Here is a 57,671-nt window from a genome sequence, read left to right on the forward strand (position 1 = left end):
AGCGGTGCACAGAACATAAAGGCGAATTCCAGCGGTTCGGTAATGCCGGTTACGAATGCGGTCAGCGCGGCGGAAAGCAACAGTCCGGCGACTTTGCCTCGGTTCTCCGGCTTGGCGCAGTGGTAGATCGCCAGTGCGGCACCGGGTAAACCAAACATAAAGTCAGCAAAGCGGCCTGCCATGAAACGGGAAACGCCGATGTAATATTGCGTCACGCTGGGATCGGCCAGTTGCGCAAAGAAGATTTTTTGTGTTCCCTGCACCAGCGTACCGTTCACCATTTGTTCTCCACCGATACTGGTCATCCAGAACGGTAAATAGAAAATATGGTGCAGGCCGAATGGGATAAGGCATTTAAGAATCATGCCGTAGAACATCGTGCCGATATACCCGGTCTTTTCTACCAGCCCACCCAGGTGGGAAATACCGCTCTGGATCGGCGGCCAAACGTAAAAGAGCAACACGCCAAGAAACAGTGCAGCAAATGACGCCACGATCGGAACAAAGCGAGAACCGCTGAAGAATGCCAGCAGTTCGGGTAGCGCGATCTTGTTATAGCGCCCGTGTAACCATGCGGTGAGCAGGCCGCTAAGAATACCGCCAAGGACGCCAGTCTGAAGCGTCGTAATACCAAGAATAACGGCTTGTCCATGCACGGCCAGATTATCTGTCGCCAGCGTGTTTGTGATCACCAACATGGCATTAATGGCCTTGTTCATGACCAGAAAAGACAACACAGAAGCGAGCCCTGCGGTTCCTCTATCGGTGTTGGTCATACCCACTGCAATCCCGACGGCAAACAGCAGTGGCAGGTTATCAAACACGGCGCTGCCACACAGTTTCATCAATGTGAAAATGGCCTGCAAGACAGCATTATCAAGGAACGCGTAAGTTCCGATAGTGATTGGGTTGGAAAACACACCGCCTATACCCAACAGCAAACCTGCAGCAGGTAAGACGGCGATAGGTAACATAAACGATTTACCCAACTTTTGTGCGCCGGAGAAGAAACTGTTCATGAGAGAACCCCTGGTGTTGTGCATTATTTTAAGAAATAATAATTTCATTGATTTATTGTGTTTCTGAAATTATTATTTCCATTGTTTTCTCACACTGTCAATATCAAATATCCAGAGAGTGATCATGGTCACTTTTCAAGTGCGTGGATAACCGACGATCGTTAACATCCGGCAAATCCCGGCGGGAGGTAAGATGAAACGACCTTTTCACCTGATGGCAAAACCCACCAGCTATCAGTGTAATCTTGCCTGCGACTATTGCTTCTATCTTGAGAAAGAGCAGGGAACGCTTAAAACGGCGAAATCGAAGCGGCATATGGATGACGACATCCTGCGTCAGTACGTGCGGCAGTACATTGAGGCAAACCCCGCAGGCGAAATTGAATTTACCTGGCAGGGCGGCGAGCCCACGATGGCGGGCATCGATTTCTACCGCCGCGCGTTGGCCTACCAGCGACAATATGCTCAGGGAAAGGTCATTCGCAACAGCATGCAAACCAACGGTGTATTGCTTGATGAGGAGTGGGCGGCGTTTCTGGCGGAGAATCAGTTTTTGATTGGTTTGTCGATAGACGGGCCAAAATGGTTGCACGACCGCTACCGCGTTACCCACAGCGGGAAATCGGTTTTTGATCGGGTAATCAATGCGGTGGCGGTGCTAAAACAGCACAAGGTTGATTTCAATCTGTTAACCGTCGTGAATAATGAAACGGCGCAGGCTCCGTTGGAGATCTATCGATTCCTGACTCAGGAACTGGGAGCACAGCATGTCCAATTCATCCCTGCCGTTGAACAGCGTCCGGTTGATAGCTGCTATGGTGAATTAATTCATCCACAGACGTTAGGGAACACGCAGGTGACGCCGTGGTCGGTCAGCGGCGAGGCGTATGGCCATTTTATGAACACCATTTTTGATTACTGGGTGCGCCACGACGTTGGACGGGTATTTGTGCAACTGTTCGATAATGCACTGGCCGCATGGGCGGGAGACAAGCCCAGCCTCTGCGTCATGCAGGCGACCTGCGGCACGGGGCTGGTGGTTGAGATGAATGGTGATATTTACAGCTGCGATCATTTTGTTTATCCAGCACATCGGCTGGGTAACCTGACCACCGATCGTTTGGATAAGTTGGTCAATAGCAAACAGCAACGCCAGTTTGGTATGCAGAAAGCTAATCTATCGCCAGAATGCGTGCGCTGTGAATACCGTTTCGCCTGCCACGGCGGGTGCCCGAAACATCGTATTCACCGTGTTGATAAGCATTGGCATAACCATCTTTGCGCGGGCTATAAGGCCATTTTTTCCCATATCGATCCCTATATGCGTTATATGACGCAGCAGTTGCAGCGACACCAGCCGCCAGCCAATGTGATGAACGTGGCAGCATTTATTGCGGCGGAGCAGGTGTAGCCTGGGAGTGAGCGATGACAGGCCATGTCCGTCACGGGATCAATGGCCTGCCAAAAACGAAGGTTTATCAGCACGATGTGTTGTTAAAACGAAAGCTACGAAGCGTCTTTGCCCGCTTCATGGTTCTCTACTGCCAGCGCGGTGACCAGCGCGAACGCGCAGGCCAGCAACGTGCCGAGTATCCAGGCGAAATACCACATCTTCTTTCTCCTTAAGTTGTTAGTAAACGGAATGTTTATTGGCTTCGATGTAGCGGGCATCGATCCGGCCAAACATTTTGTAATAACACCAGCTGGTATAAAGCAGGATGGTGGGAACAAAAATACAGGCCAGAATGGTCATCACCTGAAGCGTAAGCTGGCTGGACGTGGCATCCCAGATGGTCAGGCTGACGTTGGGATCGAAGCTGGAAGGCATCACGAACGGGAACAGCGTAATTCCTGCCGTCAGAATCACGCAGACAATCGTCAGTGATGAAGTCAGGAAACCCCAGCCGCAGCGGTCTATGCGAGAGAAGAGGCAGGTGAACCACGGCAGAGCCACACCTAATGCGGGGATCGCCCACAGCGCAGGGTGCGTCGTAAAGTTGGTTAACCACGCCCCAGCCTGCTGGACCACCTCTTTATTCAGCGGGTTAGACGGGGCCGCTTTATCTATTGCGGAGGTAATCAGGTAGCCGTCGATGCCGAACAGTACCCAAAAACCAGCCAGTAAGAAGGTGAGGCTCATCAGCGCGCTGGCGATCTGGACGGTTTTTTGCGCGCGACGCTGAAGCGCCTCTGTGGTGCGCATTTGCAGGTAAATGGCACCGTGTGCGACGATCATAGCGACACTCACGACGCCTGCCAGCAGCCCAAACGGATTCAACAGGCCAAAGAACCCGCCGTGGTAGGTGAGGCGCAAATACATATCTACACTCAGCGGCACACCCTGCAACAGATTCCCGAAAGCGATGCCGAATACCAGCGTGGGGACGAAGCTGCCGATGAAAATGCCCCAGTCCCACATATTGCGCCAGCGGCGGTTTTCCAGCTTGGAGCGATAATCAAAGCCAACCGGGCGGAAGAACAGGGCGGCGAGTACCAGGATCATGGCGAAATAGAAACCGGAAAAGGCGGCGGCATAGACCATCGGCCAGGCGGCGAACAGCGCGCCCGCGCCGGTGATCAGCCAGACCTGATTGCCGTCCCAGTGTGGAGCGATCACGTTGATCATCACCCGTCGCTCGGTATCGTTCTTGCCCAGCAGGCGCAGCAGAATGCCTACGCCCATATCAAAGCCGTCGGTGATGGCGAAGCCGATGAACAACAGGCCAATCAATCCCCACCAAATCAGGCGTAATGTTTCATAATCCAGCATTATTATGGCTCCCGTTACGGTTTTGCAGGTGTTGCGAGGGACGATGCGGTCGGTTGTTCAAAGTGGTAGCGGCCGGTTTTCAGGCTGCTTGGCCCCAGTCGGGCGAATTTGAACATCAGATACATTTCCGCAATCAGAAACAGCGTATACAGTCCGCAAATCAGCCCCATCGACAGCAGAATGTCGTGTGCCTCCAATGAAGAATTGGCAACGGCGGTAGGCAGAACCTCGCCGACTGCCCACGGCTGACGGCCGTACTCGGCGACGAACCAGCCGGATTCAATCGCGATCCAGGGCAGGGGAATCCCGTACAGCGCGGCGCGGTGTAGCCATTTACGCTGTCCCATGCGGCCGCGTATCACGCTCCAGAACGACAGCGCAAAAATGCCAAGCATCAGCACGCCGCAGCCCACCATCAGGCGAAACGCGACATACAGCGGTGCGACGCGCGGGATTGAGTCTTTGGTTGCCTGCTGAATCTGGTTTTCACTGGCGTTGGCGACGTCATCGGTATAGCGCTTAAGCAGCAGGCCGTAGCCAAGATCGCGCTTGGCAGCCTCAAATTGTGCGCGAACGGCGGGATCGGTGTTGCCCGAACGCAGTTCCTCCAGCAGACCATAGGCCGTCATGCCGTTACGAATGCGAATCTCATGTTGCGCCATCAGGTCTTTAATACCGACGACGGGTTTGTCGAGCGAACGCGTGGCGATGAGCCCCAGCAGGTAGGGAACGTGGATCGCATAATCGTTCTGCATCGTTTCTTGATTGGGGATAGCGAACAGCGTGAAAGAGGCCGGTGCAGGCTGTGTTTCCCATTCGGCTTCGATCGCTGCCAGCTTGGTTTTCTGTACGTCGCCCATCACATAGCCGGATTCATCACCCAGTACGATGACGGACAGCACCGAAGCCAGGCCGAAACTCGCTGCAATGGCGAACGAGCGCTTGGCAAAGGCAATATCGCGGCCTCTCAGCAGGTAGTAAGAGCTGATCCCGAGGACGAACATCGCACCAGCGGTGTAGCCCGCTGCCACGGTGTGGACGAACTTCACCTGCGCGACCGGGTTCAGCACCAGTTCGGCGAAGCTCAGCATTTCCATGCGCATGGTTTCATAATTGAACTCAGCGGCAATCGGGTTTTGCATCCAGCCGTTGGCGACCAGAATCCACAGGGCGGAGAAGTTGGAGCCCAGCGCAACGAACCAGGTCACCAGCATATGCTGGACTTTAGTCAGACGATCCCAACCGAAAAAGAACAGGCCGATCAACGTGGATTCGAGGAAGAACGCCATCAGCCCTTCCATCGCCAGCGGCGCGCCAAAAATGTCGCCCACGTAGTGAGAATAGTAAGACCAGTTGGTACCGAACTGAAATTCCAGCGTCAGACCGGTTGCCACGCCCAGCGCAAAGTTGATGGCGAACAGCTTGCCCCAGAATTTGGTCATATCCTTGTAGATTTGCTTGCCGGTTAACACATACGTGGTGTTCATAATGGCCAGCAGGAAAGACAACCCCAGCGTTAGCGGGACAAAAAGAAAGTGATACATGGCGGTCAGGGCAAATTGCAGCCGCGACAGCTCAACGACATCAAACATGTTACGCTCCTAACTTCAGGCAGGAAAATGCAGTTATTCCGATACTTGCCGGAATAAATAGTGATGAATAAATGCGAATAAATTACCGTCGACGGAATTTTTATCCGTCGTAAATTAACGATCACTGATCGGCGTGAGATAAGAATAAATAGTGAGTGAAACGTGTGGAGATTATACCGTGCAAAAACTTAAGGATAAATAGTACAGTTTTTCGATTTGACGTCTTTATCGTTAATGTTGATTTTTTGGTTTTATATGTTTAGTTTTAACTTATTCTTGGTTTTTAATTTTATTGAAATTAAATTTATTATCATTTTGTGCTTGGTTTTTTCATGTGTTAGTGACTTATTTTAATTTAAATAGTACAGATTTGAAATATATAAATATAACAGTTTCATTTTTTATTTTATTTTACATTTGGCGATAAAAATAATTAGAAATTATCAGAATGTCCTGCTCAAAGAGAGGGCGATAAGGCGTGTGTGCCGTATGCTAAATACGGCACACCATTATTGATGTAATGGATGCGGGTTACACCGATTACACGGAGGGCGCTACTGGCCACACGACGGATGCAGCAGTGAGATCAATACGGTTCAATGTAACCAGATAAATTTTCCATTGGGTTAGCCGTTCTTGCTCTTCATCCGTGGCAATAGCCAAGTCCACTGCATAGTTCAGCTCGGCAATTCGGGTCGTTGCTGTCGCGCGCCGTGCCGCCAGTTCCTGCTGTAGGCTTTTAGTGACGGCAAGTTGTTGCGCCTCCTGATTTGTCACCCATGCCGCACCATCCCATTGATCAAACTCGGTTGCTGGAGCCAGAAAGGTCATATTTTCAGGCAGATCGCCGAATTGCATTACCGTCTGCGCCTGACGGGTTTCTGTGTTGTAAACCATCTGGCCGCGATAGTCTGGCACCTGTTCCCAGGCCTTACCATCTGCGCTACGGCGCAAGGCTTGGCCGACAGGCGGCAATTGCGGTTCGTCGGCATAGCTGTCGGCGGGCAGGCCAACACCTTGCATCACATATTCATAGCTGGCGCTCTGATATTCCCGCGTAGCCGGGTTCACGTGATAAACCGTAATCCACCCGGTGTTGATGGCTAATCCACGTTCGTTCAGTTCTGCGTTTTTAATTTGTGTTGAATAGTTGCTCATTATGCTGCTCTCACGATGTAGTTAAAGGCGATATTGCGTGGACGGTTTTCAGCACCGCCGGATGGGGATGTCTTGCTGTCGTAATAGAGCCACGTCCCATTGTCTGAATCGGTGGAATGGGACCCGATGTTATTGTTGTAACCGTTTGGGACAATCTCGGTATATGTAGATGTAATACCAGCCTCAATGTAATAACGGTCTCTGTACTCATGCGTGTGGCTCTGCATTGTGTCACCTTGCGCTGACATCAACGCACGCCCCGCATCAGCCCCACGCCCGTCATCCCAACCGCGTACGAATTCACCGCGCAAATCGGGCAGGAAACCGGACGGGTAGCGGGACGCTAAAACAGGGAATTGTGCGGTATCGAACTGCTGGCCATTGCATTTTAGCCACCCTGCTGGCGCAACAGCGCCGGGGAATAGCTGCGGCATGCCTGCTAGTTCAGATACGGGCATCGCGCCAATAGCGGCGGGTGTTAGGTTTCCTGAATGATAAAGGTGAACGGGCGGTAACCAACCCGTGGAATGGCGTTTACGTAGTGTGAAATAGTTATAGTCCAGTGAGGTCATGTTCTCATCTGCGAGAACCCATCCCCATTCAGTGCCGTCGGCGTCCCCAGCCCGATGGCGTGCGGACAAAAAGCATGCCCACCCGTTATTTTCAAACTCAACAGAGCCGATTAGATTGTTTCTTGAGCGGTCACAGACATACAGCCAATCAGCAATAGTGGCGAATTTTGTCGTTATTGCATTTCCGACCGCCCCCGTTGTCATACCGCTGCCGCCGTGCTCTTTGCGTAGTGGTAACGTAAAGTCGCCCTCAGTCCAGACCCTTGCAGAATTCACCAGAAGTTTGCTAGCTGTGATATTAATCAGTGACAATGCTTCGCCTGGTGCTGGCGGCGGTGTGGCAATCCGTACGTTATAGTCAGTGCTGGATTTACCATCTGTGTGAAAATCAACATAGCAATAGGATGGCGTGCCGTTTGTCCCACCGTACTCAATAACATAATCGCCATCGACATTCGGTTCATTGATTTCAATAATACGAGTCGGGATGCGAGTCGTGCTAGCATAAGACACCACTGGAGTGACCCATCCCTGCCAGTAACCATTACCCAATATCACCCATGCAGTGCGTGACGGATTGGTAACATCTACGACGCTCAGTACACCAAACCCATCCGTCGACGATTTCCACTCCATAATGGAAGGGCCAAACCCAGTGGGTAACCCCGTAACATTAGCGGAATCGCATTGATACAAATCTGACGGCCGATTCGCCTTAAAATAATCCAGAATATTGACGTGGCTTATTTGCACGGCTTTGCCGCCCCATGCCGACTCGATTATTCCCACATTCTGACGAAACTCAGCTTTATTCGGGATATCCGCGCCGTTCTGATCTTTTGCCAGCTTCCCGGCTAGTGCATTCAGTACGGTTGTACTGAAATTTGGATCATTGCCCAACGCATTAGCCAGTTCTTGCAGCGTATCGAGCGCCGCAGGAGAACCATTAACCAATGCGGCTACGGCGGCTTTCACAAAGGCCGTTGTCGCCAATTGCGTGTCATTAGAACCGGAGGCAGCCGTCGGCGCGGTTGGGATTCCTGTGAATACCGGACTCGCTTTTGGGGCATATTGAGGGTGCGCATCGAGGATGGAAGCATGAGCATTCAGCTTACTGGCCGCGTCAGTTTTCACTTCAGCAATCGCATTCAATATGGTTGTTCTGAAGTGCGGATCGTTACCTAACGCATTTGCCAACTCTTGCAGCGTATCCAGTGCTGCTGGAGAACCGTTGATCAGCGCGGCGATAGCCGATTTCACAAATGCTGTAGTGGCAATTTGCGTGTTGTTTACCGTTTGCGCGGCGGTGGGCGCGGTGGGCGTTCCCGTCAGTGCCGGGCTATTTTTGGGGGCATATTGCGAATGCGGATCGCTGGCCGCCAGATGTAATTGCAAACTCTCACCAGTGGTTTCCTGCATTTTCTTCAGGTAAGCCGTGCGGCTGGCTAACTGCTCTGCCTGACGGTTGGAGATCCCCCCTGGGCCTGCGACAACGGGATCCGATGTCTCAAGCTGATAAATTCCATCAATCCAGCTTTCTTGTTCAGATAAATTTGCCATGTTCATGCCTTCCTATGGTTGTGTCGTCGCTACGATGCGGCTTTTACAGCGATTTTTTCTGTTTCCACGCCGATGTCAGCATCGTGCCGATGGCTATAAAACCGTTTTAGTAACGATGAAGAGAGTACCTTTTGCGATGAGGCTGGTTTAGCAACGGAGTTTAAAAATTGAGGTGAAACGTGTGCGGAAGCGGCAGTCACCGTGCGGATGCTATGTCCTTGCTTCCTGATAACTGTGAGCTGATGCAAATGGCGCGCTAATTGCATAGTCCTGATTGTGGTTTTTTCAGGAGAGAGTGCAATGGTGGCGGAGCCTTCAACGACAATTCGATTTTTACTTGCCTCGCGCCAGTGTGAGCTGAACAGCCTGCGCTACCTGCTGCAAAGCGGTGAGCTGGTGGGCAAAATTAGCCAGCTCGTCCATCTATTGCAGCGTGAACGGGGAACAGCCAACCTGTTTCTTTGCTCCGACGGCCGATTGTTCGCCGACGAGCTGGCGCTACGTGAGAAAGATGTGCAGGTGGCGCAGACGCATTTGATGACGCATCTGGCCGGGTTGGAAAAAATGACGGCGGAGTTGCCGCAGGCGAGCCGTTTATTCAGCCGCGTTGCCAGCGTGGTTTATGCGCTAAGTCTATTGCCCGCGCTGCGCCAGCAGATTCGCCAGCGCTTGCTGCCTCAGCCGCAGGCGATGACATTTTTCAACGATATTGTCCGTAATCTGCTGGCGTTGGTTTTTGAAGTCTCGGACACGGCGGCCGATCCGGGGATTTCCCGCGCGCTGATTGCCATGTTCAGTTTTATGCAGGGAAAAGAGCTGGCAGGGCAGGAGCGGGCTATGGGTGCTGCGGCCTATGCGGCGGGCAGTGTTGATGAGGAAACCCGGCAAAAGCTGCTGGATTTGATTGAGCGGCAGGAACGCTGCTTCGATACCTTTCTGAATTTTAGCGATGAGGAAAACCAACAGCGCTGGCGTGCTATTGCACTAGACAGTGAGTTTGAGCGCCTGCGCCGCATTGTGTGCACCCGCAGCCCGATAGAAAAGCTGTCGGAAGCGGATAGCCTGCACTGGTTTTCGATTGCCACGCGGCGCATCGACGAAATGAAGCGGATGGAAGATGAGCTGGAGCAGACGCTGATGCAGCGCTGCCGTACCCGTATTGCGGCAGCGGAGAAGGCGTGCAGCGATCAGCGCGCGGATCTCGACGCGCTGATGGTGCAGCAGGAGCGTGACGATCCCGGTTATTCGATATTTATCGCTGGTCATGATGTGGAAGGGCAGAACGTCCCTCCCGGCTGGCTGAATAGCGATGGTGTCAGTCCACAGTTGGGACGATCGCTGTTATCGCTGGTGCAGCAACAATCGCGGCGCTTACAGGCGCAGGATCATGAACTGGCTGCGCTGCGAGCCACGTTGAATGAAAGAAAGCAGATCGATCGTGCGAAAGGTTTGCTGATGCAGCACCGTGGATTAAGCGAAGAAGAGGCCTACAAAACCCTGCGCCGCATGGCGATGAGTCAGAATAAAAAGCTGATTGACATCGCAACGGCGATGCTCGCGGTGGCAGATGTATTCGGAGATACCCCTTAAGAGGTATATGCACATGAACTGTGCGTGTTCTGCTTGCTCGCGGTGCAAGACGCCGTCTTGTGAAGAGGAAATCGTGGAATAAATAGCGGAGTAACTGAGGGGGTGAAGTGGTTTCGTGCGTAGCGGGTTCTCGCTGTCGTTGTGTTGTGATGAGCGTAAATAACGCTGAAGGAAAAACAGGCTTAGGATGAGCGGCAGGGAAGCCGCGAAAGTCGTTGCCGCGCCGGGAGCGCGTCAACGACGGTCCGCTAAGAGACTGTTTTTTCTGAAGGTATCGCGTAGCGACGTTATTTCTCGCGAAAAAGCCACGGGCCACGGGGCGGCGGCGACTGAGCGCCCCGTGTCGGGCGCGTGCTACGGCGTAGCATAGAAATGGCAATATTCTCGCGCACGAAATAATAATCATAATTTACATGTGGTTACAGAAATTTCAATTCACCTCTCGGTTAAACCATCCCCCTCGGCAATACGCAAAACTGTGACATCTGGCACAAACCTTGCTTTAACTCATTAGCAACAACCAAACATTCATAATGCGTTTCGGGCCAACGGCGGTGCGGAAGGTGTTAATCGGACAACGGCGTCCATAAGCGTGCAGATTCTGCATGGGCTTGTGGACGCCGTTTTTGTTTTTACCGCCTGAAAAGGTGTTTTGCGCAAGGGTGTCGTTGATGAGTGATTCCAAAACCAAAAGCATGACCGTCTCTCGCCGCCAGTTTCTGCTGGGGAGTGCTGCACTGGGCGGCAGCCTGATGCTGCCGGGGTTGATGAATAGCGCCTGGGCCGCGGGTTCCGACGCGCCGGAGAAAAAGGAAATTCGGGTCGGGTTTATTCCGTTGACGGACTGCGCCTCGGTCGTGATGGCGGCAGTGAAAGGTTTCGATAAGAAATATGGCATCACAATCGTTCCCAGCAAAGAAGCCAGTTGGGCTGCGGTACGCGACAAGCTGGTGTCAGGCGAGCTGGATGCGGCCCACATTCTGTACGGCCAACTGTACGGTCTGCAAATGGGGCTGTCCGGGGCGCAGAGCAACATGGCAGCGCTGATGACGCTCAACCAGAACGGACAAGGGATCACGCTGGCAAACCAACTGCGTGAAGCCAACGTCACGGATCTCGCCGCGCTGCAAAAATATATCGCCGCCAGTCCGGCTGGCACTTATACCTTCGCACAAACCTTCCCAACCGGTACGCACGCCATGTGGCTCTATTACTGGCTGGCTTCCGCCGGAATTCATCCGTTGAACGACGTGCGCACCGTCGTGGTGCCGCCGCCGCAGATGGTGATGAACATGAAGATTGGCAATATGGTCGGCTACTGCGTCGGCGAGCCGTGGAACCAGCGTGCCATCAGCGAAAAAATCGGTTTTACCGCCGCCACCTCGCAAGACATTTGGCCGGATCACCCGGAAAAAGTGCTGGGTACCCGCGCTGACTGGGTAAACGCCAACCCGCATAGCGCCCGCGCGCTGACCGCCGCGATTCTCGATGCCTCGCGCTGGATTGATGCCTCGGACGACAACCGCCGCGAAACGGCAGGCGTCGTTGCCGGACGCGCGTACATCAATGCCAAAGAAGAAACCATCGTCGGACGCATGCTGGGCCAGTACGAAAACGGACTGGGGAAAAGCTGGAAAGACGAACACGCGATGCGTTTCTACCACGACGGTTCAGTGAACTACCCGTACCTGTCCGACGGCATGTGGTTCCTCACTCAGCACAAACGCTGGGGCTTGCTCACCGAAGAGCCGGACTATCTGGCCGTCGCGAAGCAGGTTAACCGCATTGATATCTACAAGCAGGCGGCCGAGGCCGTGGGGAACGTGCCGTTGCCCGGTAGCGACATGCGCAGCAGCGTGCTCATCGATGGCCGTCGCTGGGATGGTAGCGATCCAGCGGGTTATGCCAACAGTTTTAGCGTGAAGAAATAAGTGAGGTTGATGATGAAAAACCAGGCCCAGGTCATTCCAATTACCGCGGATAACGCCCCGGAAACCGTACGCAGCGCCGACATTACGCCGCTGCCAACTAAACCCGTAACGCCCGCAAAAGCGCCGGCAGCTCCTGCTTTTGCCTACCGCTTGCTGCTGCGTAAGCTGTTTCAGCAACTTTTCCCTGCGGTTCTCGGACTGGGGCTGCTGGTTGCGGTCTGGCAGATTGCCGCGCTCAACAGCGAAAACTTCCCGACGCCGTGGACGACCTGGCTTGCGGCGCTCAGCCTCTTTGCCGACCCGTTTTACATCGCGGGGCCGAACGATCAGGGCATTGGCTGGAACGTATTGGCTTCGCTGCAACGTGTGGGTATCGGCTTCGGGCTGGCGGCACTGGTCGGCATTCCCGCTGGCTTCCTGATTGGTCGTTTTACCTTTCTGGCCAACATGCTTAATCCGATCATTTCGCTGCTGCGTCCGGTCAGTCCGCTAGCGTGGTTGCCTATCGGCCTGCTGCTGTTCCAGCGTGCCGAACCGGCATCCAGTTGGACCATTTTTATCTGTTCTATCTGGCCGATGATCCTCAATACCGCCGAAGGCGTGCGCCGTATCCCGCAGGATTACCTGAACGTGGCGCGCGTCCTGAAGCTCTCCGAATTCACCATCATGCGCAAGATTCTGCTGCCTGCGGTGCTGCCTAACGTATTGACCGGCGTGCGCCTGTCGATTGGTGTCGCCTGGCTGGTGATTGTGGCGGCGGAGATGCTGACCGGCGGCGTCGGTATCGGCTTCTGGATTTGGAATGAGTGGAACAACCTGAATGTGGAAAACATCATCATCGCCATCGTGGTGATTGGCGTTATCGGCCTGCTGCTTGAGCAGGGACTGGTGTGGATTGCTAACCGTTTCAGCTATGACAACCGCTAAGGAGCCGACGATGCGTACAACACCGATTATTCAAGTGCAGCAGGTGAGCCAGCGTTTCAATACCGCCAGCGGGGAGTTTCTGGCGCTGGATCAGGTGAGTTTTGATATTCACACGGGTGAGACGATCAGCCTGATCGGCCATTCCGGCTGCGGCAAGTCCACGTTATTGAACCTGATTGCCGGCCTGACACTGCCGAGCAGCGGCGGCCTGCTGTGTGACAACCGTGAAATCGACGGCCCGGGGCCGGAGCGCGGCGTGGTCTTTCAGAACCACTCGCTGCTGCCGTGGCTGACCACTTACGAAAACGTCGCGCTGGCGGTACGACAGGTGTTTCGCGGTCAGATGAGCAAACGCGAAATGCACGAATGGATTACCCACAATCTTGAACTGGTGCATATGGAGCACGCGCTGAACAAGCGGCCGAATGAGATCTCCGGCGGGATGAAGCAGCGTGTAGGGATTGCCCGCGCGCTGGCCATGAAGCCGAAAGTCCTGCTGATGGATGAACCGTTCGGCGCGCTGGATGCGCTGACCCGCGCACATCTTCAGGATGCGGTGATGGAGATTCAGCAGCGGTTGCAAACCACGATTGTGCTGATTACGCACGACGTTGACGAAGCGGTGCTGCTGTCGGATCGCGTGCTGATGATGACCAACGGTCCCGCGGCGACGGTCGGTGAAATCATGAAAGTCGAGCTGGAACGTCCACGTTCGCGCGTCACGCTGGCTGACGATCCACGCTACCACCACTACCGTCAGCAGGTGCTGCATTTCTTATATGAAAAACAGCCTAAAGCAGCCTGACAGCGAGGCCGGAACGATGATGAAACCGCATCTGATTGTGATTGGTAACGGGATGGCGAGTGCGCGATTCGTCGATGTGCTACGCCAACTGGCCGCAACGCGCTACCGCATTACCGTGATTGGTGATGAACCGCGCGCCAGCTATAACCGCATCCTGCTGTCGCCAGTATTGAGTGGCGAGAAAGCGTTTACGGATACGCTGCTGACGCCTGCGGCTATCGACGACGATGCGGCGCTGCCGGTGAATTATCTCCTGGGTGAGCGGGTTACGCATATTGATCGCCAGCAGCGTGAGGTGACAACGACGCAACGGCAGCTGCATTACGATCATCTGGTGTTGGCGACCGGTTCCACGCCGTTTATGCCGCCGATGCCCGGTATCGATCTGGCAGGCGTGTGCGGCTTCCGCACGCTGGATGATGTCGAGCTGATGTTGGCGACGATTCGTCGGTCCGTTCCTGCGGTGGTGATTGGCGGCGGTTTGCTCGGCATTGAAGCGGCAGCGGCGCTGCAACTGCGCGGGGCTGACGTCACGCTGCTGCATCGCGGTCCGGTTCTGATGGAGCGCCAACTGGATGCCACGGCGAGCGACCTGCTGTGTGACAGCCTGCGTGCTCGCGGTATTGCCTGTGAGACCGATGTGCAGGTCGTCGCGCTGCACGGCGATGAAAAAGGCGTCACGGCTGTTGCGTTGGCAGATGGCCGTACTATTCCGGCCGGGTTGGTGGTGGTGACCGCGGGGGTGATTCCCGCGAGTCAACTGGCGCGCGACTGCGGCTTACCCTGTAACCGCGGCGTACTGGTGGACGGACAGTTGCAAACTGCTGATCCGTATATCAGCGCAATCGGCGAATGTTGTGAACTCAATGGCGAAACCTTCGGGCTGGTTGCCCCGTGTTTCGCCCATGCCACGCTGGTGGCACAGCGCCTGGCCGGACACACACCGAAAGACTATCAGCGTGAACAGGCGGCAACGCGGCTGAAAGTCACGGGAATTGGCGTGGTCAGCGGCGGCGATATTAACGTGGCACCGGATGATGAGGTGTACACCCTTTTTGATCCGCAGACGCAGCACTACCGCCGTTTGCTACTGCGCGACGGGCGGCTGAGCGGTGTTCTGCTGTATGGCGACACTGACGACAGCCAGCGCCTGCTGGCCGCGATGGAGAGCACGACAGCGGGCGAGATGACTCCGCCTGCCTCGCTGCTTTTCGGCCTTTCTTCCCCTGATTCTGACCCACAGCCTGAAGCTGTAAGGATTCCTGTCATGAGCAAACCTATTTTGGTGGTCGTCGGCCACGGTATGGTCGGCCACTATTTTCTTGAACAGCTGGTTGAACGCGACCTGCATCAGCATTACCACATTGTCGTATTTGGTGAAGAACGCCATGAAGCCTATGACCGCGTTCACCTCTCCGAGTATTTTTCCGGCCGCAGCGCCGCCTCTTTGTCACTGGTAAAAGACGGCTTTTTTGCCGAGAGCGGCATTGAGCTGCGCAGCGCCAGTGAGATCGTGGCGATCGACCGTGAACGTCAATGCGTGTGCGACGCGCAGGGGAGGGAAACCGCCTACGACAAGCTGGTGCTGGCGACCGGCTCTTATGCCTTTGTTCCGCCGATTCCCGGCAATACGCGCCCCGGCTGTCTGGTTTATCGCACGTTGGACGATCTGGACGCGATTGCCGCACAGGCGAAAAAGGGCAAGTCTGGCGTGGTGATTGGCGGTGGCCTGCTGGGGCTGGAAGCGGCAAACGCCCTGCGTCAGTTGGGGCTGGACACCCATGTGGTGGAGTTTGCGCCGCGCCTGATGGCGGTGCAGCTTGATGACGGCGGAGCTGCGATGCTGCGGCGCAAAATTGAAGCGCTGGGCGTACAGATTCATCTCAGTAAAGAAACACGCGAGATCACCGACGGTGAGCAGGCGTTGCATCGCCTCTGCTTTGCTGACGGCAGCGTATTGGAAACCGATCTGGTGCTGTTTTCTGCCGGGATTCGCCCACGTGACAAGCTGGCAGACAGCTGCGATTTAGAGAAAGGGCCGCGCGGTGGCATCGTGATTGACGACCGCTGCCAGACCTCCGATGACGCAATTTTTGCTATTGGCGAGTGTGCGCTGTGGAAAGGCCAAATTTTTGGGCTGGTGGCACCGGGCTACCAGATGGCACGCAGCGTAGCGGATACGCTGGCGCAGCGCGATACGTCATTTACCGGTGCGGACATGAGCACCAAGCTGAAGCTACTGGGCGTTGAAGTCGCCTCGATTGGCGATGCACATGGGCGCACGGCGGGGAGCCAAAGCTACCAGTGGACGGACGGTCCGAATGAGGTTTACAAGAAAATTGTCGTCTCTGCCGACGGCAAGCGTTTACTGGGGGCGGTACTGATTGGCGACAGCAGCGATTACAGCACGTTGCTGCAAATGATGCTTAACGATATGCCGTTGCCTAAACAGCCGGAAGGGTTGATTTTGCCTGCGCGTTCTGGCGATGCGCCGAAAGGATTGGGCGTGGCGGCATTACCAGCTAGCGCACAGATTTGCTCCTGTCATAACGTCAGCAAAAGCGATATCTCGGCGGCGGTGGCGGGCGGCTGCGGCGAACTGGGCGCGTTGAAAACCTGCACCAAAGCGGGAACGGGCTGCGGCGGCTGTGTGCCGCTGCTGAAACAGGTGATGGAGTATGAACTGACACAACTGGGTGTCGAAGTGAAGAAGGACATTTGTGAGCACTTCGCCTATTCGCGTCAGGAGCTGTACCACCTGATTCGTGTGCATGAGATCCGCTCGTTCGACAGCCTCCTTGAGCGTTACGGCCACGGTTTAGGCTGCGAAGTGTGTAAGCCGCTGGTGGGGTCGATGCTGGCGTCCTGCTGGAATGATTATCTGCTGCAACCGCAGCACCTGCCGTTGCAGGATACCAACGATCGTTTCTTTGCCAACATCCAAAAAGACGGTACGTATTCCGTCGTGCCGCGCGTGCCGGCAGGGGAGATCTCGCCGGAAGGGCTGATCGCGATCGGTCAGGTGGCACAGCGCTATAACCTGTACACCAAGATCACCGGCGGTCAGCGCGTGGATTTATTCGGTGCGCGCCTGGAGCAGCTTCCAGAGATCTGGCGCGAGCTGATCGATGCCGGATTTGAAACCGGCCATGCCTACGGCAAATCGCTGCGTACTGTGAAATCTTGTGTGGGATCGACCTGGTGTCGCTATGGCGTGCAGGATTCCACTGGGCTGGCGATCCAACTGGAGCACCGTTACAAGGGGTTGCGTTCGCCGCATAAAGTCAAAATGGCGGTGTCTGGCTGTACCCGTGAATGTGCGGAGGCGCAAAGCAAAGATATCGGTGTGATTGCCACGGATAAAGGCTGGAATCTGTATGTGTGCGGCAACGGCGGCATGAAACCGCGCCATGCCGATCTCTTCGCCAGCGATCTGGATACGGAAACCCTGCTGCGCATCATCGATCGGGTCTTGATGTTCTATATCCGCACTGGCGATCGCCTTCAGCGCACCAGCACCTGGATGGACAATCTGGAGGGCGGTATCGACTATCTGCGTCAGGTGATTTTGGAAGACAGCCTGAATATCGGTGAAGAGTTAGATAAAGAGATGCAGCGCGTGGTGGATGCCTACCAGTGCGAATGGCAAACCACGCTGGAAAGCCCGGAACGTCTGGCGCTGTTCCGCGGCTTCCTGAACAGCGATAGCCCGGATGAAGCGGTGGTGATGGTGCCTGAGCGTGGGCAGATCCGTCCGGCACAGGATCATGAGAAAGCGGTATCGCCAGAACCCGCTGTGCTGAAACCCGCCGCGCATGAAGCTGAGTGGGTTCAGGTCGCGACGCTGGGTGATATTCCGCGTCATGCTGGCATGGCGGCGCGCCTCGGACAGCAGCAGATCGCGCTGTTCCACCTGCCGGGTAGCGAGCAGCAGGTGTACGCGTTAGAAAACCACGAACCGGGCAGCGGGGCGAATGTGCTGTCGCGTGGGCTACTGGGTGACGTGGCGGGGGAACCGGTTGTGATTTCACCGCTGTACAAAAAACGCTTCAAACTGCGAGACGGCGTCAGCCCGGATGACAGCGCGCTGTACGTGCGTGCCTGGCCGGTGCGCGTGGAAGATGACGAAATCTGGGTATGCCGTCAACCGCTGGCCGTGCCTGAAGGCGTCGTTCTGGCAGACACCGCCATGGCGAAAGCATCATGAACGCGCGCGTCTGTCGGACAACCTGCCCGTATTGTGGCGTCGGCTGTGGCGTGCTGGCAGAACACGATGAGCAAGGGGCGGTAAAGATCAGCGGGGATCCCGCACATCCGGCGAATTTGGGTCGACTGTGCGTCAAAGGCTCTGCGCTGGGAGAAACGCTGGATTTGAAAGGCCGGCTCTTGTGGCCGCTCGTGGAAGGGCGTCGCGTTAGCTGGGAGCAGGCGCTCGATACGGTGGCCGAACGGCTGCTGGCGACCATGCAGAAACACGGCCCGCAGTCGGTGGCGTTTTATGGTTCAGGCCAACTGCTGACGGAAGATTACTACGTCGCTAACAAGCTGATGAAAGGCTTCATTGGCGTCGCCAATATGGATACCAACTCGCGGCTGTGTATGGCGTCTGCGGTGATTGGTTACAAGCGTGGGCTGGGGGCGGACGCCGTTCCCTGTAATTATGAAGATATCGAGCTGGCGGATGTGGTGGTGCTGGTCGGTTCTAACACGGCTTGGGCGCATCCGGTGGTGTACCAGCGACTGGTGCAGGCGAAACAGCAGCGGCCACAGATGCAGGTGGTGGTGATCGATCCTCGACGTACCGCAACCTGCGACGTTGCCGATTTGCATCTACCACTGCAACCCGGCAGCGATGCCGGGCTGTTCAACGGCCTACTGCATTGGATTGCGCAGGATTCGCGTATCGATCGCGCCGAATTGGCCGAGCGCTTTTCCGGCGTGGAAGAGGCATTACAGTCGGCGCAGACGTGGTCGGTGGCGCAGGTCGCGGACTGCTGTCGGTTAGATGAAGCCGATATCGAGTGTTTCTATCACCTGTTCGCTACCCGCGATAAAGTGGTCACGCTCTATTCGCAGGGCGTAAATCAATCGTCCTCGGGCAGTGATAAATGCAACGCCATCATCAATGCCCATTTGCTGAGCGGCAAAATCGGTTTACCCGGTAGTGGCCCCTTTTCGATAACCGGACAGCCAAATGCGATGGGGGGGCGGGAAGTGGGCGGGTTAGCTAATCAGCTTGCCAGCCACATGGGGTTTACGCCACAGGACATCGAGCGCGTAGGGCGCTTCTGGCAGAGCGATAATGTGGCGACGCAGCCCGGTCTGAATGCGGTGGAACTGTTTCGCGCGGTTGAACGCGGCGATATTAAAGCGGTGTGGATCATGGGCACTAATCCGGTGGTGTCGATGCCGGATGCTGACCGGGTGAAACAGGCGCTGGAACGCTGCCCGCTGGTGATTGTCTCCGAAGTGATGCGCCACACCGATACCGCAGAAACCGCTGATATCTTACTGCCTGCGTTGGGCTGGGGAGAAAAAGACGGCACAGTAACCAATTCCGAACGCCGGGTGTCTCGTCAGCGAGCCTTTCTACCTGCTCCGGGGGAAGCCAAAGCTGACTGGTGGATGCTGAGTCAGGTGGCGCAGCGTATGGGATTTGCCGAGGCATTTGCTTATCAGCATCCGGCGGAGATTTTTCGTGAACATGCGGCGCTGTCTGGGTTTGAGAATAATGGCAGCCGCGCGTTTGATATCAGCGGGCTGGCGACGCTCAGCAATCAGCAGTGGCAGCAGTTGGAACCGATACAGTGGCCAGTGAATGCGGCATTCCCGAACGGACGCGCCCGACTGGGTGACGATGGCCGATTCTGGCATGCCGATGGTAAAGCGCGTCTGGTGAGCGTAACGCCGTCACTGCCGCAAAGCCCGTGGCGCGCGGCGTATCCGCTGATACTGAACACCGGACGTATTCGCGATCAGTGGCACACCATGACACGGACGGGCAAAGCGGCTCGGCTGATGCGTCATATCAGCGAACCCTACTGCGAACTGCATCCACAGGATGCGCAGACGCATGACATTCAGGCGGGCGATTTGGTGCGTCTGTCGTCGGTGCACGGCTGGATGCTGGTGCGGGCACGACTCGATGCCGGACAGGCGCGCGGCAGCGTGTTTGTACCGATGCATTGGAATCAGCAGTTCAGCGCTCAGGCGCGGGCTGACAGTTTAGTTGCGCCGATTACCGATCCGTATTCCGGGCAGCCGGAAAGCAAACACAGCCGGGTGCGTATCCAACCTTGGCATACCGCCTGGCAGGCAACGCTGTTTTTTGCCGATGAACCCGTTCCAGCGCCATTAACCTTATCTGCCGAGCATGACGTTCTGCCGCCGCCTGCAACGTATTGGAGCAAGATTCCGCATGAAGGCGTGACGCAGTATCTGTTTGCCGACCGTGTGCCGGTAGACGACTGGCAGGCATGGCTGACTGAACATTATGGGTTGGAAAATATGCAGTGTCAGGTTGCGCAGGGCAACGGCATCTTTCACCTGATTGGCTGGCGCGATGGCCGTGTGGTGTTGGCCTGCTATGTGAGTGCACAGGCGCTGCGTATCGACAGCGATGCAGTGCGTCAGGCGTTTGCTACTCCACCGCAGCTCCCGCACGAACGCCACGCGTTACTGGCGGGTCAGGCACCGCAGGGGCAAGTGACACAGGGAGCCACGATTTGCAGTTGCTATAGCGTTGGCGAAGCGATCATCGTCGGTGCGATTCGTAAGGGGTGTCACAGCGTGGCAGCGTTAGGTGGCACGCTGAAATGCGGCACCAACTGCGGTTCCTGTATCCCCGAACTGAAGGCGTTATTGAGTCAGCATGTGCCGATAACGGTCAATGAATTGAAAAAAGCAGGTTGAGCGCCACGGCGTAATGAGGTGTGACATGATGACAACACAATCAATATTGGCGAAGGGCCAGCGGCGTCAGCCTGTACTCGGCGGTGAAATCTGGCTGGTAGGCGCGGGGCCGGGCGATGCAGAACTGCTGACGCTGAAGGCGCTGCGGGCAATCCAGCAGGCGGATGTGGTGGTCTACGATCGGCTGGTGTCGGCGGAGATTATGGATTTGGTGCCGGAGCAGGCGCTGTGTATCGATGTCGGCAAAACGCGCGGCTGCCACCGTTTGTCGCAGGAGAAAATCAATCAGCTGTTGGTTGAACTGGCGCAGGCTGGGCAGCGGGTGATTCGTCTCAAGGGCGGCGATCCCTTTATTTTTGGGCGCGGCGGCGAGGAGATGGATTATGCCCAGCAGGCTGGGATTGTCTGTCATGTGGTGCCTGGTATTACTGCCGCGACAGGCTGTGCGGCGGCGGTGGGGCTACCGCTGACGCACCGGGCCTGTGCGCAGTCGGTACGCTTCGTGACCGGCCATTCGCGCGATGGTGAACCGCAATTGGACTGGCCGACGCTGGCGGACAGCCAGCAAACGCTGGTGTTCTATATGGGGCTGAGCCACAGCAGTCGACTGTGCCAGCGCCTGATCGAACATGGTCTGTCCGCGCAGACGCCCGTCGCGATTATTGAACGCGGCACCCAGCCGGATCAGCGGCTATTGACCGCGACGCTGGCAACTTTACCGGCACTGTTGGCACGCTATCAGCCACAGTCGCCGAGCCTGCTGGTGGTCGGTGACGTCGTTCGCTTCTGCCGTCATCCTGCGCTGCATGTTGATGCAGCCCCTGCACCTTTGATGATGGAAAAACATGAAGCCGCCTGACGGCAACGGCTCCTTGCCTACAGCCAGCGCTTCGAAATAAATCGGTTTTTCTTCGAGGCGCTTTCCACTTTCTCCGCTGTCTTCTGTTTTGTTATCGCATCCCCGTTACCCTCCCTACTGAATTTTTAGTCATGGTCTACAGGGAAGGGGACGAGATGCCATCGCATGATGCGATCTTTAAACAGTTTCTCAGCGATATCGCGGTCGCACGGGATTTTCTGACTATTCATCTGCCGGATGAAATCCGTGCACGGTGTGATTTCAGCACGCTGCAATTGGAATCCGCGTCGTTTATTGATGAAAAGCTGCGCGCGCGGATATCGGACGTGCTGTACTCGCTACGTACCACCGCAGGCAAAGGGTATATTTACTGTGTGATTGAACACCAAAGCCGCCCGGAAAAGCAGATGGCTTTCCGGCTGCTGCGCTATTGTCTGGCTGCCATGCAGCAGCATCTGGATCAGGGACACGATCGCTTACCGCTGGTGGTGCCGCTGCTGTTTTACCATGGCAGAGCGCGTCCTTATCCTTACAGCCTCCGCTGGCTGGACAGTTTTGCCGATCCTGTACTGGCAAAAGCGCTGTATGAACAGCCTTTCCCGTTGGTGGATTTAACTGTCATGCCAGACGATGAAATCCGCACGCACCGACGGATGGCGTTACTGGAACTGGTACAGAAGCATATTCGTACCCGTGATATGCTGGAGTTGGCGCGGGAGATTGGGTTACTATTTGAACGCTGGTCGGTGCCGCTGACGCAGCGTCGGGCGCTGTTATTTTATATTGCACAAGCGGGAAACACATCCAAGCCCGCAGATTTCATTGACGCACTGGCTGCACCGCTATCAACCGGTCAGGAGGACATTATGACGATCGCCGAACAATTGAAAAAAATGGGATTCGAGGAAGGCATCCAACGCGGTATTCAGCAAGGATTGGAGCAGGGCATTGAACAAGGGATGAAAAACAGTGCCAGACAGATTGCCCGAGAGTTGCTGTTAACGGGTATGGATAAGGAAAAAGTGCGGCAAATTACCCGAATTGAAAACGAAGAACTGGAGCAGTTGGTCACGGCTATCCTGCATGACACACAGCATTGATACCGCACTAAAAACTGAGCGTTGCTGATGCCCTTACGAGGAAGGTCAGTCAGGCAACGCTCACGTATTTTGTTAACGGCGCTTTTAGCCTTTGCGTACTCGTGCCGTCAGCCCTTTCAGGAAGTAGCGGATCACCTGATCGCCGCAGGTGCGATAGTTTTTATGATCGGGCGCGCGCATCATCGCGGTGACTTCCGGTACTGAAATGCGAAAATTTTGTGCCTGCAGGATCGCCTGAATATCATCCGTTTTTAGTGAAAACGCGACACGCAGCTTTTTCAAAATAATATTGTTGGTCATCTTGCGCTCAAACTGCGGCGCAGGCTGGTTTTCATCTTGACCGCGTTTTTGCAGAATCAACCCATTCAGGAAATAACTCATCACGATGTCCGGGCAAGGCTGATAGCCTTCCTCCCCCTCTTTTTTGACGTAGCTCGCCAACTGCTGTGGGGGGACGATCATCTCCACCAGCGCCAGGATCTTCAGCAGGTGGTCATTATTGAAATTCAGCATATAGCGCACGCTGCGCAGGACATCGTTGTTCATCATTACTGAGGGGTTCTCGCCGTTCGTCTTGGTACAAAACGCACAGTATAAAGGGAACGGCGGAGAAATGCAGAAACGATCGTGGAATGAGTGAAACGGTTTTGATAGCGGTTCACTATGTGGATTTAGTCGTGCTATCTCTACGCCCTTCGTAACTTTACTCGGCAGGTTGAGACAAAATGGCGTCGAGCAGGCCGGGAAAGCGCTGTTGCATGTCGCTGTGGCGCAGTCGGTTGATGTGCGTGGTGCCGATGTTGGTGGTATGCAGCAGGCCCGAGTCACGCAAGACGCGAAAATGGTGCGACACGCTGGATTTTGGGCGACCGCCGTCAAGTTCGCTGCATGTTGCCTCGCCCTGCATAGCCAGACGGCGGACGATTTCCAAGCGCAGGGGATCGCTTAAGGCGTACAGGACGCGCTCAAGGGTAAACTCATCGGGGGTAGGGTGCTTAAAAGGTCTCATGGGCGAATTATAGCGTCAGGGTTGTCTAAAATCCATTATTCGAATAATATCGAAATATCGAATTAACCAAACAAGGTAGGAAATGTTATGTCCGCACTGTTTCAACCCTTCAAGCTGAAAGATATTACGTTACGCAACCGAATTGCTGTTCCACCGATGTGTACCTATTCCGCGAATGATGGCCTGATCAACGAGTGGCATCAGGTGCATTATGCCTCACTGGCGCGCGGCGGTGCCGGGTTGGTTATCGTGGAAGCGACGGCTGTCGCACCCGAAGGCCGCATCACGCCGCACTGCACGGGTATCTGGAACGATGAGCAGGCGCAGGCGTTTGCCAAGGTCGCTAAATCCATTAAGGATGCAGGCTCCGTACCGGGAATTCAGATTGCGCATGCTGGACGCAAAGCCAGCGCGAATATTCCTTGGGAAGGCGACGATCATATTCCTGCTGGCGACTCACGCGGTTGGCAGACCATTGCCCCTTCCGCAGAAGCTTTCGGCGCGAACCTGTCCAAACAACCGCAGGAAATGACGCTGGAAGATATCGCCCGCGTTCGTGATGATTTTGTCGCTGCGGCTCGCCGTGCACTAGAAGCCGGTTTTGAATGGCTGGAGCTGCACTTTGCTCACGGCTATCTGGCACAGAGCTTCTTCTCCGCTCATTCCAACAAGCGTAACGATCAGTACGGCGGCAGTTTTGACAACCGCAGCCGTTTTCTGCTGGAAACGCTGGCTGCCGTTCGTGATGTGTGGCCACAACACCTGCCGCTGACCGCCCGTTTCGGCGTGATTGAATTTGACGGTCGTGATGAAGAAACCTTGCAGGAATCCATTGAGCTGACGCGTCGCTTTAAAGCCGCAGGGCTGGATATGCTGAGCGTCAGCATTGGTTTTTCTACGCCGGAAGCGAATGTTCCGTGGGCTCCTGCCTTTATGGGGCCGATTGCTAAACAGGTACGCGAGCGGGCCGATCTTCCTGTCTCTTCCGCCTGGGGCTTCGGCACGCCGGAACTGGCTGAACAGGCTGTCGCATCGGGTCAGTTGGATCTGGTGATGGTGGGTAAAGCGCATCTGGCGAACCCGCACTGGAGCTATCAGGCCGCCCGCGAGCTGGGCATCGAACGCGCCTCGTGGACGCTGCCAGCACCTTACGCCCACTGGCTGGAGCGTTATTAATCCCTGATAAATATCTTTGTGAAAGTTAGATGCATTTCAACACAAGGAACAGTAGGTTTCGTGCGTGATAAGCCGCGGAGTTTCTCTATGGCATTGATGCCACGCCCGACTTAGGGCGCCCAATCGCCGGCGCCCTAAGAACCCAGGCTTTTGGCGGGAATTATGCCGCTAACGCGGTTCCTTCGGTGCCCATGCCCGCCTTTCCGAACCATCAGTGGTGCGCTCCAGATGTATTAGATCGGAGCTGACACCTTCGTTGCTCTGAATCATTCCTAATCCGACAGACTGCTTTTTGCACGGTACGGGGCATAGCAATAATTTTGCTATGGTTTTTAATTATTGGCCATTGCCGACGGTACGCCGTTCTGTCACGCCGGACATGGCAGAGTCATGATGATGATAAGCCCGCTGTCATCGCTGCGTTCAGCGTGGTTTTCTGTATGATTTTCCGCATAAGGTCCTGTGTCACTTTTTGCATAACTTTCCGCATAAATAGTGCCGCCATGTGCGGTGATAATGGCCGACGCGATGGAGAGTCCCAGCCCGCTACCGCCGGAGTGCCTTCCGCGTGAATGCTCGGCGCGCCAGAAGCGGTCGAAAAGCAGGGGCAATGATTCTGGCTCAATGCCCGGCCCGCGATCGGCAACGGTAATCTGCCAGCACGGTGCGCTTTCTCGTACCGCTATTTCGCGCACCTCAATCGCCAAATAGCGGCCGTCGCTGGCGTAGCTTAAGGCATTCTCGATCAGGATAGAGAACACCTGTCCCAATCTCTCGCGGTCGGCAATACAAAAGTCACTCTGTTCGATATCAACATGTATCTGAAACCCAGCTTGCTCTAACTGAGGCCGATACCACGTCAGCCGTTCCGTGATCAGTTCGTCGAAGTAGAAAGGCGTGTGCACCAGTGGCAGTTGTCCGGCTCTGGCCAGTGACAGGACGTGTAGATCCTGAATCACGTGATTGAGCTGTTCGAGCTGTTTAATGACCATTGCCAACTGTGCTTTATCCTGCGGGAAGACGTCATCCATCATGCCCTGAACACGGCCCATCGCCGCATTTAACGGTGTACGCAGTTCATGGGCTAACGCCGCGCTGGATTCGCGCAGTTCTCGCTCGTAGCGCTCCAACTGTGCGGTCATGTTGTTAAAGTCGTCCGCCAGCGTAATTAACTCCATCGGTGCCTGCTCAACGCGCTGTGTGCGGGTATCGAATTTTCCCTGTGCGACGTCGCGCGCGGCGTTGGCGATATTGGAAAATTGCTGTGATAGCGGGCGCGCTCGCCATAGCACCACAACCACCATGGTGGGTAAAGCGATAAGCACCATAATCGCGAGCACCAGCCAGTCGCTGCTGGCAATATTAGGGGCGAAGACTTCTGGGCCATAGAACTGATTGATAATCTCTTGGTAGCGAGGGTTACCGTAATCTTTTTGTGCAGTGAATTGCTGAAATTCCGTGCGTACTGCGTCCGGCATGTGTTGTTCAATATAGATGCTGTAGATGGCAAAGCGCAGCCACATTAGACCCGCGATGGTGATCACGGCGGCGAGCAGCAGAGAAATGATGCGAAAGCACAGCCAGCGCCACAGCGACATGTTTTCTGACAGAAAGAGCGACTTTTTCATCATACTCACCGGAATCGATAGCCGACGGAGCGGACGGTGACGAGCACATTGACGATGTTGTACTGATTGAGTTTTTTTCTCAGGTTGTGGACGTGGGTATCCACCACGCGTTCCAGCGCATCGCTTTCTGGCAGACAGGCTTCGAGTAATTCTCCCCGAGTGAAGGCGCGGTTCGGCGTTTTGAGCAGCGTCACCAGAATATTGAACTCGGTTGGCGTCAGGTCGAGAAAGACGGAGTCTGATGGCGATACCGCAATGCTGGCCGTCACGGAGGTCGGATCAACCGAGAGATTTTCGAATGTCAGGATGGCATCTTCCCGGATGGCGTAACCGGTTCGTCGCAACACGGCCTGCACCCGCGCCATCACCTCCTGCGGGTTATAAGGCTTGACGACATAATCATCCGCGCCGTAACGCAGCGCGCCAATTCTTTCCGGGTCGTCACCGATGGCGGTGACCATAATCACCGGAATATTGCTGCGTTGTCGCAGGGCGGACAGCACCTCGGAACCGTTCATCTTCGGCAGCATCACATCCAGCAGAATCAAATCGGGTTTACTGGTCAGCGCCATGTGCAGGCCTCGTTGTCCATCAGACGCGATAGACACCTGATAGCCATCACGCCGCAGATAAGCCTCGAGCACGCTGGCTGCATCCATGTCGTCTTCAATAATCAATACCCGTTTTTCCGCCATCGCGAACCTCTTGATGAAATCTTAAAAAACCACACAGCGTTTCTTGACTATGCATCAGCATAATTCGCCACGGTGCTGAAAAGCCAACACCAATCACGCTGCGCCTGTCGGGAAACGTCACGGTGCAAGATTACCGCGTAAAAGAGGGGATGTATGAACATAACAAAAATTATTTTATCCACCAGCTTGTCTGCTATCGCGCTATCTGGCGCGGCATTCGCCGCGGAGCCAGAAGTATCATTGCCCTCGCTCTTGGGTGACCACACGGATGTGACCGTGGGTGTCGCCGTCCTGAATGCACCGCGCTATATGGGGAGCAAAAATCGTCAAACCACCGCGCTGCCTGTGCTGACCGTTCAGCGCGGCCCACTCTATTTCGATTCCACACGCGGCATCGGCTGGCAATACCAGTCTCCTTCCGGTTTTTATCTCGATCACGCCATCGGTTACGACATGGGAAGGGATGACAAAAACAGCCAGTGGCGCGCAGGTTCAAATCGATTGAAAGGGATGGGTAAGGTTAAAGGATCGGTAACAACCACCGTCACGGCGGGGTATCAGTTTGCGCCCTGGCTAGCGCTGGAGGCGAGTGGCGAATTTGCACTGAGTGAGCGTGCGCGCGGTAATCAGTATCGCGTCGGGGCAAAGAGCACCGTGTGGCAATCGGCAGAAAAGGATGACGTGCTGGCGCTGTCGGCGGACATGCTGATAGGGGATGCACGCTTTAACCAAACCTATTACGGCGTGACGCCGCAGCAGAGCCGCCGTTCTGGCTTGGCCGCCTATCGTGCTGACAAAGGCGTCTATGGCTATGCGCTGGGGGCGAACTGGACGCATCAATTTAGCCCCGCGTGGTCAACTAACGTGGCGGTGACGTCAACCTGGCTCACCGACAAGGTGGCGGATAGTCAGGTTGTGGAACGACGTAATGATACTGGCGCCACGTTGGCCGTTCTGTATTCGTTCTGATGCCATTTGTTGAGAGGTTGTAATGATGGTTAGCCGTTTTGCCTTCTGTCTGCTGTCAGCCGTGTTCCTGAGCGGCTGCGACAGCGCTGATGATGCGCCCGTGCCTCCGCCTGTCAGGCAGGTGAAAACGCAGCTCGTCATGCCGGCGATGAATCGTGAACCTGTGTCGTTGACGGGAGAGATTCGTCCGCACGAAGAAACGGTACTGGGTTTCCGTCTGGATGGACGCGTGCTTAATCGTCTGGTGGATGTCGGTGCATCCGTGAAGCGCGGCGATGTGATTGCGACGCTCGACGCGCGCGACAGCGAAAACCAGTTGCGCAGCGCACAGGCGGATTTAGCCAGCGCAGCCTCGGCAGAACGGTTGGCGAAAAGCAATTTCTCCCGTATGAAGGCGCTGGCACCGGGTGGGGCAATTGCGCGGGTACAGCTTGATGAAGCACAGGCAAACTGGGATGCCGCCGTTTCCCGACGTGAAAGTGCACAGGCTACCGTCAAAGGGGCGCAGGAGCGCCTCAGCTACACGCAACTTACGGCAGCACAGGATGGCGTGATCACGACGGTCAGCGCCAATCCCGGTCAGGTAGTGAGCGCCGGACAAGAGGTGGTGAAGTTGGCCTCTCTGGGCGGACGCGATGCGGTGTTTGACGTGCCGGAGCGGCTGGTCAATCCGTCACTTGCCTCGCGCGTTATCCGCGTGTCACTGCTGTCTGAACCGAGCGTGCTGGCCGAGGGGCGCGTGCGTGATATCAGTCCGCAGGCCGATCCCGTTACGCGTACTTTCAGAGTGAGAGTCACGTTAACCTCGCCGCCCGCTGCGATGGTATTGGGTGCCAGCGTGAATGGCACGATACAGCAGTCCGATGCGGCTGTCATTGAACTCCCCGCATCTGCGCTCACGCGTCAGGGGGACAAACCTGCGGTCTATGTCGTGAACGCAGAAGCCCAGACGGTGCGTTTGCAGCCGGTTAGCGTCGCGCGCTACAGCGACACGGCGATTTTCGTCGCCGAGGGGCTGAAACAAGGCGACCGCGTGGTGACCGCAGGCGTCAGTAAGCTGCGACCGGATGAAAAAATTCGGCTGGATGAAGAGGGGCGTCGCTAATGGCACAAGAACCGCAATCGGCCGCACGCTTTAATCTGTCCGCCTGGGCGCTGGCGCACCAGCAGTTTGTCGCGTTTATGATGCTGGTGATTATGGCAGCAGGCGTGATGAGCTATCAACGCTTGCCCCGTAACGAAGATCCGGCGTTTACCATCAAGTCTGCCGTGGTCTCTGCGGCCTGGCCGGGCGCGACGGTGAGCGATACCGTGAATTTCGTCACCGATAAGCTGGAGAAAAAATTACAGGAAACGCCGTATCTCGATTACGTCGAGAGCTATACCCGCGCCGGGGAATCGGTGGTTTTCGTTAACTTGCGCGACGATACGCCGCCTTCCGCTGTGCCGAATATCTGGTATACGGTGCGTAAGAAAATGACCGATATCGCCAGTTCGTTGCCTGATGGCTTCAGCCCACCGGCCGTGAATGACGAGTTTGATGATACGTTTGGCACCATCTACGGCTTCACCGCCGACGGTTTTTCACCGCGGGAACTGCGCGACAAGGTTGACGATATTCGCTCTGCGTTACTGAGCGTGCCGGATGTTGGTAAGGTCGACATGCTTGGTGTCGAGGAAGAACAGATTGTGGTGACGTTCTCGCCCCGACGGTTGGCTGGGCTGGGGTTAGATCCGCAACAGGTGATTGATTCACTCAAGGCGCAGAATGCGGTCACGCCCGCCGGCATTATTCGCACCGATGATGAGAAGGTCGCCGTGCGCGTCAGCGGGGCGTTTACCTCTGAGCAGAGCCTGCGACAGATTACCTTACGCATCGGCGGGAAATTTGTTCCGCTGATCGATATCGCCACGATTAACCGTGAAACGGCGGAACCGCCGTCGCCGACGTTTCGCGTGAATGGCGAGAAAGCGATTGGGCTGGCAATCTCCATGGCACCCACTGGCAACATGCTCAATTTCGGTCAGGCCATTCGCGATAAAATGAATGTGATTGCGACGCAACTGCCGTATGGGATTGAAATGACGCGCGTGGCCGATCAGGCTGAAGTGGTGAAGAGTGCCGTCGGTGGCTTTGTGAAAGTGCTGCTGGAAGCGATTGCCATCGTGCTGGCGGTGTCGTTTGTGTCGCTCGGCAGCCGTGCCGGATTGGTGGTAGCGGCCTCTATCCCGATTGTGCTGGCGATGACCTTTATTGGTATGGAAATCACCGGTATCGGGCTACAGCGCATTTCGCTGGGGGCGCTGATTATTGCGCTGGGACTGCTGGTGGATGATGCCATGATTACGGTGGAAGCGATGGTGTCACGGCTGGAGCAGGGCTGGGATCGCAAACGCGCGGCGGCTTGGGCCTATGAAAGCACGGCATTTCCTATGTTGACGGGGACGCTGGTGATGATTGCCGGGTTTATTCCGGTGGGGTTTGCTGCATCCAGCGCGGGGGAATACTGCTTTTCGCTCTTTGTCGTGGTCCTGATTTCATTGCTGAGCTCCTGGATCGTGGCGATTCTCTTTTCCCCGCTTCTCGGTGTCTGGCTGTTGCCAAAAACGTTTCGTCACCATCATGACGAACCGGGACGGTTGGGGCGCCTGTACCGCCAGTGGCTACAGCGTGTGCTGGTTAATCGAGGGATGACGCTCGCTATTGCCCTGATATTACTGGTCGTTGCCATGTTTGGCGCTACCCGACTGGACGGCGAGTTTTTTCCTGCATCCGACAGGCCGGAGCTGCTGGTCAGCCTGACGCTGCCCGCGAATGCTTCACAAGCGGCGACGGAAGCGCAGGCGAAACGGCTGGAAGCCTTTCTGAAAGATGACCCTGACGTTGACCATTTCTCTTCCTATGTTGGGTCGGGCGCGGTGCGCTTTTATCTCCCGATGGATGTGCTGCTGAGCCACGAAAATATCGCGCAACTGGTGGTGGTGGCAAAAAATCTGGAGGCGCGGGATGCGCTGGCGGCAAAATTGAATCAGGTACTTGAGCGCGATTTCAGCAACATTGTGGCGCGCGTGTCCGCACTGGAATTGGGGCCGCCAGTGGGCTGGCCGCTTAAATATCGGGTAGCGGGACCGGATATTCATCGCGTCCGTGATATTGCCCAAGGGCTTGCCAGTCTGGTGGGCAATCAGGCCGATGTGCGTGAGGTCAACCTGACGGCGGGGGAGCCGGAACGTTCGGTGAACGTGGTGCTGAATCAGACCGAAGCCCGCGCGGTCGGTATCAGTTCACAGGAAGTGGCCAGCATGCTGGCGGCGATATTCTCCGGTTCAACGCTGACCTCGGTACGTGATGACAATCGGCTGGTGGATGTGGTCGTTCGCGGTACGCCGCAGGAGCGCCGGGATGTTGCCACGATCGCGAATTTGCAAATCCCGATTGCAGATGGGCGTTCCGTACCGCTGGGGCAGATTGCTACCGTGGCGTACGGCGTCGACGATCCGATTATCTGGCGTCGTCAGCGCGAACCGTTTATTACGGTACAAATGGATATGGCGCCGGGCGTACGGGCTCCAGCGCTATCTGAAAAACTGGCACCTGAAATTGAACGCTATCGCGCCACGTTGCCAGCGGGTTACCACATCACGGAAGGCGGCGTGGCGGCGGAGTCTGATAAAGGCAATGGCTCCGTATATGCGGTGTTGCCAGTGACGCTGTTGGTCATGCTGGTGCTGTTGATGATTCAGCTCCAGCGTATTTCCCGCATGGTGCTGGCCTTCCTGACCGCGCCGTTTGGCCTGATAGGCATTGTCGCCGCCATGCTACCGACCGGGACGCCGATGGGGTTTGTGGCGCTGCTGGGGGCGATTGCGCTGGCAGGAATGATTATTCGTAATGCCGTTATTCTGATTGGTGAGGTCGATCTGAATGTGAAAAATGGACAGCCCGCGACGGAGGCGATTGTGAATGCGGCCAGTCACCGTTCACGCCCGATTATACTGACGGCGCTGGCGGCGATCCTCGGCATGATTCCGATTGCACATCAGGTATTTTGGGGGCCGATGGCCTACGCGATTATCGGTGGATTGATGGTGGCGACGCTGCTGACATTGCTTGCCCTGCCTGCGGCGCTGAGTCTACTCATGCAGTGGGAAGGGCGGAAAACCGCAAATCTGACCAGGTAGTATCCCAGCCCCTGACCGCAGTCAGGGGCTGGCCGATTAGAGATGCCCGGACAGGCGCTGGTGAATTTTTGTGCTGTTGGTGTCCAGCCCGACGATCGTGACCTTAGCATCGTAGCGGTGATAGCGGGTTTCGATCGCGTCGAGTGCCGCCACGCTGGAAGCATCCCAGATTTGGGCGTGCGTCAGATCGATGGTGACGTTCTGTGGATCCTGCACATAGAGAAAGTGCTCGAAGAGATCGTTGCTGCTGCCGAAGAACAGCGGCCCGCGTACCGTGTAGTGCACCGACTGTCCGTCATCGGCAGGCAAGGAAAAGCTAACAGGGAAACGAAAGGGCGGATAGCGCGTCGTTCTATCCGCCGGCGTTATGTTTTCGTCGTCAATAACTAGGCATCAAGCGCCAGAATGGCCATAAATGCTTCGCGGGGAATGTCTCGTTTTGAGAACCCAACGTTATGCTTTTTATTCTCTCGCTGTTTACGGATCAGTCGCTGTTTCTGCGACAGGCTACCCTGAAAGCCCTGAGCCAATGCGCTTTTGCGCAGCGGAGGGATGTCTTCGCGCGCGATAACGCGATGGCCGACTTTTGCCTGAGCAGGAACGGGATACAGTTTACGTGGAATCACGTATTTCAACGCTTTCACGATTTCGGTGGCCCGCGCCCATACCTTATGACGCGCAATGATGAAGGAAAAGGCATCGATCAACTGACTATCGAGATAGATATCACAGCGCACTAAATCGGAACGCCGGTAGCGACCTGGCTCATAATCCAGCGTGGCATAGCCTTGAGTGAGCGATTTCAGCGCATCAAAAAAGCCGAAGATCATCTCGTTGAGCGGCAGATCCCAGTGTAATGTCACGCTACCGTTATCGAGATAGTGCATGTCGATAAACTCCCCGCGACGCGAAGCGCAGTACTCCATCAACGCGCCAACGTAGGCATCTGGCGTGTTAATGGTGCAGATAACATAGGGTTCTTCGATGAAGTCCAGCACGTCCTCTCCAGGGAAATGTGCTGGGTTATCAATCGTCAGGCAGTGGCCGTTATGTAATGTGACGCGGTATTCCACGCTGGGCGCGGTGGCCATTACGGAGATACCGTATTCACGCTTGAGCCGCTCACGAACAATATCCATATGTAACATCCCAAGAAAACCACAGCGGAAACCGGCACCCAGTGAGGCGGAAACGTCGGGAACCCAGTGCAACGCCGCATCGTTAAGTGACAGCTTATTCATAGCGTTACGCAAGCCTTTCAGATCGTCGTCCGCATCAGGATAGAGTCCAGAAAACACCATCGGCTTCATTTCCTGATAGCGCGCAACCGGCTCTGTCGCGGGGCGCTCGGCGAACGTCAGTGTATCGCCCACCCGAATGGCGGCGGCGTCTTTCAGGCCAGCAGCGAGATAACCGACTTCACCGTTTCCCAATTCTGCACAAGGTTGCCGATGGGGGAAAAAAGCACCCATTTCGGTGACCTCAAACCGTGTCCCTGAGGACATAAAATGCAACGTTGAACCCGCCTGAATACTGCCATCCACTACGCGCACATGCAGGATGGCACCCTGATAAGGATCGTAATGTGAATCAAAAACCAGCGCGCGCAGCGGGGCATCGGCGAGCCCTCGTGGGGCAGGGAAATGGTGGGCAATCGCGTTTAGTACCTCAGCCACGCCCTCACCGGTTTTGGCAGAGACAGCCAGCACGGTGCTGATATCCAGCGAAGGAATAGCCTCCAACTGCTGCATCACCTGCGGTACGTTAGCCTGCGGGCTGTCGATTTTATTCAGGACGGGCAGGATGGTCAGCCCCTGTTGTCGGGCGAGATTGAGGTTGGCGATCGTCTGGGCCTGAACGCCCTGCGTGGCGTCAATCAGCAGAATCGCGCCGTCGCAGGCGGCGAGACTACGGGAGACTTCCGCAGAAAAATCGACGTGCCCCGGCGTATCCACCAGATTGAACTGATACGGTTGACCCTTCTCATCCTGATAGCGCATGCGCACGGTTTGCAATTTGATGGTGATGCCGCGTTCCCGTTCTATTTCCATCGAATCCAGTAGCAGCTCACGCATGTCACGTTGGGCGACGGTTGCAGTCAGTTCGATAAAGCGATCGGCGAGGGTGGACTTGCCATGATCGACATGGGCAATAATGCAGAAATTACGAATTTGAGGTGTACACATAGAAAAAGCCTTTCACATCATGATGTCTGGCTCGGTATCGCGTGCAGCGTTGAGAACAGACAGAGAAATTCGCGCTGAAAAAATTCAGCGAAGGTGAAAATCAAAAGATGTAAAAGTGAATAGCCGCTGCGATGATAGCGCGTTTTATTTTAGCGTGGCAAGTCATGATACGTGACGTGGATCGATACTCGAAGCTGTGTCCCCCGCGTGAGCACGCGAACGGGTTATGGGTGTTATGATAATGCGGCGATGGGTGAGGACGGAACATCTGTATTCCGAACAGATGTTCCATATCTTCTGCAAAGAGTCGGGTTATCGCTGTCAAACGTGCGATATCCAGATTGATCATATCCAGCATCTCACCCAGTGATTGATCTAAAAAGCTACCCTGAAAACCGTGGCTAGCGTTATTAGTTAATATATCAACCACAATATTTTGTTCTTTTAGTCGGCTGTGTCGATCGCTGATTGCGCTAATCGCGGAAAGGTCCACTTGTCCAACGATTACATCGACGTTGAAATCTTTGCGTAATTCCTCCGCGAGTATTTCAAGCTCATTGAGCCGACGCGCTCACCAGGATGAGCGACTTTCTTTGTGCCGCATATTGCCTCGCGAATTCCTCGCCAAACCCGCTTGAAGCCCCCGTGATAAGCACCTATGCATTGTTTTCTACTGTCATGTTAATCACTCCCATTGTTTATTTTAAATTGTACAGGTGCCAGTTTGTGGCTGTGTTGGGTGCGCATCTTATTGTGCTCTCGCTGTGGCTTCTGGCGGCTGCCAACCGCCGCCGAGCGCCTTGAATGTGGCGATAACTGCGCGTGCCGATTCGGTTTGGGCCTGAGCCCGGGCATCGGAGGTTTGTAGCAGGGTTTCATCGGCGTGAAGGACGTCAATCAGGCTGCTTGTTCCTTTTTGATAGGCGATGAAAGACGACTGCCGCGCGCTGGCTAACGCGGTCTCACCGGCGGTTAACGTTGCAGCCTGCATTTCGCGATTGACCAAGGCCGAGAAGGCGTTCTCAACGTCTTCGGTCGCACGGAGTACCGACAGACGGTAAGCTGCCAGCGCTTCAGCTTCCTGTCCCTTCGCCTGATCGATCTGGGCGTTAATGCGACCGAAGTCGAAGAGTCGCCAGCGCAGCCCTAATACGCCCGCCGATTGGCTGGCACCGCTGGAGAACAAATTGCCGCTCGACACCGACGTTGCACTACCGAGCAAGGCGCTGAGCGAGAATTTAGGATAGTACTCGCTGATGGCTACCCCGATGCGTGCGTTGGACGCCGCGAGATGACGTTCGGCCACAATAATATCGGGTCTGCGGCGCAGCAGGTCGGCGGGTGTCCCCGTTGCTACGAGCGCTGGAGGCTGTGGAATGGCCTGTGAGATGGACAACTGGGCCCGATGCGTGCCGGGAGGCGTGCCGAGCATAACGTCCAATGCGTTCATCGCGGCATCGATCCCAGTCTGGAGAACCGGCACGGAGGCCTGAACCTGTGCTAATGTCCCTTCTGTCTGGCGTACCTGATACTCGGGAGCCAGTCCTTTACTGTGGAGTAGCTGTACCTTATCCAGCAGTTCTTGCTGTGTCTTGACCTGACTGTTGGCGATCGCCAGACGCGTTTGTAATCCGCGCAGGGTGATATAGATATCGGCAGTCTGAGCGGCGACGGCCAGACGAGTGGCCGCGACGCCTGCCTCGGAAGCCTGATAGTCAGCCAGTGCCGCCTGACGGCCGCGTCTCAGTCCACCGAATACATCAAGCTCCCAACTGGCGTTGAGATCAGCTTCATAAGCATTGCCGTAGCGGCTATAGCCAGGAACCGAGTTGAGTAGCTGACCTTGTGGCGTTTCAATTGACTGGTAGGCGCGAGTGCCTTGTCCGCTGATGTTGCCCGAGGGCAGCAGCGCCGCCGTTGCTGCGCCAAGCCCGGCACGAGCCTGACTCATCCGTGCGGACGCCTGAGCTAAATCAAGATTCTGTGCGAGCGCACTTGAAACTAACTGGCTCAGTAAGGGATCATTAAAGCTTTCCCACCAGACTGCAAGGTTGGCTGCCTGAGCTGCGTCGTTTTGTTTTGCTAAAGACGATTTTGCGACAGATGGCTGCGCGGAAGATCGTTGTGCGGCGGATTGCGCCTGATAACGATCCGCGAGTGGCGCGTCTGGACGGTGATAATCCGGCCCAACGGCGCAACCTGCCATTAAGCTCGTGGTCACCACCAAAGAAAGGGTTCGGAGGGATAACATAGGAATTCCTTGAGTCAAAAAGTTGTGACTATATTACGTATTGGTCACTCGTTGTCAATCAGTGCTCGGTGAGCTAAGCTTGAGTCATGACTAAACATATGAATACACATCCCCCACGCGGGCCGTCGGATCACAGCGTTCGAGATCAGATTGTGGAAGCGGCGACTGAGCACTTCGGACACTTTGGATATGAGAAGACCACCGTGTCCGATCTGGCCAAGGCGATAGGCTTTTCTAAGGCCTACATCTACAAGTTTTTTGATTCCAAACAGGCGATCGGGGAGAGTATTTGCGCTAACCGACTGGCAATAATTATGGATGTTGTTAACGCGTCGGTTGTCGATGCGCCAACAGCTTCGGAAAAACTGAGACGCCTGTATAAAGCCGTGATAGAAGCGGGTAGCGATTTATTTTTTCACGATCGCAAGCTTTATGAGATCGCCGCGGTGTCCTCGCGCGACCGGTGGCCTTCAGCTGTTGCTTATGAAGAAAAACTACGTCAACTCGTTCAGCACATTCTTCTTGAGGGACGACAGTCTGGGGAATTTGAGCGCAAGACGCCGTTGGATGAGGCGGCAGATGCCATCTATCTGGTCATGCGCCCTTATGCTTGCCCTGTTCAACTGCAATACAACCTGGATTCGTCAGCGTCCGCTGCGGTGTTACTCCCGTCATTAATATTGCGTAGTTTAGCACCTTAAAAATAGTGACCATTGACAATATTGGTCACTGGTTGGAGAATACGGTTTCTGTCCTGTTAATTTGATAAGGGAACCTATGCTTCGGTTCAACTCTACCACTCTTGCTGTTTGCTTGTTGCCTCTCGCCCTGGTGGCGTGCGGCGACGCTTCCGACATCGACGATCCACGCAATCAGCCACCGCTGGTGAGAGCGGCTACCGTGGTGAGCGCCGTTGATGCCTCTCGTGCCTTCACCGGTGTGGTTGTCGCACGAATTCAAAGCGATTTGGGTTTTCGGGTGCAAGGAAAAATCCTTGAACGTCTGGTTGATACCGGCCAGACCGTGAAACGCGGCCAGCCTTTGATGCGTCTGGACCCTATCGATCTCAGTTTACAGGCCCAAGCCCAGCAGCAGGCCGTTACTGCTGCGCGAGCCCGTGCCAGACAGGCGACCGATGACGAAGCTCGTTATCGTGGTCTGGTTGCCGCAGGTGCGGTATCCGCTTCGGCTTACGATCAAATAAAGGCGGCTGCCGAGACGGCGAAAGCGGAACTGAGCGCCGCACAGGCTCAGGCTGATGTAGCGAAAAACGCGACAGGCTATGCCGTGTTGCTCGCCGATGCCGACGGTGTGGTCATGGATACGCTGGCTGAACCCGGTCAAGTGGTGAGTGCAGGGCAGCCTGTTGTTCGGCTGGCGCGCGCGGGGCAGCGGGAAGCCATCGTACAACTGCCCGAAACGCTACGCCCTGCGGTTGGAAGCGAAGCGCAGGCAATGCGCTATGGCGCCGGAGAACAGCGTGTTCCAGCGAAACTGCGGTTGCTCTCCGATGCGGCCGATCCGTTGACGCGTACCTTCGAAGCGAGGTATGTGCTTGAAGGTGAGCTGGCGAGTGCACCGCTCGGATCCACCGTTACGCTCCATATTGCGCAAGATGACGCATCCCGCCAGATGCTACAGGTGCCTTTAGCGGCAATCTATGATCCGGGGAAAGGGCCGGGTGTCTGGCGTATTTCAGGCAATCCCGCCAAAGTATCATGGCAACCCGTTCAGATGTCTGGCCTTAGCGACGATAGGGCAAAGGTGACAGGAAATCTCAAACCGGGAGAGCAGGTTGTTGCCTTGGGAACGCATTTGCTGCATGACGGCGAGGCGGTCCGAGTGATTGAACAGCGCGATGCCAGCGTCGCTGGGAGCCAGCCATGAGCGAGGGAAGATTCAATCTTTCGGCGCTTGCTGTCCGTGAGCGCTCCATCACGCTGTTTCTTATTATCCTGATTACCGTCGCTGGCATCCTCTCGTTCTTTGAACTGGGGCGGGCAGAAGATCCACCGTTTACGGTCAAGCAGATGACCATTGTTTCTGTCTGGCCAGGGGCGACCGCTCAGGAAATGCAGGATCAGGTGGCCGAACCGCTGGAAAAGCGCATGCAGGAGCTCAAGTGGTATGACCGCAGTGAGACTTACACGCGTCCTGGACTTGCTTTTACTATGCTGTCACTGCTCGATAGTACGCCGCCTTCACAGGTACAGGAGGAGTTCTATCAAGCGCGTAAAAAGCTCGGCGATGAAGCCAGGAACCTGCCGGCAGGCGTGATTGGACCGATGGTTAACGACGAATTCTCCGATGTGACCTTTGCGCTCTTTGCGCTGAAGGCGAAAGGCGAGCCGCAGCGTTTGCTGGTCCGTGATGCAGAATCGCTGCGTCAGCGTCTCTTGCATGTGCCGGGCGTGAAGAAGGTCAATATCATCGGGGAACAGGCTGAACGTATTTTTGTGTCGTTCTCGCACGACCGGCTGGCGACGCTGGGTATTGCTCCTCAGGACATTTTCTCCGCGCTGAATAGCCAGAACGTGCTGACGCCTGCCGGCTCGATTAATACGAGCGGCCCGCAGGTCTTTATTCGTCTGGATGGCGCTTTTGATAAGTTGGACAAGATCCGTAAAACGCCGATTGTCGCACAGGGCAGGACGTTACAGCTTTCAGACGTAGCAACCGTTGAGCGTGGCTATGAAGACCCTGCGACCTTTCTGGTTCGCAATCAGGGAGAACCGGCGCTGTTGCTGGGCATTGTGATGCGTGAAGGATGGAATGGCCTGGATTTGGGGAAGGCACTGGATGCGGAGACGGCCAAAATCAATGAAGGCATGCCGCTTGGCATGACGTTGACAAAAGTTACCGATCAGTCGGTGAATATCAGCTCGTCTGTTGATGAATTCATGATCAAATTCTTCGTCGCGTTGCTTGTCGTGCTGGTTGTTTGCTTTATCAGCATGGGCTGGCGCGTGGGCGTTGTTGTCGCAGCGGCGGTACCGTTGACGCTGGCTATCGTTTTTGTAGTGATGGAAGCGTCCGGTAAAAACTTTGACCGAATTACGTTGGGGTCTCTCATTCTGGCGCTGGGTTTGCTGGTCGATGATGCGATTATCGCCATCGAGATGATGGTGGTGAAAATGGAGGAGGGCTATAGCCGTGTTAAAGCCTCCGCCTATGCCTGGAGCCACACGGCTGCCCCGATGCTGGCCGGTACGCTGGTCACCGCTGTGGGTTTTATGCCTAACGGTTTCGCGCAGTCCACCGCCGGTGAGTACACCAGCAACATGTTCTGGATCGTCGGCATTGCCCTGATTGCCTCTTGGGTCGTTGCGGTGGTCTTCACGCCTTATTTGGGCGTAAAAATGCTGCCGGAAATCAAAACCGTAGAGGGGGGACACGCCGCCATCTACAACACCCGCTATTACAATCGATTTCGCCATTTACTGGCGCGTGTTATTGCGCGGAAATGGATCGTGGCAGGTACCGTGGTGGCTGCCTTTACCGTAGCGATCTTAGGTATGGCGCTGGTTAAGAAACAATTCTTTCCGACTTCCGATCGTCCTGAGGTACTGGTAGAAGTACAGATGCCCTATGGGACTTCCATTGAGCAGACCAGCGCGGCAACGGCGAAGGTTGAGGGCTGGTTGCAAAAGCAGGAAGAAGCAAAAATTGTTACGTCTTACATTGGGCAAGGTTCGCCACGCTTTTTTCTGGCTATGGCCCCCGAACTGCCCGATCCGTCGTTTGCAAAAATTGTTGTGTGGACGGACAGCCAAGAGGCGCGCGAGGCGCTCAAGTTTCGGCTTCGTGAAGCGGTGGCCAAGGGCCTGGCACCCGAGGCGCGCCTCCGAGTGACTCAACTGGTGTTTGGCCCATATTCACCGTATCCGGTGGCCTACCGTGTTATGGGGCCGGATCCGACCACGCTGCGTGAGATTGCCGGCAAGGTGGAAGCGGTGATGCTGACAAACCCGATGATGAGGACCGTCAATGCCGATTGGGGCCCGCAGGTGGCGACGCTGCATTTCACGCTCGATCAGGATCGTTTGCAGGCGGTGGGATTGACATCGAATGCGGTTGCTCAGCAACTTCAGTTCCTGCTCTCGGGGGTTCCGATCACGTCGGTGCGTGAAGACATCCGCGCGGTACAGGTTATGGGGCGTGCTGCCGGGGATATCCGGCTTGATCCAGAAAAAATAGCGGGCTTCACGCTCGTGGGGGCTGCCGGTCAGCGTATTCCTCTATCACAGATAGGGGAGGTCGGCGTGAAGATGGAAGATCCTATCCTGCGCCGCCGCGATCGCACACCAGTCATTACCGTACGGGGTGATATCGCCGAAAACCTGCAGCCGCCTGATGTCTCTATGGCGATCTTGAAACAGCTACAGCCCATCATCGATACACTTCCGGCCGGATACCGTATTGAACAGGCTGGCCCGATTGAAGAGTCAGGAAAAGCCACTCAGGCGATGGCACCGCTGTTTCCTATCATGATTGCGATCACGCTACTGATCATCATCCTACAAGTGCGGTCAATGTCGGCAATGGTGATGGTGTTTCTCACTTCACCGCTGGGGTTGATTGGCGTGGTGCCAACGCTGCTGCTCTTCAACCAGCCGTTTGGTATTAATGCGCTTGTGGGGTTGATTGCGCTATCCGGCATCCTGATGCGTAATACTTTGATCCTTATCGGGCAGATCCATCACAACGAGCAGGAAGGACTCTCGCCATTCGATGCGGTGGTGGAAGCGACGGTGCAGCGAGCCCGACCTGTGTTGCTGACCGCGCTGGCCGCCATTTTGGCGTTCATCCCGCTCACTCATTCTATTTTCTGGGGCACGCTGGCATACACGCTGATTGGCGGTACGTTTGGCGGCACCATCATCACGCTGGTGTTTCTGCCTGCGATGTACGCTATCTGGTTCAAGATACGTCCAGAGAATGAGAAGCACGTCGATAAACCCGCCGCGGTGTAAGCCGTCATTCATATGAAAACGCTCGTCACACAGGGTGGCGAGCGTTATCCAGTCTGCTGCGTGGCACAGTTTTCCACGTCGTCATTGTCATTAAAATCACCATGAGCACTGTCATTATGGCGAAAACGCATTCCTTCGAAAGCCCGCGATTGACCGGAAAAATTGTCGCGTTATTGGCTGGCCTTTCGGCGATTAGCATCTTGTCTACAAACATTATTCTTCCGGCTTTCCCCGATATCGGAGAGCAGCTTGGGGCATCCCCACGTGAACTCGGTCTGACGCTGTCCAGTTTTTTCATCACGTTCGCGCTGGCTCAATTGGTTGTCGGCCCGTTGTCGGACCGCTACGGACGCAAGAAACTGGTATTGGGCGGCCTCTCACTATTCATCGTGGGTACGGTAGTCGGTGGCTTAGCCGGTTCATTTGAAACGCTGATTGTAGGAAGAGTGATTCAGGCGCTGGGTATCTGCGCGGCGGCAGTGTTAGCACGCGCAATTGCACGCGATCTGTTTGACGGTGAAACGCTGGCGCGGGCGCTATCGCTGACGATGATCGCGACAGCGGCGGCCCCTGGCTTCTCACCGCTGGTGGGAAGCGTGCTGACGACGACATTGGGCTGGCGCGCGATCTTTATCCTGGTGGGGCTGGCCGCCTTTGTCATCGCCGTCTTCTATGCGCACGGGCTGGGGGAAACGCATCCCGCTGAGCGCCGCGCACCGTACTCCATTCCGAGCGTCATCGTGGCGTACGGAAAGCTGGTTGTGGATGGGAAATTTATCCTTCCGGCACTGTCGATGAGTCTATTGATGAGCGGCCTGTTTGCCTCTTTCGGTGCTGCACCGGCGATTCTGATGGAGGGGATTGGCCTATCGTCATTCCAGGCCGGACTCTATTTCGCCTCCACCGTGTTTGTTGTCTTTGGTGCGGGTATGGCCGCGCCGCGACTGGCGCGTCGCTATGGTCCGAGAAGCGTGGCGTCGGTGGGGCTTGCTACTGCATTAGCGGGTGGGAGTTTGCTCCTGCTTGGGCCGGAAGCGCCAAGCCTCAGTGGGTATACCTTGTCGATGATCGTCTTCCTCTGGGGAATGGGCTTAGCCAATCCACTGGGAACGGCCATTACGATGGGGCCTTTCGGGAAAGAGGCAGGTTTGGCATCCGCGCTGCTTGGGTTTTTGACGATGGGAATGGCGGCGATAACAACCTGGCTGGGCTCGGTACTGACGTTTCCCGCTGTCACCACGCTGGGCGGTATACAGGTGACGGCCTGTCTGATAGCACTGATATTGTTTCTCAGTGGCTCACTATTTAGCTCCACCTAACCGTATCCTTCCTGCAGAACGGTAACCGCTGCATAACCGTGGCGTGTAAAGGTAAGCGCTGTCACATTTTTGTTAACCTTGTCTGGTGTTTGATGAGGTTTTTTCATTCAAAACTGCCTGATGAATATCAGGTATTCATTCCAGCCTCAACGGCTACAGAAGGTCTATTGAGCTGTGATTTATAAAGATATAGGCCGTGTGAGTCGGATAGTGTTAGGGGGGTTATCAGAAGATTTGATACTGCGGATTTTCGCGTTGTGACGAGACAGTTGCTAAGGGATTTTTGGGGTCACTCCGTCATCGAACCAGCTTGACCCCAAATCTGACCACCACATTCTCCCGATGCGGAGGGAAAACGGAACGTACACCAGAAATATTTTTGCATGTGAACGTATTGAATCAAATGATAAAAACAAAAATCCCGCTTAAGTTTCCTTAAGCGGGATTTTCTAAATTTGGCTCCTCTGACTGGACTCGAACCAGTGACATACGGATTAACAGTCCGCCGTTCTACCGACTGAACTACAGAGGAATCGGTTAAGTGCGATGGATAATAGCGGGAGCGTTTCGGGTTGTCAAAGGCTGTTATCGCTTGGTGTGTTTGATTGCCGAACTAATAACCAACATATTGAAATTATTGCTCAAGTTGATCACTAAAAAGCAATGAAATGTGCTGATTAATGGGTATGCTTGCACTCTAAAATAGCAGGGATTGCTTTAAGATGGTGCAGGTTAGCATTGGTTTGATGGCGGGTTTCCTAGGTAAAATAGGGGGCTTTGGTTAGCATAATCATTGCTTTTCCTTATTTTACCTGTGGCTTATCAATGAGGTATCACTTTTTCTTAGACATGGGTACATAATATGGCGCGCTTTTTGCTACCTCTTTAGGGTAACTACTCAGGAGGCAGACATGAATCTTAGACGGCTCAAGTATTTTGTGAAAATCGTTGATATCGGTAGCCTGACACAGGCTGCTGAGTTGTTGCATATTGCACAACCGGCGCTGAGCCAACAGGTCGCGACGCTGGAGAGTGAACTCGAAAAACAGCTGCTGGTACGGAGTCGGCGTGGTGTGACGCCCACCGAGGCGGGGAAAATTCTTTATTCTCATGCACAGACGATATTGTCACAGTGCGAACAGGCAAAGGATGCGGTGAGTGGCGCACGGCAATCAATGAGTGCGTAAGCATTAGTCATCGAGCCAGCCATTTCCCGATGGCTGGCTACTAATCAAACTTTGTGTAAGATGTTCTATCATAATGGTGCTCTTTCTTATTTTTTTTGTGATGTTAATCACAATTAATGACATTATCGATCTTCCTCAAAGCAGAGATTTTTTTCCCTTAAAAAATAAAATGGTCTTTTAGTTTTTTTATTTATTCTTTTTATTTATCTGCAACTTCATTTTATTGCTGCTGTGTGAATATGATTTCCTTAAAATGGTAATAGATACTAGCGATCAGGCCATTCACAGTGTTACATTAATCTTCGTTATGTTTTCTCTAATCCTGTGCACCAAGACAGGTGTTGCCTTATGGGTGTATGACGGTTATTTTTTTGATTAAGGAGTTCAAATGAATAATATCCTCTCTCATCTTTTAATAAAGCTGGCAGAAAAAGAAGTTGGAGAAAAAGCGCTTAATGCGAAGATTGAATCGTTAGAGATGCTGATTTCTGCTATTGTTTCAACATTTGATGACAGTAAAATCAATGAGTTAAATAGAAAAATAGAAGGTGTAGTTGCTGATGCCTCACAGCGGAAGGATGAACATAATTACTTAGCCCTCGAACTATTGGCAAAAAACATCAATCGAATCACAACCGTTTCATTGCGGGAATAACTTTCTTATATATCAATGGTGGCGACATTAATTGTTCGAATATTAATTTTCGTATATACAATTGAGAATTATTTATATCCAATAATAGAGAATACCTGTGCTATGCGTGATTTTGCTGAAAAAAATTGAAGGCGCTGACGTTGTCCGCGCCTTTCTTGCGTTTATACGCTTTACTTCACATCAACAGCCTGCTTTTTCCGACGAGTAAACTGATAAGCAATAGCCAGAAAAATAAACCACAGCGGCGTAACAATGAGCGCCTGACGTGTATCTGGTTGTAATGTTAACAGTACAATAACGAAAGCGAAAAAGGCCAGGCATACCCAGCACATGAAAATACCCAACGGCATTTTATAGGATGACTCCGCATGTAGCTGAGGGCGCTTTTTACGGTATGTCAGGTAAGAGCACAGGATGATGCTCCAGATGAACATGAATAAAATCGCGGAGACGGTGGTCACCAGCGTAAAGACCGTCATCACGTTTGGAATCAGGTAGATCAGCACCACGCCCGAAAGCAAACAAATGCAGGAAAACATCAACCCAGTTGAAGGAACCGCGCGTTTAGATAGCATACCGAAACTTTGCGGCGCATCACCTTGTTTCGCTAGGCCAAAGAGCATACGGCTGGTGGAGAATACGCCGCTATTGGCTGAGGATGCTGCCGATGTCAGAACGACAAAATTGATCATACTGGCAGCTGCAGGTAGGCCAACCAGTACGAACATTTCCACGAAAGGACTGCGATCCGCAGTAATTGCGCTCCACGGGGTGACGGACATAATCATGACTAATGCAAAAACATAAAACATGATGATGCGAATCGGGATGGCGTTAATTGCGCGGGGCAGCACGACTTTCGGATTTTTAGTTTCAGCGGCAGTTGTACCCACCAGTTCGATACCGACAAATGCGAATACGGCGATCTGGAATCCGGCGAAGAAACCACTTATCCCTTTAGGGAATATACCACCGTTATTCCAAAGGTTGGTAAAGGAGGCGACGTTTCCTGATGGGGAAGAGAATTGCATCATTACCAGCGCGACACCGACCACGATTAACGCAACGATAGCGACAATTTTGATCATCGCGAACCAGAACTCCATCTCGCCAAACAGCTTTACGGTTGCTAGATTTAGCGTCAGTAATAGTAGAACGCAAAGCAGGGAAGAGATCCACTGCGATAAATCAGGGAACCAGAACTGCGAGTAGGCACTAATGGCTACGACATCTGCGATCCCAGTTACGACCCAACAGAACCAGTAAGTCCAGCCGGTAAAGAAACCCGCCCATGGCCCAAGGAGGTCAGCAGCAAAATCGCTGAATGACTTATAGTTAAGGTTGGAGAGTAATAGTTCTCCCATTGCGCGCATGACAAAAAACAGCATAAAGCCAATGATCATATAAACGAAGATGATCGAAGGACCCGCCATGCTGATTGTTTTGCCCGAGCCCATGAATAACCCAGTACCGATCGCTCCGCCGATGGCGATGAGCTGAATATGACGATTAGTCAGATTCCGTTGCAGTCCTTCCTCCTGTTCAGGGGCAAGGTCTGCGGCTTCTTTTGATTGTTCGACCATGTAAGTATACTTTCCTGTTTCTGTCTGTGATGTTTTTTGAGCTCTTTGGCGGCTCTCGTCTGCGAAAATTTAAACGAATAAGATAGCGCAACTGCAGTGCTTATTACAGTGAGTGTCTGAGATAGCCAGAGATCATAACGAGGACTGATAATGATGTAAGGTGCTGTTGTATGTTTTTCGCCCTAAAATGAAGAGGATATACAGTGATGAGAGGAAGAGATAAATAGCTTGAGCAGGTTAACAAAATTAGCAATCGCTAACAATGTTATTATCATGCATAAAAAATTAATATGAAGTGTTTGACAGGCGCGCCGGGGAGGAGAATAATCCTCCCCGTTGGGTCGTTAGCTCAGTCGGTAGAGCAGTTGACTCTTAATCAATTGGTCGCAGGTTCGAACCCTGCACGACCCACCAACAATATAAATGGCTTATGGTATTGATTTTAGTTTTTTTATTATTTTTTTCTTTGGTTAATTAATTTTTAATTATATCTATTCTTAACGTTAATCGTATCTGCTGCATTAATTTATACTCTCTTATATTTTATTTCTACTCCACTTATCATGCCCTGCCTTAGTTAATAAATGTGACATTTCTAGTATATTTTTATTCATATGACGCCTTAACGCTAGGTGGATATATAAGATGGTTGATGATTTCGCTGAGCGTTATCACTTCGGCTGGTGAGAAGGTGCCTCATACGTGCTGAAGAGTGGCGAGAAAGTGCTATGCTTAACTGATGGAATTGTTGACAGATCGTTTATGATGTTACGAGTTGTTTGCACAAGATTGTGTTCACATCCACTGGGAACGGCGTTTAGAAGCTGCTGGCGTTTCCTGGTTAGCCATGAGCATGTTTCTGCTTGATTTCGGAGGTTCATGTGGGATTCGAAAAATTACTGGCTGTCATAGAAAAAAGTCACCAGGATCCAAAATCGGTTATCTCATTGTCTGAACTGAGCCAGGCAATCCATGAGATAATTTGTACGGAAAGTTCAAAAGAGTACAAAATAAATGAATGCTTCACCGAGCTGAGGGAACTGGTTGATGAAAGAAAAGCGCTTTCCAGAAAACAGTTCCTGGATAAAGCATTGGTGATGGAATTGACGCAATATAAAAAGAAAGAAGAGGCGCTACTTCTGAAACTCACGCGTATTGGAAATAAATAGACGAGAGTCTCTATTTTTAAATCAGGAAGGCAAGGCTAAATACCACTACACCGCCAAGCAGATTATTAATATGGCGGTGTAGCAAATAGTGCTATTTACGGTAGCTGGTTTTGATTTGTTTAATCGTGTTATCAAAAACGGCAGCTTGCTCGGCATTTTCCAATTGAGCAATATATCTTTCCATATTGATGATAACTTTACCAGCATCTGCTTGGCCGATTGCTTTTAATAGCAGTGTAACCATAGCCTTCAGACAGGTGACTTCATGGGCCAGTGTTTCAGCGGATGCAGCAGTAGAAAAATCTGCGTTGCTCATGTTTTCTCCTCAATAAGAAAAAGATGTTTTTTCGCCTGCTGCGGGCGTTACCGCGGGTATGGCAGGCAGAACCAGATGGGCGGGAGTATAACATAAAGCATATTGTGGATTGATATTATTCGCGGATAAAGCCATTTTAGTGACTGTTTTTTATGCATTTAACTTATTAAAATAGCGTCTATATTTTGGTTTTTTTGTGGTAAGGGCTATCGATGTGTTTTGTTTAATACATATGATGTTCACTATGGACGTTTTTCATTGAATATATTATTTGTATAATACGGTGGCAGGCGATGATGTGATTCCTAATCACACCCTGATTACAATAGTGATTTTTTATTGACATTCAAAATGTAAAGCCAATTGCATGCCATTTGATTTACATTGTTTTTTATACATTTTGTGCCAGCGAAGTGTTTATCCACACGCTGTAGCGTATTTGAAATGTTAAGAATGTGATCAACATACACCCTTAGGTTAACGATATATTGTTATGATCGAGAAATGCGCTTTATTCCTTCTCGGCATATTTTAAAATACATATTCATATAAATCTGTGTTCATTATTTTTTGAAATCAACGTAGTATCACCTGCAAGCAACTTTTCATGTAAGTGTTACTCCCTTTTTTGGAGAATTATTCTTTGATTAGCGTTTTTCTTGTTGATGACCATGAACTGGTGCGGGCAGGGATACGACGCATTCTGGATGATATCAAAGGTCTGAAAGTGGTTGGTGAGGCGTGCTGTGGTGAAGATGCCGTCAAGTGGTGCCGAAGCAATGATGTCGATGTTGTTTTGATGGACATGAGCATGCCGGGCATAGGTGGGCTTGAAGCAACGCGCAAGATCCTGCGTTTTACGCCAGATATAAAAGTCATCATGCTCACTATTTATACTGAAAATCCGTTGCCCGCTAAAGTGATGCAAGCTGGCGCCGCAGGATATGTGAGTAAAGCTGCTGCTCCTCAAGAAGTGATCTCCGCCATTCGTGCGGTACATGCGGGTAAGCGGTATATCGCTTCTGATATTGCTCAACAGATGGCATTGAGCCAGTTGGAGCCGCAGACGGATGCGCCGCTGGAGTGTTTGTCTGAACGCGAATTACAGATTATGCTAATGATAACGAAGGGACAGAAAGTGACTGAAATTTCAGATCAGCTCAATCTTAGCCCTAAAACAGTGAACAGCTATCGCTACCGTATGTTCAGTAAGCTGAATATCAACGGCGATGTAGAGCTGACCCATTTGGCTATCAAACATGGGCTTTTTACCGCGGAGACATTGTTAAGTAGTGAGTGAGAGTTTCGATGCTTCTGCATTTTTAAAAACGGTAACGAGTCAGCCCGGTGTCTACCGAATGTATGATGCCAGTAATACGGTCATCTACGTCGGTAAGGCAAAAGACTTAAAAAAACGACTTGCCAGCTATTTCCGTAGTCATGTCGCCAGCCGTAAAACCGAGGCTCTGGTCAAAAGCATCAAGCATATTGATGTCACGATCACGCACACAGAAACTGAAGCCTTACTGCTGGAACACAACTACATCAAGCTTTATCAGCCGCGTTATAACGTCTTGTTGCGCGACGATAAATCCTATCCCATGATTTTCCTGAGCGGTGATACGCATCCACGTTTGGCTGTTCACCGTGGCGCTAAGCATGCGAAGGGTGAATATTTCGGTCCGTTTCCCAACGGCAATGCTGTGCGTGAAACGCTAATATTGCTGCAAAAGCTGTTTCCGGTGCGCCAGTGTGAAAATAGCGTCTATCGCAATCGCTCTCGTCCTTGCCTGCAATATCAAATTGGTCGCTGCCTAGGGCCTTGCGTCAGCGGTTTGGTGAGCGAAGAAGATTATCAACAGCAGGTTGACTATGTTCGCCTGTTTTTGTCTGGTAAAGACCAGCAAGTACTGAATCAGCTCATCTCCCGGATGGAAGCGGCCAGTCGCGATCTGCATTTTGAAGATGCAGCCCGGATACGCGATCAGATCCAGGCGGTTCGGCGGGTGACAGAAAAACAATTTGTTTCCGGCGACGGCGAAGATCTGGATGTGATCAGTGTTGCCTTTGATGCTGGCATGGCCTGCGTCTATGTCCTTTTCATCCGACAGGGAAAAGTGCTTGGCAGCCGGAGCTATTTCCCCAAAGTCCCTGGCGGTACGGAATTGGGGGAGGTCGTGCAGACTTTTGTCGGGCAATTCTATTTGCAGGGAAGCTTAGGCCGAACGCTTCCTACAGAAATTCTGCTCGACTTCACTCTGCCCGATAAAGATTTGCTGACGGAGTCTCTAACGGCAGTTGCGGGAAGAAAAGTACAGATTCAAACGAAACCCCGCGGCGATCGTGCTCGTTATTTAAAATTAGCGCGGACAAATGCCGCCACGGCGCTGGTCACAAAACTGTCTCAGCAGTCCACCATTCACCAGCGTTTGGCTGCGTTAGCCAATGTTTTGCAGTTGCCAGCAATCCATCGAATGGAGTGTTTTGATATCAGTCATACGATGGGGGAACAGACTGTGGCATCCTGTGTCGTATTTGATGCCAATGGTCCGTTACGTTCGGAATATCGCCGCTATAATATCAGTGGTATTACGCCAGGCGATGATTATGCCGCCATGGCGCAAGTCCTCCGACGTCGATATGGTAAAGCGCTGGATGACAGCAAAATACCAGATGTCATTGTGATCGATGGCGGAAAAGGGCAGCTCGGCCAGGCTCAGGACGTGTTTGACTCGCTGCAAGTATCATGGGATAAAAACAAGCCTCTGCTACTTGGTGTCGCGAAAGGCAGCGATCGTAAAGCTGGGCTGGAGACGCTATTTTTTGAGGCAACAGGTGAGGGCATGGCACTGCCAACTGATTCGCCTGCGCTACACGTTATCCAACATATTCGCGATGATTCGCATGATCATGCGATTGGTGGGCACCGTAAGAAGAGAGCAAAAATAAAAAACACCAGTACGCTGGAGCTTATTGAAGGTGTCGGCCCTAAACGCCGCCAAACCCTGTTGAAATACATGGGAGGGCTACAACCTTTGATGAATGCCAGTATTGAGGAGATTGCAAATGTTCCAGGAATTTCGCATGCATTGGCAGAAAAAATCTTCCATGCATTGAAACACTAGGGACAATGTTGCAACATACTCTTAGTATCCACTCCAGCCAGATAGTTACCTAAGCGCTATGCAATTTAATATACCGACGTTGCTTACCCTGTTTCGTGTTGCTCTTATTCCGTTTTTTGTGCTGGCGTTTTATCTTCCATTCGTCTGGGCACCGCTGCTCTGCGCGTTGATTTTCGTGTTTGCTGCCATTACGGATTGGTTTGATGGTTTCCTTGCCCGCCGCTGGAAACAGACCACACGTTTTGGTGCTTTCCTCGATCCTGTTGCGGATAAAGTGATGGTGGCTGTCGCGTTGGTGCTAGTTGCGGAATACTATCATTCTTGGTGGATTACGCTGCCTGCCGCGACAATGATCGCGCGGGAAATCATCATTTCAGCATTGCGCGAGTGGATGGCTGAAATTGGTAAGAGAAGTAGCGTTGCCGTGTCGTGGATAGGGAAGGTTAAAACCACGGCTCAGATGATGGCGCTTTTTGCTTTGCTATGGCGCCCAGAACGCATTGTTGAAGGCGTTGGTGTTGTGGCGTTGTACATCGCCGCGGTACTGACTTTCTGGTCCATGTTCCAATATTTGAACGCCGCGCGACACGATCTGCTTGAACCTTGATCGAAGCGCCGTAAAAACCAGCAAACGAACGCAGTTGCTTGATAATTTTATTGACTCATTGCGTCAGGTCAGTAGAATGCACCGCATCAACAGCAACGCTGGTTTGTAAGAAGTTAAGATAATCAGTGAGTTCTGTGCTGCGGGAATAGCTCAGTTGGTAGAGCACGACCTTGCCAAGGTCGGGGTCGCGAGTTCGAGTCTCGTTTCCCGCTCCAATTTAAAACATCGGCAATTGCGGATGTTGGTCACTAAGACCTGAATATTTTGGCGCGTTAACAAAGCGGTTATGTAGCGGATTGCAAATCCGTCTAGTCCGGTTCGACTCCGGAACGCGCCTCCAATATTTAAGCCCGGGTGGTGAAATCGGTAGACACAAGGGATTTAAAATCCCTCGGCGTTCGCGCTGTGCGGGTTCAAGTCCCGCCCCGGGCACCATCACCACATCAATGGACGTCAACAGACGTCTATTTTTTTGTCTAAAACCCACGGTTTTACAGGCTTTCCTTCATTCTTTACTCTCCCGACGTCAACACAATTCAACCTACATCAACTTGCTTATACGGGTACAATTGCGGGTATACTGCGGTATGGTAAATCCTTGTACCCTCAATAACGCTTTATTGAAGGAAAGTCACTATGGCACTCACGGACATCAAGGTACGTTCAGCAAAACCGGAAGAGAAGGCCTATAAACTCACCGACGGTAACGGTATGTTTCTTCTGGTCCATCCCAATGGATCAAAATACTGGCGCTTACGTTATCGTTCGGATGGCAAAGAAAATACGCTGGCATTAGGTGTCTACCCCGAGGTTTCACTCTCTGAAGCGCGTCAGAAACGCGATGAGGCGCGAAAACTTATTGCTGCTGGCGTTGATCCCAACGAGCATAAAAAGGCAGTCAAAACGCAACAACAGGATGATGCGCAAACTTTCGAAGTTGTGGCGCGTGCCTGGCATACCGATAACAAAAAATGGTCGGGCTCGCATGCCGAACGTATCTTGAAAAGTCTAAGCGACAATATTTTCCCCGCCATCGGTGGTACACATATTGCAGCGCTGAAAACACGCGACTTGCTGGCTCCGATCAAAAGCGTTGAACGTTCAGGACGCTTGGAAGTGGCTAAGCGACTAAAGCAGCGCGTAACTGCCATCATGACCTATGCCGTACAAAACGGTCTGATTGACTACAACCCGGCGCAGGATATGGCCGGGGCGATTATGCCCGGCAAAGTTGAACACCGTCCGGCTTTGGAACTCGAACGCTTGCCTGAACTACTTGGCCGTATAGATGGCTATAAAGGCCGTGAGTTTACCAAGTGGGTAATAAATCTTTCCTTGCTGATTTTTATCCGCTCCAGTGAACTGCGTTTTGCCCGTTGGCCGGAAATCGATTTCGAGCGTGCCTTGTGGACGATTCCCTCCGAGCGTGAACCGATCCCTGGAGTGAAGTTCTCTGAGCGAGGCTCAAAAATGCACACGCCACATCTTGTTCCACTAAGCCGTCAGGCCGTGGAGATCCTTAAAAAGATTCGAGAGGTAAGTGGGCATTGCGAGTTGGTTTTCATTGGCGATCATTCGTCACGAAAACCTGTTAGTGAGGGCACAGTAAACAAAGCGCTGCAAACTATGGGTTACGATACGAAAAAGGAAGTGTGTGGTCATGGTTTTCGCACCATGGCCTGTAGTTCACTGATTGAGTCAGGGTTGTGGTCTCGGGATGCGGTGGAACGGCAGATGAGTCACCAAGAACGTAATGGCGTTCGGGCGGCGTATATTCATAAGGCGGAGCATCTGGATGAGCGCAAACTGATGCTGCAATGGTGGGCGGATTTTTTGGATGCGAATCGGGATAGGGCGGTTAGTCCGTTTGATTTTGATGAAATAAAATCCTCATCACACAGGTTTAGGAACTAAGCGATTCTTGACACTGCTTTCAATTTTGACTTTGATGGATGGGGAACATAGATCACGCTTTCTGTACTAGCATAGTGCGTCTAGCATGAGAATAAAATAACGTGTTTTTAACTAGTATTTAGGAAAAGGCGATAGTTAGATTAGCAGTGATAGTTCCTGGGGTAATCATGCGTGTGGTTTCGGCAGGGCTTACCCCATACATGTAAGTCTCAAAGTGAATGGTATAAATAGATTTATTAGTGTTCTTACTACTGTTCATTTTTGAGAAGAAAAAGTATTTTATATATCTAATTTTATTGATTTTTAGTACAGGAGTACGTAAATGCAGAATAGATACCAAGCCATAAGATGTAAGCAGACTAGCGATGGTAACTGGCTAGTTTTCTTCTCTGCATCTGCCCATGAGATTGATGTTTGGGGAGGCATTCCAGAGAAGAAAAATTTTGATACAGTAGAATCAACAGGATTTCAGCGCTCCTTCAAACCCGAGCGTCTAGATAGCTTAATAAATTTTTATTCAAATGATGACAATATTTTACAGAATCCACTTCTGTGTGCTCCTAGGAAAATAGGCGATTTCAAAAGCTCGGTTTATTTTATACCTGATAGTAATGTTAATGAAAATGATTATATTCAAAAAGGAAGTCTTATTATAAATTATGAAGATTTTCATTATCTAAAATTGATTGAGCTGCTTCAGCTATTCAGTGATTATCTTACCAGTAGAGTTGAAGATATTGACAAGCAGGATTTGGATGTGCATCTTCTAGCTAAGCTTAAAGAGCGTTTGTCATTAGATTATGAAGAGCCATCTGATATAATTTCTTCAAGTGCAGATGTTAATGAAGGGGCTGATCCTCTAGATGAAGAACTTACTATTATTGAGTCATCACATATAAGCGATTTATGGCAGGAGGTTGCTTGTCGTATTTCTATCTTAAAAGAGTATGGAAGCGAATATGATGCTCCGGAAATATTAGGTTTTAAAAAAGAATCGATTATTTCTTATCTCAAACCAGTAATAATTGTTGATGGTCAACATAGGCTTATTGGTGCCATAGAACATTCGAACCGAGAATCCAAAACGCCTGTCTCTATGGCCAAATATTTTGATTACATGACAACTGATGGCCTAACGGAGAGAGATGCTAAGATAAAGGTTCAAAATGAAGTATGCCGTCATTTGCCGATTTCCTTAGTTTTATCTGATGACCCAGCAGAGCATGTTTTTCAATTTGTAGTTGTCAACCAAAAAGCCACTCCAATTAATAATGCATTGTTAGGAACAATTGTATCGACTACTCTAGCTACAAATGAGTTAGAACGAGTCGCAGATAGATTAAAAAATGCAGATATAGAACTTGAAGCATCACAAGCAGTCTCTTTTGCAACAAGAAACTGCAATAGCCCATTTTTTGGATTAGTGCAAACAGGTATTAGTGGAGAACAATCAGGAAAATTACCTTGGACAGTAATGCGGTCATTGATAACTATATTTAAGGACTTAAAAGGAGGGAAGTTTTTCAGTGATGAAAATAGAATTGATTATGCGGATTTATGGAGAAGACGTTATCTTGACGCATCAGATATAATTATTGAGAATGATAAGTTTTCAGTGTGGAGTTCTGAGGATGGAGTATGGCGTGATGTATTTATTAATTTTTGGACATGTATCAGGGATAAATTTGGTAACACCAAAGACTCTAGTAGCCATAACTACTGGGGGCATACAAGCTCGAATTTATTTAACAAAATATCTTTAACAATTCTAGCGGCCGATTTTTTTAAATATTTATGTGAGTCAAGGGCTAATCTTAACTCTGCAGAATCAGTCACACAGTTAGTTAATGATTGGTTGACAGACGTTGATCTTACCTACTTTAATAGAGATTGGAAATTAGCAAATGTGAAAAAAGATGCCCCAGGTACTAGAAAACAGTGGTCCAAACTATGGTTGACTTATCGCCAAGATCCAAGACAGTTACCATCATTAAACTCTTATAAAAAGATATAAAAATGGAAAGATTACATCAATATGTTGAGCAGTCATTGATTGGATTTGGCAATGTTTGGAATTCAAAAAGTATTGCTAGGCAATCAATTATTGATGTGCCGGATGACGTTTTTTTGGGAGGCACATCACTTTTAAAAAATGATATTAATTTGCAATGGCTTGCGTGGTTTTGCGAGTCACTATGTAATTTAGATGAGTGCCTAGATGAGGTTGACCAATATAAAGTATTTTCGCTTGTTCGTCGTGGGTTAATTCACGTTGATATAGATCAAGATAATCCTGATTTTTTGAATTTATGTAATATAATATCTGGTTTTATGTTTAAAAGAATTGAAAGTGTTTCAGGAAGATTAAGACAGCGTGTCACCAAACAGAATAAATTAGATTTAATAGAGTCTTCACAAGGCGAACCGAGATGCTGGATTTGCAACTCAAAATTTAGTAAAGATGCAGTTGAAATTTTCTTAGGAAGAACAGGAAACATAGTATTGCCTGAGCTTATTGATTACATGATGCCTAGAGGATTGATTGAAAGAGATCTTAAAATAGAAGTTGAACATAAATTACCTTTTTCAAAAGGAGGGGGAGATATTAATGATCTTAGTAATATTGCTTTGAGTTGTGGATGGTGCAATAGATACAAATCGAATTTAATTTCTATATATGATGTTGGACGAAACCTAAAAAATTATAAAAATAATAAATTTGTTGGATTTAGCATACCAGAACCATACTGGATTATACGAAAAATGGCATTATCAGATAGATGTTCTCATCCTGGCTGTACTGCGACAAGAAAAAATAATTTATATGTTGATTTAATAAATCCACGGGGTGCTGCGAATCCCATAAATCTTAAGGTTGTATGTAAAATTCATGTTAATGATTATCATAACAGACTAGTACCTGCAAGTAATTATATTGAGTGTGTTTCCAGTAAGAAAAATAGGCTCATATAAGTATAAATTATTTAAAAATTGCCGCATTGAAATGAAATTTATTTCATACGGCATAATAATTTTCACCGGATAAATTTTATTTACTATTTGACTGGCTAGTTTAGCCAGACTTTCGTGTTCAATTCTTAATTACATTTAGAATTCATTGCTATTTAAAAGCGAGTTTAATCCTCGAGAGATATGTAATTTAACAAAATTTTGAACACTATTATTGGCCATGTCTTTTCTACTTCGGAATAATACAAGGGATTCATAAATCTTGTGCTCGTTACCAGCAAATGTTCTCCAAGTCATTTCAACATTACTATCCGAAGGAATATCTTCCTTTGGTGGTATTGTTGGATCAGCTAATGATTTGCAAAGTGCCCAGCGGCAAAGTACATTCCAGTTCTCTATACCAGTTTTGCGTTTAAGAGTGATCAGTTGCTGCTTCTGTTTCTCAGATAAACGAATAATATCGATATGTTGCATAATTAGAAATATCCCTCTTTAATGCTGGACGTTTTATCTAGCTCATTATAGCTAATATAAAACTCACGACTCACGTATGGTTTAATTTCTTGATAATATTCATTAATAATCTCTTCGTCGGTAGATAGCAAGATTACTTGAGGACCTGCTTTAGGAAAATAGTGATTTACCAACTTACTACGATGTTTACCGTCTAATCTACTAAGTGGCGTATCAATAACGGTTGGTAATTCTTTGCCTGAGGCTTCAGCTAGACCCCACAATATAGCGATTGCTAGTAATTGTCTCTCACCTGCTGAGAGTTTAGTAGTCTCAAGTATTTTACCTGTGGCATCGTATAGTGTGATTGCGAAGCTTTCAGGGCAGATTTTTAACTCACTGATAAGTTGTGACTTACGCACTAATTCATCAAATTTCTGCTTTACCAATGTCTGCAGTCGAACAATATTTTCACTTATTAACTGCTCAGCAAAGCGTTGCAGAGTGGC

41 protein-coding genes, 5 tRNA genes and 2 pseudogenes (2 of these 48 running past the window's edge) are annotated in these 57,671 nt (G+C 52.3%); 30 read left to right on the forward strand and 18 right to left on the reverse strand.

Annotation, left to right across the window (positions count from 1 at the left end; translation table 11 throughout):
* Window positions 1-1,019, reverse strand: the 5' portion of a protein-coding gene (locus DMB82_RS07545; RefSeq protein ID WP_110162216.1) for a PTS transporter subunit EIIC. Its footprint begins 523 nt before the window's first position; only the first 1,019 of its 1,542 coding nucleotides appear in the window; it begins with the start codon at window positions 1,017-1,019; its stop codon lies off the left edge, out of view.
* Window positions 1,020-1,212: 193 nt separating this feature from the next.
* On the opposite strand from DMB82_RS07545, the gene DMB82_RS07550 reads away from it, so the two are divergent.
* Window positions 1,213-2,430, forward strand: a complete 1,218-nt coding sequence (locus tag DMB82_RS07550; protein WP_110162217.1) for an anaerobic sulfatase maturase — start codon at window positions 1,213-1,215, stop codon at window positions 2,428-2,430.
* 95 nt (window positions 2,431-2,525) lie between these two features.
* Here DMB82_RS07550 and cydX read toward each other — a convergent pair whose 3' ends face one another.
* From cydX to DMB82_RS07575, 5 genes are all read right to left on the reverse strand, one after another.
* Window positions 2,526-2,630: a cytochrome bd-I oxidase subunit CydX gene (gene cydX, locus DMB82_RS07555; RefSeq protein WP_010278781.1), complete on the reverse strand. Its 105-nt coding sequence runs from the start codon at window positions 2,628-2,630 to the stop codon at window positions 2,526-2,528.
* Between the two features lie 19 nt (window positions 2,631-2,649).
* On the reverse strand, window positions 2,650-3,789 hold the full coding sequence (gene cydB / locus DMB82_RS07560; RefSeq protein ID WP_110162218.1) for a cytochrome d ubiquinol oxidase subunit II: 1,140 nt from the start codon (window positions 3,787-3,789) through the stop codon (window positions 2,650-2,652).
* A gap of 14 nt (window positions 3,790-3,803) precedes the next feature.
* On the reverse strand, window positions 3,804-5,381 hold the full coding sequence (gene cydA, locus DMB82_RS07565) for a cytochrome ubiquinol oxidase subunit I (RefSeq protein ID WP_116162617.1): 1,578 nt from the start codon (window positions 5,379-5,381) through the stop codon (window positions 3,804-3,806).
* A gap of 540 nt (window positions 5,382-5,921) precedes the next feature.
* On the reverse strand, window positions 5,922-6,539 hold the full coding sequence (locus DMB82_RS07570) for a tail fiber assembly protein (RefSeq protein WP_110162220.1): 618 nt from the start codon (window positions 6,537-6,539) through the stop codon (window positions 5,922-5,924).
* Window positions 6,539-8,671 carry a phage tail protein gene (locus tag DMB82_RS07575; protein WP_228400058.1) on the reverse strand — a complete coding sequence of 711 codons (2,133 nt, stop codon included), beginning with the start codon at window positions 8,669-8,671 and terminating at the stop codon, window positions 6,539-6,541. The genes DMB82_RS07570 and DMB82_RS07575 overlap by 1 nt, the downstream gene beginning before the upstream one ends.
* 300 nt (window positions 8,672-8,971) lie before the next feature.
* On the opposite strand from DMB82_RS07575, the gene DMB82_RS07580 reads away from it, so the two are divergent.
* The 8 genes from DMB82_RS07580 (at window position 8,972) to DMB82_RS07615 (ending at window position 22,795) form a co-directional block, all read left to right on the forward strand.
* Entirely contained in the window at window positions 8,972-10,261 is a 1,290-nt protein-coding gene (locus DMB82_RS07580) for a nitrate regulatory protein (protein ID WP_110162221.1), read from the forward strand.
* 671 nt (window positions 10,262-10,932) lie between these two features.
* A complete protein-coding gene (locus DMB82_RS07585; RefSeq protein ID WP_039515338.1) occupies window positions 10,933-12,192 on the forward strand; it encodes a CmpA/NrtA family ABC transporter substrate-binding protein in 1,260 nt (419 codons plus the stop codon).
* A 12-nt stretch (window positions 12,193-12,204) separates the two neighbouring features.
* Window positions 12,205-13,119 (forward strand): nitrate ABC transporter permease, encoded by a 915-nt coding sequence (ntrB, locus tag DMB82_RS07590; protein ID WP_039281771.1) that lies wholly within the window; start codon window positions 12,205-12,207, stop codon window positions 13,117-13,119.
* Between the two features lie 10 nt (window positions 13,120-13,129).
* On the forward strand, window positions 13,130-13,924 hold the full coding sequence (locus DMB82_RS07595; RefSeq protein ID WP_039281768.1) for an ABC transporter ATP-binding protein: 795 nt from the start codon (window positions 13,130-13,132) through the stop codon (window positions 13,922-13,924).
* A gap of 19 nt (window positions 13,925-13,943) precedes the next feature.
* Window positions 13,944-18,131: a nitrite reductase large subunit NirB gene (gene nirB, locus DMB82_RS07600; RefSeq protein WP_116162689.1), complete on the forward strand. Its 4,188-nt coding sequence runs from the start codon at window positions 13,944-13,946 to the stop codon at window positions 18,129-18,131.
* Window positions 18,128-20,836 (forward strand): nitrate reductase, encoded by a 2,709-nt coding sequence (locus DMB82_RS07605; RefSeq protein ID WP_116162615.1) that lies wholly within the window; start codon window positions 18,128-18,130, stop codon window positions 20,834-20,836. Before nirB ends, DMB82_RS07605 begins: the two co-directional genes overlap by 4 nt.
* A 25-nt stretch (window positions 20,837-20,861) precedes the next feature.
* Complete coding sequence (gene cobA, locus DMB82_RS07610; protein WP_116162613.1) at window positions 20,862-21,695, forward strand: uroporphyrinogen-III C-methyltransferase; 834 nt, start codon at window positions 20,862-20,864, stop codon at window positions 21,693-21,695.
* Between the two features lie 155 nt (window positions 21,696-21,850).
* The gene (locus DMB82_RS07615) at window positions 21,851-22,795 is read left to right on the forward strand and encodes an Rpn family recombination-promoting nuclease/putative transposase (RefSeq protein ID WP_039545242.1); all 945 of its coding nucleotides are present in this window, start codon (window positions 21,851-21,853) and stop codon (window positions 22,793-22,795) included.
* 84 nt (window positions 22,796-22,879) lie between these two features.
* Here DMB82_RS07615 and DMB82_RS07620 read toward each other — a convergent pair whose 3' ends face one another.
* On the reverse strand, window positions 22,880-23,344 hold the full coding sequence (locus DMB82_RS07620; RefSeq protein ID WP_116162611.1) for a YehS family protein: 465 nt from the start codon (window positions 23,342-23,344) through the stop codon (window positions 22,880-22,882).
* Window positions 23,345-23,498: 154 nt separating this feature from the next.
* On the reverse strand, window positions 23,499-23,804 hold the full coding sequence (locus DMB82_RS07625; RefSeq protein ID WP_116156001.1) for an ArsR/SmtB family transcription factor: 306 nt from the start codon (window positions 23,802-23,804) through the stop codon (window positions 23,499-23,501).
* Window positions 23,805-23,891: 87 nt separating this feature from the next.
* Between DMB82_RS07625 and DMB82_RS07630 the strand changes: the two genes are divergently transcribed.
* On the forward strand, window positions 23,892-24,980 hold the full coding sequence (locus DMB82_RS07630) for an NADH:flavin oxidoreductase/NADH oxidase (protein ID WP_116162609.1): 1,089 nt from the start codon (window positions 23,892-23,894) through the stop codon (window positions 24,978-24,980).
* Between the two features lie 368 nt (window positions 24,981-25,348).
* On the opposite strand, the gene DMB82_RS07635 is transcribed toward DMB82_RS07630, so the two are convergent.
* Window positions 25,349-26,608 carry a sensor histidine kinase gene (locus DMB82_RS07635; protein ID WP_116162687.1) on the reverse strand — a complete coding sequence of 420 codons (1,260 nt, stop codon included), beginning with the start codon at window positions 26,606-26,608 and terminating at the stop codon, window positions 25,349-25,351.
* A 5-nt stretch (window positions 26,609-26,613) separates the two neighbouring features.
* Window positions 26,614-27,303 (reverse strand): response regulator, encoded by a 690-nt coding sequence (locus DMB82_RS07640; protein WP_102117772.1) that lies wholly within the window; start codon window positions 27,301-27,303, stop codon window positions 26,614-26,616.
* A gap of 153 nt (window positions 27,304-27,456) precedes the next feature.
* Here DMB82_RS07640 and DMB82_RS07645 point away from each other — a divergent pair, with 153 nt between their 5' ends.
* The 3 genes from DMB82_RS07645 to DMB82_RS07655 are packed head-to-tail and all read left to right on the forward strand — an operon-like array spanning window position 27,457 to window position 32,454.
* Entirely contained in the window at window positions 27,457-28,272 is an 816-nt protein-coding gene (locus DMB82_RS07645; protein ID WP_102117773.1) for a MipA/OmpV family protein, read from the forward strand.
* Between the two features lie 22 nt (window positions 28,273-28,294).
* Window positions 28,295-29,377: an efflux RND transporter periplasmic adaptor subunit gene (locus DMB82_RS07650; RefSeq protein WP_116162607.1), complete on the forward strand. Its 1,083-nt coding sequence runs from the start codon at window positions 28,295-28,297 to the stop codon at window positions 29,375-29,377.
* Entirely contained in the window at window positions 29,377-32,454 is a 3,078-nt protein-coding gene (locus DMB82_RS07655; RefSeq protein WP_116162605.1) for an efflux RND transporter permease subunit, read from the forward strand. The genes DMB82_RS07650 and DMB82_RS07655 overlap by 1 nt, the downstream gene beginning before the upstream one ends.
* 36 nt (window positions 32,455-32,490) lie before the next feature.
* Here the strand turns inward: DMB82_RS07655 and DMB82_RS07660 are convergent.
* From DMB82_RS07660 to DMB82_RS07670, 3 genes and pseudogenes are all read right to left on the reverse strand, one after another.
* Window positions 32,491-32,757 (reverse strand): annotated as a pseudogene (locus DMB82_RS07660) (STAS domain-containing protein); the annotation flags it as partial.
* A gap of 83 nt (window positions 32,758-32,840) precedes the next feature.
* Window positions 32,841-34,640, reverse strand: a complete 1,800-nt coding sequence (gene lepA, locus DMB82_RS07665) for a translation elongation factor 4 (RefSeq protein ID WP_116155997.1) — start codon at window positions 34,638-34,640, stop codon at window positions 32,841-32,843.
* A gap of 748 nt (window positions 34,641-35,388) precedes the next feature.
* The gene (locus DMB82_RS07670) at window positions 35,389-36,891 is read right to left on the reverse strand and encodes an efflux transporter outer membrane subunit (RefSeq protein ID WP_116162603.1); all 1,503 of its coding nucleotides are present in this window, start codon (window positions 36,889-36,891) and stop codon (window positions 35,389-35,391) included.
* A gap of 86 nt (window positions 36,892-36,977) precedes the next feature.
* Between DMB82_RS07670 and DMB82_RS07675 the strand changes: the two genes are divergently transcribed.
* The 4 genes from DMB82_RS07675 to DMB82_RS07690 all read left to right on the forward strand — a co-directional run bounded on the left by DMB82_RS07675 (window position 36,978) and on the right by DMB82_RS07690 (window position 43,183).
* Entirely contained in the window at window positions 36,978-37,592 is a 615-nt protein-coding gene (locus DMB82_RS07675) for a TetR/AcrR family transcriptional regulator (RefSeq protein ID WP_102117778.1), read from the forward strand.
* Between the two features lie 76 nt (window positions 37,593-37,668).
* Complete coding sequence (locus DMB82_RS07680; RefSeq protein ID WP_102117779.1) at window positions 37,669-38,778, forward strand: efflux RND transporter periplasmic adaptor subunit; 1,110 nt, start codon at window positions 37,669-37,671, stop codon at window positions 38,776-38,778.
* Window positions 38,775-41,864, forward strand: a complete 3,090-nt coding sequence (locus DMB82_RS07685; RefSeq protein ID WP_116162601.1) for an efflux RND transporter permease subunit — start codon at window positions 38,775-38,777, stop codon at window positions 41,862-41,864. The genes DMB82_RS07680 and DMB82_RS07685 overlap by 4 nt, the downstream gene beginning before the upstream one ends.
* A 116-nt stretch (window positions 41,865-41,980) precedes the next feature.
* Window positions 41,981-43,183, forward strand: a complete 1,203-nt coding sequence (locus tag DMB82_RS07690; protein WP_116162599.1) for a multidrug effflux MFS transporter — start codon at window positions 41,981-41,983, stop codon at window positions 43,181-43,183.
* Between the two features lie 456 nt (window positions 43,184-43,639).
* Here the strand turns inward: DMB82_RS07690 and DMB82_RS07695 are convergent.
* Window positions 43,640-43,715: transfer RNA gene (locus DMB82_RS07695), tRNA-Asn, on the reverse strand.
* 379 nt (window positions 43,716-44,094) lie between these two features.
* Here DMB82_RS07695 and DMB82_RS07700 point away from each other — a divergent pair.
* Window positions 44,095-44,364: pseudogene (locus tag DMB82_RS07700) on the forward strand (LysR family transcriptional regulator); the annotation flags it as partial.
* 394 nt (window positions 44,365-44,758) lie between these two features.
* Window positions 44,759-45,025: an anti-adapter protein IraP gene (iraP, locus tag DMB82_RS07705; RefSeq protein ID WP_102119242.1), complete on the forward strand. Its 267-nt coding sequence runs from the start codon at window positions 44,759-44,761 to the stop codon at window positions 45,023-45,025.
* 170 nt (window positions 45,026-45,195) lie between these two features.
* Here iraP and cycA read toward each other — a convergent pair whose 3' ends face one another.
* Window positions 45,196-46,608, reverse strand: coding sequence for a D-serine/D-alanine/glycine transporter (gene cycA / locus DMB82_RS07710; protein WP_102119243.1), 1,413 nt, complete (start codon window positions 46,606-46,608; stop codon window positions 45,196-45,198).
* Window positions 46,609-46,946: 338 nt separating this feature from the next.
* On the opposite strand from cycA, the gene DMB82_RS07715 reads away from it, so the two are divergent.
* Both DMB82_RS07715 and DMB82_RS07720 read left to right on the forward strand, forming a co-directional pair.
* A tRNA-Lys gene (locus DMB82_RS07715) sits at window positions 46,947-47,022 on the forward strand.
* A gap of 467 nt (window positions 47,023-47,489) precedes the next feature.
* Entirely contained in the window at window positions 47,490-47,777 is a 288-nt protein-coding gene (locus DMB82_RS07720; RefSeq protein ID WP_102119244.1) for a basic helix-loop-helix domain-containing protein, read from the forward strand.
* 91 nt (window positions 47,778-47,868) lie between these two features.
* Here the strand turns inward: DMB82_RS07720 and DMB82_RS07725 are convergent, their stop codons facing one another.
* A complete protein-coding gene (locus DMB82_RS07725; protein WP_102119245.1) occupies window positions 47,869-48,093 on the reverse strand; it encodes a DUF2594 family protein in 225 nt (74 codons plus the stop codon).
* Between the two features lie 643 nt (window positions 48,094-48,736).
* Between DMB82_RS07725 and uvrY the strand changes: the two genes are divergently transcribed.
* The 9 genes from uvrY (at window position 48,737) to DMB82_RS07770 (ending at window position 56,712) form a co-directional block, all read left to right on the forward strand.
* Window positions 48,737-49,393: a UvrY/SirA/GacA family response regulator transcription factor gene (gene uvrY / locus DMB82_RS07730; RefSeq protein WP_010279369.1), complete on the forward strand. Its 657-nt coding sequence runs from the start codon at window positions 48,737-48,739 to the stop codon at window positions 49,391-49,393.
* Window positions 49,386-51,218 carry an excinuclease ABC subunit UvrC gene (gene uvrC, locus DMB82_RS07735; RefSeq protein WP_102119246.1) on the forward strand — a complete coding sequence of 611 codons (1,833 nt, stop codon included), beginning with the start codon at window positions 49,386-49,388 and terminating at the stop codon, window positions 51,216-51,218. The genes uvrY and uvrC overlap by 8 nt, the downstream gene beginning before the upstream one ends.
* A 58-nt stretch (window positions 51,219-51,276) precedes the next feature.
* On the forward strand, window positions 51,277-51,825 hold the full coding sequence (gene pgsA / locus DMB82_RS07740; protein ID WP_039285745.1) for a CDP-diacylglycerol--glycerol-3-phosphate 3-phosphatidyltransferase: 549 nt from the start codon (window positions 51,277-51,279) through the stop codon (window positions 51,823-51,825).
* Window positions 51,826-51,964: 139 nt separating this feature from the next.
* A tRNA-Gly gene (locus tag DMB82_RS07745) sits at window positions 51,965-52,040 on the forward strand.
* 51 nt (window positions 52,041-52,091) lie between these two features.
* A tRNA-Cys gene (locus DMB82_RS07750) sits at window positions 52,092-52,165 on the forward strand.
* An 8-nt stretch (window positions 52,166-52,173) separates the two neighbouring features.
* Window positions 52,174-52,260: transfer RNA gene (locus DMB82_RS07755), tRNA-Leu, on the forward strand.
* Between the two features lie 201 nt (window positions 52,261-52,461).
* A complete protein-coding gene (locus DMB82_RS07760) occupies window positions 52,462-53,739 on the forward strand; it encodes a tyrosine-type recombinase/integrase (protein WP_116162597.1) in 1,278 nt (425 codons plus the stop codon).
* 322 nt (window positions 53,740-54,061) lie between these two features.
* Complete coding sequence (locus DMB82_RS07765) at window positions 54,062-55,753, forward strand: ParB N-terminal domain-containing protein (RefSeq protein WP_116162595.1); 1,692 nt, start codon at window positions 54,062-54,064, stop codon at window positions 55,751-55,753.
* Between the two features lie 2 nt (window positions 55,754-55,755).
* Window positions 55,756-56,712, forward strand: a complete 957-nt coding sequence (locus DMB82_RS07770) for an HNH endonuclease (RefSeq protein ID WP_116162593.1) — start codon at window positions 55,756-55,758, stop codon at window positions 56,710-56,712.
* 135 nt (window positions 56,713-56,847) lie between these two features.
* On the opposite strand, the gene dndE is transcribed toward DMB82_RS07770, so the two are convergent.
* Window positions 56,848-57,183 carry a DNA sulfur modification protein DndE gene (dndE, locus tag DMB82_RS07775; RefSeq protein ID WP_208644315.1) on the reverse strand — a complete coding sequence of 112 codons (336 nt, stop codon included), beginning with the start codon at window positions 57,181-57,183 and terminating at the stop codon, window positions 56,848-56,850.
* Between the two features lie 2 nt (window positions 57,184-57,185).
* A protein-coding gene (gene dndD, locus DMB82_RS07780) for a DNA sulfur modification protein DndD (protein WP_116162589.1) crosses the window boundary here: on the reverse strand, window positions 57,186-57,671 show its 3' end. 1,473 nt of this gene lie beyond the right edge of the window; 486 of the gene's 1,959 nt are visible here — the last part of the coding sequence; its start codon lies beyond the right edge, outside the window; it ends in the stop codon at window positions 57,186-57,188.

The sequence above is a fragment of the Pectobacterium aquaticum genome (genome assembly GCF_003382565.3).
GTDB lineage: Bacteria > Pseudomonadota > Gammaproteobacteria > Enterobacterales > Enterobacteriaceae > Pectobacterium > Pectobacterium aquaticum.

What these genes read in the sequence shown, in the direction of transcription:
- cycA (WP_102119243.1), bottom strand. Translation starts at nt 46,608, where the DNA reads ATGGTCGAACAATCAAAAGAAGCCGCAGACCTTGCCCCTGAACAGGAG.
- DMB82_RS07615 (WP_039545242.1), top strand. Translation starts at nt 21,851, where the DNA reads ATGCCATCGCATGATGCGATCTTTAAACAGTTTCTCAGCGATATCGCG.
- DMB82_RS07585 (WP_039515338.1), top strand. Translation starts at nt 10,933, where the DNA reads ATGAGTGATTCCAAAACCAAAAGCATGACCGTCTCTCGCCGCCAGTTT.
- pgsA (WP_039285745.1), top strand. Translation starts at nt 51,277, where the DNA reads ATGCAATTTAATATACCGACGTTGCTTACCCTGTTTCGTGTTGCTCTT.
- DMB82_RS07625 (WP_116156001.1), bottom strand. Translation starts at nt 23,804, where the DNA reads ATGAGACCTTTTAAGCACCCTACCCCCGATGAGTTTACCCTTGAGCGC.
- ntrB (WP_039281771.1), top strand. Translation starts at nt 12,205, where the DNA reads ATGAAAAACCAGGCCCAGGTCATTCCAATTACCGCGGATAACGCCCCG.
- DMB82_RS07605 (WP_116162615.1), top strand. Translation starts at nt 18,128, where the DNA reads ATGAACGCGCGCGTCTGTCGGACAACCTGCCCGTATTGTGGCGTCGGC.
- cobA (WP_116162613.1), top strand. Translation starts at nt 20,862, where the DNA reads ATGATGACAACACAATCAATATTGGCGAAGGGCCAGCGGCGTCAGCCT.
- cydA (WP_116162617.1), bottom strand. Translation starts at nt 5,381, where the DNA reads ATGTTTGATGTCGTTGAGCTGTCGCGGCTGCAATTTGCCCTGACCGCC.
- DMB82_RS07550 (WP_110162217.1), top strand. Translation starts at nt 1,213, where the DNA reads ATGAAACGACCTTTTCACCTGATGGCAAAACCCACCAGCTATCAGTGT.
- nirB (WP_116162689.1), top strand. Translation starts at nt 13,944, where the DNA reads ATGAAACCGCATCTGATTGTGATTGGTAACGGGATGGCGAGTGCGCGA.
- DMB82_RS07685 (WP_116162601.1), top strand. Translation starts at nt 38,775, where the DNA reads ATGAGCGAGGGAAGATTCAATCTTTCGGCGCTTGCTGTCCGTGAGCGC.
- DMB82_RS07650 (WP_116162607.1), top strand. Translation starts at nt 28,295, where the DNA reads ATGATGGTTAGCCGTTTTGCCTTCTGTCTGCTGTCAGCCGTGTTCCTG.
- DMB82_RS07620 (WP_116162611.1), bottom strand. Translation starts at nt 23,344, where the DNA reads ATGATGAACAACGATGTCCTGCGCAGCGTGCGCTATATGCTGAATTTC.
- DMB82_RS07675 (WP_102117778.1), top strand. Translation starts at nt 36,978, where the DNA reads ATGACTAAACATATGAATACACATCCCCCACGCGGGCCGTCGGATCAC.
- DMB82_RS07725 (WP_102119245.1), bottom strand. Translation starts at nt 48,093, where the DNA reads ATGAGCAACGCAGATTTTTCTACTGCTGCATCCGCTGAAACACTGGCC.
- DMB82_RS07760 (WP_116162597.1), top strand. Translation starts at nt 52,462, where the DNA reads ATGGCACTCACGGACATCAAGGTACGTTCAGCAAAACCGGAAGAGAAG.
- DMB82_RS07635 (WP_116162687.1), bottom strand. Translation starts at nt 26,608, where the DNA reads ATGAAAAAGTCGCTCTTTCTGTCAGAAAACATGTCGCTGTGGCGCTGG.
- DMB82_RS07670 (WP_116162603.1), bottom strand. Translation starts at nt 36,891, where the DNA reads ATGTTATCCCTCCGAACCCTTTCTTTGGTGGTGACCACGAGCTTAATG.
- DMB82_RS07575 (WP_228400058.1), bottom strand. Translation starts at nt 8,671, where the DNA reads ATGGCAAATTTATCTGAACAAGAAAGCTGGATTGATGGAATTTATCAG.
- dndE (WP_208644315.1), bottom strand. Translation starts at nt 57,183, where the DNA reads ATGCAACATATCGATATTATTCGTTTATCTGAGAAACAGAAGCAGCAA.
- DMB82_RS07640 (WP_102117772.1), bottom strand. Translation starts at nt 27,303, where the DNA reads ATGGCGGAAAAACGGGTATTGATTATTGAAGACGACATGGATGCAGCC.
- lepA (WP_116155997.1), bottom strand. Translation starts at nt 34,640, where the DNA reads ATGTGTACACCTCAAATTCGTAATTTCTGCATTATTGCCCATGTCGAT.
- DMB82_RS07655 (WP_116162605.1), top strand. Translation starts at nt 29,377, where the DNA reads ATGGCACAAGAACCGCAATCGGCCGCACGCTTTAATCTGTCCGCCTGG.
- DMB82_RS07630 (WP_116162609.1), top strand. Translation starts at nt 23,892, where the DNA reads ATGTCCGCACTGTTTCAACCCTTCAAGCTGAAAGATATTACGTTACGC.
- DMB82_RS07570 (WP_110162220.1), bottom strand. Translation starts at nt 6,539, where the DNA reads ATGAGCAACTATTCAACACAAATTAAAAACGCAGAACTGAACGAACGT.
- DMB82_RS07690 (WP_116162599.1), top strand. Translation starts at nt 41,981, where the DNA reads ATGGCGAAAACGCATTCCTTCGAAAGCCCGCGATTGACCGGAAAAATT.
- DMB82_RS07765 (WP_116162595.1), top strand. Translation starts at nt 54,062, where the DNA reads ATGCAGAATAGATACCAAGCCATAAGATGTAAGCAGACTAGCGATGGT.
- cydB (WP_110162218.1), bottom strand. Translation starts at nt 3,789, where the DNA reads ATGCTGGATTATGAAACATTACGCCTGATTTGGTGGGGATTGATTGGC.
- DMB82_RS07595 (WP_039281768.1), top strand. Translation starts at nt 13,130, where the DNA reads ATGCGTACAACACCGATTATTCAAGTGCAGCAGGTGAGCCAGCGTTTC.
- DMB82_RS07680 (WP_102117779.1), top strand. Translation starts at nt 37,669, where the DNA reads ATGCTTCGGTTCAACTCTACCACTCTTGCTGTTTGCTTGTTGCCTCTC.
- iraP (WP_102119242.1), top strand. Translation starts at nt 44,759, where the DNA reads ATGAATAATATCCTCTCTCATCTTTTAATAAAGCTGGCAGAAAAAGAA.
- DMB82_RS07770 (WP_116162593.1), top strand. Translation starts at nt 55,756, where the DNA reads ATGGAAAGATTACATCAATATGTTGAGCAGTCATTGATTGGATTTGGC.
- DMB82_RS07580 (WP_110162221.1), top strand. Translation starts at nt 8,972, where the DNA reads ATGGTGGCGGAGCCTTCAACGACAATTCGATTTTTACTTGCCTCGCGC.
- DMB82_RS07645 (WP_102117773.1), top strand. Translation starts at nt 27,457, where the DNA reads ATGAACATAACAAAAATTATTTTATCCACCAGCTTGTCTGCTATCGCG.
- cydX (WP_010278781.1), bottom strand. Translation starts at nt 2,630, where the DNA reads ATGTGGTATTTCGCCTGGATACTCGGCACGTTGCTGGCCTGCGCGTTC.